Source organism: Gammaproteobacteria bacterium (genome assembly GCA_016195665.1).
Taxonomy (GTDB): domain Bacteria; phylum Pseudomonadota; class Gammaproteobacteria; order SURF-13; family SURF-13; genus JACPZD01.
In genome coordinates, this window is record JACPZD010000001.1 from 229,828 (window position 1) to 286,297 (window position 56,470).

The window sequence follows — 56,470 nt, forward strand, 5'->3', positions numbered from 1 at the left end:
CTCTCGATGCAGAATCCCAACGATCTCTTTCAGCTCCTGCCGGACCGCCCGCGCATTGTCCGGGCTGCGCTCAACGAGGATTTCGTTGATCGAGTGCATCCCGGTATGAGCGCCGAAGTGGTGCCAGACAGCCAGGGCGATAAAATCTATAGCGCGCGAGTATTGCGCATCAGCGAAGTATTCGGTCCGAGCCGGCCAGTCGGTAATCCGGATACGCGCGCCGGTATGCGCGATGTTGAGAGTGTGTTGGAACTCCCGCCGGGTACGGCGCTACGTATTGGCCAGCACGTACTGGTGCGCTTCAAGCCCTGAACGGTAATTATACAAGTGTTTCCGCGATCGGAAGTTATTATATAGTTAGGGTGCAGTGAGGTGCGAGCCGCATCGGTCGCGAGCGATGCGGCTCACTTTAAATATCTCTTTACCTCGGTCCAACCGTGGCACCACGCCGTCAGAGAAATTCGGAACTTTTGGATTGGTACTTAATGGCTGCCGATTACGTTGTTGCTCGCGAAAATTGTTGCTGTGCTGGAATGAGCGCGCATCCCTGCGGTGGAACTGCTGCAGCATGCGCTGGTGATCTTGCTGCCCGTCGACCATTACCAGCCTTACCGTAAGCGTGTCATCTTCATCCTGTTGATCCGCACCAACTTGTCCATCGTCCTTCACCCAGGCACCCGTCGCAGACTTATGGGAGATCAATCGCTGGATGGTCGCCACCGAGACAAAGCATAAATTCTCGGTTGGCCAAGCGCAGCGAATTGCATACCTTCGCCGTACTGCCCAAACGCCGGATCGTGGAACGTTCCTTTGCCAACCCGAAAAGTGCCGCAGGCTGTGGTGGAATGGCGAGCGGAAGTTAAACACCGGTCTGCAATTTACGGCTTTAGCGTTTCCGGTGCTGTTGTTGCGGAGATCTTGAACAGGTTCTAATCTCCAACCCCTAGCCCCGTAGTAAAGATAAGGAGTCGGCCGATAAGCCGGGTTCTGTCGAGGACAGTCATTCATCTGGGATACACGTCACCGTGCACCTCGAGCAACCTACCCGGAAACGGTGCGGGCCGCACCATCGTTTCCCTATTTGGTCTTGCTCCGGGCGGGGTTTTCCCTGCCACGGGTGTTACCACCCGCGCGGTGCGCTCTTACCGCACCATTTCACCCTTACCAGCAAGCTGGCGGTATATTTTCTGTGGCACTTTCCGTAGACTCGCGCCTCCCAGGCGTTACCTGGCGCCCTGCCCTGTGGAGCCCGGACTTTCCTCCCCGCGCCTAAGCGCGAAGCGACTGTCTGGCCGACTCCCGAATCAAATTATAACCGATTTGGTGCGGACAGCGGGGCCAAGTCTGTCTCATTGTCCGCCTGGGAGAGCGGACGGTTGATGGGCAGGTGCGCGTAGTTTGTCGCGATGCGATAGCGGTGCGTATCCGCATAGGCAAAGATACGGCCCTGCAGCATCTTATCCGGCGAGAATTCAACACCCGGCGCCACGTTGGATGGCGCAAACGCGGCCTGCTCGACACCTGCACATAGGCCGTCCATGCCGCCTCTTTTCCATCCTCGATATGGTTAAACAGATCGCGCGTGGCATAGTCCGGGTCCTCGCCAGCCATGCGGGTGGCCTCGGCGTCGGTCCAGTTTTCGATACCCGCTTCGGCTTTGAAATGATACTTACCCTAAAACCAGTGCGGCACAAGTTGTTTGAAAAATCAGGCTCGCCTGAAAAGTTGATCGTCCTCGTTCGCTGCTGCACCTTCCAGCCCCAAGCCCATACTGGCTAAGGCAAAAGCAAAAGCTTGCCATATCAGCAGTGAATGATGCGACAGATTCATATAGGTTAATGCGTTCATGTCGTTCTCCTTTAAAAAAACGGCTCTGCCCGCTTTATGACAGAGCCGTTTGATACAGACTGATTAAACTATTTCCTTCAGCAAAATGCCCAAGCCAGTCGCAATACCCAAACCCTATTCCGGATCGGCCCTGTAGAAGTGCGCGATCTGGCGTTCCTGGATGAACCGTGGCACGTCCTTCATCAAGGCCTCTCCTCCGAGATCACGCGAGGTCGAAGCGGTCGAGATTCATCACCTTGTTCCAGGCCGCGACGAAGTCGTTGACGAACTTCTGCTGCGCGTCCGCGCTTGCATAGACTTCCGCCAGGGCCCGCAGCTGCGAGTTCGAACCGAAGACGAGATCGACGACGGTGCCCGTCCACTTGAGTTTGCCGGTTTTGCGATCGTGTCCTTCAAACACGTCCTTGGCGTCCGAGACCGCCTTCCACTCCGTGCCCATGTCGAGCAGGTTCACGAAGAAGTCATTGGTCAGCGTCTCCGGGCGCTGGGTGAACACGCCGTGCCGGGCCTTGCCGACGTTCGCATTCAGGGCGCGCATGCCGCCGATCAGCACTGTCATCTCGGGGGCGGTGAGGTTGAGTAGTTGCGTCTTGTCCACCAGCAGTTCGGCCGCCGCCCCTTCGAGCCCCTTGCGGGCGTAGTTGCGGAACCCGTCCGTCTTTGGCTCCAGCACCGCGAACGAATCGACATCGGTCTGCGCCTGCGAGGCGTCCATGCGGCCTGGCGAGAAGGGTACCTTCACCTCGACGCCGGCCTTCTTCGCTGCGGCCTCGACCGCAGCGTAGCCGCCCAGCACGATCAGGTCGGCCAGCGAGACCTTCTTGCCGCCGGTTTGCGAACCGTTGAACTGCTTCTGGATGGCTTCCAGCTTGGACAGTACCTTCGCCAGTTCGGCAGGCTGGTTGGCCTCCCAATCCTTCTGCGGGGCCAGACGGATGCGGGCGCCGTTCGCACCGCCGCGCATGTCGGAACCACGGAAGGTGGACGCCGACGCCCAGGCGGTCAAAACCAGTTGCGAGACCGACAGACCCGAAGCCAGCACCTTGGTCTTGAGGGCGGCGATGTCCTTCTCGTCGATCAGGGGATGGTTGACTGCGGGGATGGGGTCCTGCCAGATCAGCTCCTCGGCCGGAACCTCCGGGCCGAGATAGCGTGCGCAAGGTCCCATGTCGCGGTGGGTCAGCTTGAACCACGCCCGGGCGAAGGCGTCGGCGAACTGGTCCGGATTCTCGTGGAAGCGCCTCGAAATCTTTTCGTAGACCGGGTCGAAGCGCAGGGAGAGATCCGTGGTCAGCATGGTCGGCGCGTGACGCTTGGCCGGGTCGTGCGCGTCCGGAATGGCGCCGGCGCCCGCGCCCCTCTTCGGCGTCCACTGATGTGCACCGGCCGGGCTCTTCGTCAGTTCCCATTCGTAGCCGAACAGGTTCGAGAAGAAGTTGTTGCTCCACTTCGTCGGCGTGGCGGTCCAGGTGACTTCCAGGCCGCTGCTGATCGTGTCGCCGCCCTTGCCCGTGCCAAAGCGGCTCTTCCAGCCGAGTCCTTGCTCCTCGATACTGGCCGCTTCTGGCTCAGGCCCGACATGGGACGCAGGGCCGGCGCCGTGGGTCTTTCCGAAGGTGTGGCCGCCGGCTATGAGCGCTACGGTCTCCTCGTCGTTCATCGCCATGCGGGCGAAGGTCTCGCGGATGTCTCGGGCTGCCGCTTTCGGGTCCGGGTTGCCGTTCGGGCCTTCGGGGTTGACGTAAATCAGGCCCATCTGCACGGCGGCCAAGGGATTCTCAAGGTCGCGGTCACCGGAGTAGCGCTTGTCCTCGAGCCACTTGCCCTCGGAGCCCCAGTAGACGGCCTCGTCCGGCTCCCACACGTCCGCCCGCCCGCCGCCGAAACCGAAGGTCTTGAATCCCATCGATTCCAGCGCGACGTTGCCGGTGAGGATCATGAGGTCGGCCCAGGAAATTTTCCGGCCGTACTTCTGTTTGACCGGCCAGATCAGCCGGCGCGCCTTGTCGAGGTTGACGTTGTCGGGCCAACTGTTGAGGGGCGCGAAGCGCTGCTGGCCGGCGCCGGCGCCGCCACGGCCGTCACCCATGCGGTACGTGCCGGCGCTGTGCCACGCCATGCGAATGAAGAATGGTCCATAGTGACCGAAGTCCGCCGGCCACCAGTCCTGCGAGTCGGTCATCAGCGCCAGGAGATCCTTCTTCACCGCCGCCAGATCGAGACTCTTGAACGCTTCGGCGTAGTTGAAGCCCTTGCCCATGGGATCGGACAGGGACGAGTGCTGGTGCAGGATTTTCAGGTTGAGTTGGTTCGGCCACCAGTCATGGTTCGACTTTCCAGTGCCGGCGGCGTGATGGAATGGGCATTTCGTTTCTGTTGACATGTGTTTCTTTTCTCCTCTTAACGATTGCAAATAGATTTTCAACTGCTGCGTGAAGGTTTATGCAACCCTCTTAAGTATGCAGAGTAGAGGGGCCGAAGAGAAAAATCTAATTGATTTTTAGAGCGTGAATGATAGTTTATAGCTATCATACGGCGGGCGGCGAGCCAGGGAAGATGGAACGCCGCGGCTCGCAGGCTGTTGAGAAACAGCCTGCGAGCAAAGCAAAACCCGCGTTTTTTGTTTTGTGAGTTGAAAAAGGCCATGGATGGCCTTTTTCAACATCCTGCTAGGAGCCCGCGATCGCCGCGTTAAGCGAGGCGTAGAATCATTGTAGCCGCAGGACAGTCGCGGCGAAAGGGAATAACCGTCGCACTTTTCGTGCGCCAAGGCTGACAGCAGGATGTCCCGGGCAGCGATTTCTCGAAAAATGCGACGCAATTCCGTTTTGGTAATTAGGGAACCTCTGATTAAATCAGAGGTTCCAGCGGTGCAGGGACGCACCGCCATTTTTCAAACACGGAAGTGTTTGAAAAATGGAGAAAAGCAAAAACCACGTTTTTGCTTTTCGTGCTCTGAGAAGTCCAGGATGGACTTATTCAGAGCTTCCTTAGGACAAAACGTAACCAGCACGAGTTTGGTGAAGCGTTTAAATGAGGTTCTCTTTTCGGTGGTTGTAACGGTACTCGTTTCCTTAAGGCGCCTGTGAAAATGATATTTTGAAACACTTCGGTAGTGGTACAGACTATGTTTCGCATCACTCTAAAACCCTTCAACGCCATTTCAATGTCCTACTGAGGTCAATAAAGCCTGAAGCTCCATGATGACGCCTCGAGGTTCGCGGGGCTGAAGGGCGCGGCGATTTCCAGGGTGACCGGTATCGAAACGTTACTAGGCATGCCCTGCGCGATATCGCTGCCGGACGACAGATACTCCGCGGGATGAAAGCGGCGCTGGGCGAATTGTCGTCCGCCGAGATCCGAGAGGGTAAGTTGCAGGTCCGGGTAGGGTTGAGTAAAGCCCGCCTTATTTACCAGACTCAGACGCACCACCAGCACTTCCCGAAGAGACGTGTGCGGAACGATTTCACTCCGTTGAATCTCGATCTTCGCAAGATCGCGTAACGGCGGAACCTCACAGGGAGCGACGGCCTTGACCACCTCGCAGTAGCTTTCCAACCAGGGATGCAGCACCGCGTTCTGGGACAGCTCCGCACGCATGTAGTAAATGTATTGCGCGGCCAGCACCGCGATCAGCACCAGAATCGCCACGCTCCAGCTTAAAGTGCCAAGCCCGCTGTGACGTTGCGCCTTTATAGTGCGCGCTCTCTCGGCGGCATGAGCGATTTCCTCCGCCACACCGGCCGGCGGCTCGACGATGGAAAACGGTGTGCCGCTGGATTCAAAAGACACGCCTGGCGAAGTCACCTCATACACATCAATCTGTTTAAATTCTGTGATCTCGGAAAGCAGCGGGGCCTCATCCTCCGGGATGACCGTCAAGGGTTCCGGTGCTGGCGGGGTCTCCGTGGCGGGCGACGCGGCGGGCCCTTCGGCGGAGCCCAGGGCGGGCTCCAACTCGCTGACCAGTTTATCCACCAGACCGAGCAGTTCCTCGGTGGAGTGCAGTTCATCCGCCGCAACATCCGCCGGCTCAACCTCGGGCGCGGGAAGTTCCACCGTCTCGAAGACCGTGGGAATCTCGGGTAATTTTTCGGAGAGATAACGCAGTGCGTTGAAAATCTGACCGCACCGCCCGCAACGCACCTTGCCCTGGGCCGTCTTGAGATCGGCGACCTGAATGCGGAACAGCGTGTCACAGTGCGGGCATTGGGTGTACATGGATTTAGGGGCTAGGGGCTAGTTCTGTAGCTTAGAACTTATCCATAAATAATTTACCGCAGAGGGCGCAGAGGAATCAAGAAGGATTTGTTTCTCCTCCGCGTCCTCCGCGGTGAAGCTTTTTCACCGCAAGGGACACAGGGGAACTATTTATGGATATGCTCTTAATCCGATTTTCTGATTCCTTCCAGGCACACCCAACCTTCACGTTCGCGCCAGATGCGCACTTCAAACCAGGGGCGATAGGCCTGAACCAGATGCTCAGCCTGTTCAAAGAGTATACCCGACAACACGATCCTTCCACTTGGTTTTAGCAAGCCTGCGAAACGCGCGGCCAGGTCGCCGAGCACGTTCGCCAGGATGTTGGCGAGGATCAGGTCGGTCTGCACAGCGGGCAATTGTTCCGGCGCCATCGTTAAGATAGTCGCGCCCAGTCCGTTTTTCGCCGCGTTGGCGCGGGTAGCGGTGAGCGCCTGCGGATCGTGATCCACCGCCCACACCGTTATTGCCCCCAGCTTCGCCGCGGCAAGCGCCAGAATGCCCGAACCGCAACCGTAGTCCAACACATCCAGGCCATGCACATCGTGCGCGTCCAGCCACTCCAGACACAGCGCCGTAGTCGGATGCGTACCAGTGCCGAAGGCGAGGCCCGGATCGAGAATAATATTTGCGGCGTCCGGCTCGGGCGGCTCATGCCAACTCGGACAAACCCACAAACGTTCGCCGAATTTGAGCGGCTTAAATTGATCCAGACACTCCCGCTGCCAGTCCCTATCCTCTACTTGGGTGACGGTGTATCTCAACGGCGCGTGAGCAGGAAATGTTGAGCGCAGCACATCAAGCACAGATTCTATATTCGCGTCGGCCTCGAACAAGGCCACGACATCGGTCCTCTCCCACAACGGCGTACTACCAAGCGGCGGCTCATAGAGCGGCTGGTCCGCGGCATCTTGCAGCGTTACGGCAAGCGCGCCCAGTTCTGATAACAGTTCGGAGAAGTGTGCGGCCCCGGTGGCATTGCGGCGGAAAGTGATTTGCAACATAGGCAGAGACAAGTTTTGAATTTCTTGGGGGTTAAAGTCCCAGTTTCTTTTCCAGATAATGAATATTCACGCCGCCGGCCTGAAAGGCGGCGTCGCTCAGGACGTCCTGGTGCAGCGCGATGTTGGTGTTGATGCCGTCTATCACGATCTCGGAGAGCGCGGTGCGCATGCGCGCCAGCGCACCCTCACGGGTCTCGCCGTGGGCGATCAATTTTCCTATCATGGAATCGTAGTGAGGCGGGACAAAATAACCGTTGTAGATGTGCGAATCCACGCGGATGCCGGGGCCGCCCGGCGCGTGAAATTGCGTGATGACGCCGGGTGAGGGGGTGAAGGTCTTGGCGTCCTCGGCGTTGATGCGGCACTCGATGGCGTGGCCGCGCGGCACGATGTCCTTCTGTTTATAGGAGAGCGGCTCGCCGGCGGCGATGCGCAGTTGTTCCTTGACGATGTCCACGCCGGTGACCAGTTCGGTGATGGGGTGCTCGACCTGCACGCGGGTGTTCATCTCGATGAAATAAAACTCGCCGTCCTGGTATAAAAACTCGAAGGTGCCGGCGCTGCGGTAACCCATCTTGCGGCACGCCTGCACGCAGCGTTCACCCATCGTGTTGCGCAGTTTCTCGGAGATGCCGGGGGCGGGCGATTCCTCGATGACCTTCTGATGGCGGCGTTGCACCGAGCAATCGCGCTCGCCGAGATGAATCACGTTGCCGTGCTGATCGGCCAACACCTGAAACTCGATGTGGCGGGGGTTCTCCAGAAATTTTTCCATATACACCGTGTCGTTGCCGAAGGCGACAAAGGCCTCGGCCTTGGTGAGCGAGATGGCGCTCAGCAGCGCCGCCTCGCTGTGCACCGCGCGCATGCCGCGTCCGCCGCCGCCGCCCGAGGCCTTGATGATGACGGGATAACCAATCGCGCGCGCCGTCAGGATATTTTCCTCGGCCTGGTCGCTGAGCGGGCCTTCGGAACCCGGCACGCAGGGCACGCCGTATTTTTTCATGGTCGCGATGGCGGCCAACTTGTCGCCCATCAGCCGGATGGTCTCGGGACGCGGACCGACAAAGATAAATCCGCTCTGCTCGATGCGCTCGGCGAAGTCGGCGTTCTCCGATAAAAATCCGTAACCGGGGTGGATCGCCACCGCGTCGGTGACCTCGGCGGCGCTGATGACGGCGGGAATGTTGAGATAGCTCAGGCTTGACGGCGGCGGGCCGATGCACACCGATTCGTCGGCCAGCCGCACGTGTTTCTGATCACGGTCGGCGGAAGAGTGCACCGCGACGGTCTTGATGCCGAGTTCGCTGCACGCACGCAGGATGCGCAGGGCGATCTCGCCGCGATTGGCAATCACCAGTTTATCGAGCATGATCGAAACTCAACGCGCCGCGATCATCATTCGATAATAAACAAGGGCTGACCATATTCCACCGGCCTGCCGTTCTCGACCAGAATCGCGGTGATCACGCCGGCCTTGTCCGCCTCGATCTGGTTGAGGATCTTCATGGCCTCGATGACGCACAATGTCGCGCCGACCTCCACCTGTTGGCCGGTCTCGACGAAGGGCTTGCTGCCCGGCGCGGGGGAGGAATAATAAGTTCCCACCATGGGCGCGGTGACCGTGTGGCCGCGCGGCGCGGCTTCGGCAGGCACGTTGGTTTTGCCTAATTCACCCGCCGCTGAAACGGGAGCGCCGCCGCCGGGTGCGATGTGAGTATGTGTAACGACCGGCGAGCCGCTCTGCCCATAGCGGCTAATGCGCACCGCCTCTTCACCCTCGCGGATCTCGATCTCGGCGATGCCGGACTCTTCGAGCAGCTGGATCAGCTTTTTGACTTTGCGGATATCCATGTCAGCCTGCCTTGCCTTTCGCGGAAAGCTGCTGCAGCGCGGCCTGTAAGGCCAATTCGTACCCCACCGCCCCCAGCCCGCTGATGACGCCGGCGGCAATGTCGGAAAAATAGGAATGCTGCCGGAATGCTTCGCGCGCGTAGATATTGGAAAGATGCACTTCGATAAAGGGGATACGCACCGCGCTCAAGGCGTCGCGTAACGCGACACTGGTATGGGTAAACGCAGCGGGATTAAATATGATAATGTTCACGGCTTCGTGGGCAGCCGCCTGAATGCGCTCCACCAGCTCATGCTCGGCATTGCTTTGAAAGCACACCAATTTATGCCCCGCGGCCCCGGCTATCTGCACCAGCCGGGCATTGATGGCGGCCAATTGGGTATCGCCATAAAGCTCCGGTTCGCGGCTACCCAGCAGGTTGAGATTGGGCCCGTGCAGTACTAATAGATTTGCCATGATATTATTGCTTAATGAATACTCTCTGGACATTGTGCATACTGCAATAACGTTTGTCCAGCTTTTGGTTAAATGCCGGAAATTCGACGTAGATCGCTACAGTTTCTGTTAATTTGTCTCAAAACATAGGAATCAGAGTGTGAACAAACTCAACAATTGGCTTGCTGCAGGGCTGACGTTATTCCTTCTATTATTCACCCCCTCTCCGCAGTTGCTGGCCGCAGAAATCAGCCTCCAGCCCAAACTTGCGAAAACCACCGAGCGGCTGATTGTTAAGCTGCGCGATCCGGCAGCCGCGGGACAAGTCCACGGATTGAGCAGCGACCGATTGCACGGCCTCAGCGTCAAGGCCGGTGTGACTTTGTCATATCAGCGTGCCATGGCTGGGAACCTGCAGTTGCTTAAACTGCCGCGCCGCATGAACCTGGCCGAGGCGCAAACCGTCACGCGGCGACTGCAGGCCGATCCAGGCGTGGTATATGCCGAGCCCGATCAAATCAAGTTTCCAAGACTCGTTCCCAATGACACGGGATACTCCAACCAGTGGCATTACAAGGCGCCTACTGACGAGACCGGCGGGACAAACCTCCCGGGAGCCTGGGACATCACGACCGGCTCACCCGGCCTCACGGTCGCGGTAATAGATTCAGGTATCCTGCCCCATGCCGACCTCGCCGGCCGCACGACGTCCGGCTATGACTTCGTTTCCGAAGATGCCCCCGGCGTGTTTCTCAGCGCCAATGATGGTAACGGCCGCGATCCAGACCCCACCGACCCCGGCGATTGGATCAGTTCGGAGGAATCTCTCGGAACCGCGGCGGGGGGGTTCTTCAGCGGATGTAGTGTCAGCGACAGCGATTGGCATGGCACCCACGTGGCGGGCACGATCGCCGCTGCAACCAACAACGGCGCCGGGGTCGCGGGCGTAAACTGGGGATCGAAGGTGCTGCCGGTGCGGGTACTTGGCAAGTGCGGAGGCTATGATTCGGACATCCTCGACGCCATGCGCTGGGCCGCGGGTCTTTCCGTACCCGGCGTTCCCAGCAATCCGAATCCCGCCAGGGTACTCAATATGAGCCTGGGCGGCGGATCAAGCGGATGTAGCGCGGCTTACCAAGACGCTATTAATCAGGTCAATGCGGCGGGGGCGGTGGTGGTGGCGGCGGCGGGTAATGGCAATACGGTATCCAATTCCAGCCCCGACAGTTGCAACGGCGTGATTAACGTCGCAGCGACCAATCGCTTCGGCGGCAAGGCCTCCTACAGTAACTTCGGCGATAAAGTGGCCCTCAGCGCGCCGGGCGGCGAGGCCTTTTCTAACTTTGATCCCAACGGTATTTTGTCCACCTACAACACCGGCACCACGACGCCTGCGGCGGACACGTACGCATACCTGCAGGGCACCAGCTTTGCGGCGCCGCACGTCGCGGGCATCGCCTCGCTGATGTTGTCGGCTAATCCTAATCTGAATCCAGCTCAGGTGCGTTCCATCCTGCAATCCACCGCACGTATCTTCCCTCCAGGTTCGACCTGTAACACCAACCTGTGCGGCGCCGGCATCGTCAACGCCGCGGCGGCGGTGGCGCAAGCGCGCGACCTGGCCTCCCCCGGCCCCCAGACCGGCTGGTGGTGGAACCCAGCCCAGAGCGGCCGCGGCTTCACCATCGAAGTGAGCGGCAACAACATGTTCATGGCGGGCTATCTGTACGCCGACGACGGCCGCGCCACCTGGCTGGTCTCCACCGGGCCGATGACTAGCTCCAACCTGTACAGCGGCAAATTGCTCTCCTTCGGCGGCGGGCAGACCTTGAGCGGGACTTTTAAGTCCAACACTCTCACAAACGGCGACGTAGGCAATATCACCTTGCAATTTATTGACGCCACCCACGGCACGCTCACCTGGCCGGGCGGCGCCATCCCCATCGAACGCTTTATATTCAGTTCAGGCACACCCACCTTTCAGCCCGAGACCGGCTGGTGGTGGAACGAAGCCGAAAGCGGCCGCGGTTTCGCCATCGAGATTCAAGGCAATACGTTGTTCATGGCCGGTTACATGTACGACGACAGCGGCAATCCGGTTTGGTATGTCACAGAGGGCGCGATGGCTACACCCACCCTTTATCAGAACGCTTGGCTGCAATTCGCCAACGGCCAGACTCTGACGGGGCCATTTAAGCAAAACCAGCTCATCAACGGCAACGCGGGCGGTATCACTCTACAGTTCAACAGCTCAACGACCGCCACGCTGACCTTGCCGGGCGGCCGGCGGATTCCGCTGACACGGTTCAGGTTTTAGCTTCCGTCATAACCGCTACACCGCGGAGGACGCGGAGGGAAAACTATTTTGATCTTATTTCTCTGCGTGTCTTTGGCGGTTTGTGTATTTTCCTTTGCGTTCCTCTGCGCCCTCTGCGGTGAAAAGGTTTCATCACCGAGGAGACGGAGGGAATTTTGAGTAGAATACAAAACTTGATCCTCCGTCTCAGCGCCCACGCATAGGAGATAACAATGTCAGCATGGCTTTACCTCGCCGCCGCCATTCTTTTTGAGGTGGCTGGCACCTTCTCGATGAGGATCTCCGAGGGGTTTACTAAACTCGCACCATCCACACTGGTGTTTGTCTTCTATACGGTCTCGTTCATCGCCATGGCCTTCGCCATCAAGCGGATAGACCTCAGCGTGTCGTATGCGATCTGGTCGGCGACCGGCACGGCGCTGATTGCGACAATCGGCATCGTCTACTTCGAAGAACCGCTGACGGCGCTAAAAATCTTCTCCTTGCTCCTGATTATTTTAGGCGTGATTGGGTTAAACTTGGGCCCCACAGAACACTAAGCAGCTATTTAAGGAAGGAGTGACAGATGACTCACCGCAGCGCCGTAATCGAAACCAACAAAGGCACGATACGTTTTGAATTGCTGGAAACGGACGCCCCAAAAACCACCGAGAATTTCATCACACTCGCCGGGCGCGGTTATTACGACGGCGTGGGTTTCCACCGTGTCATAAAAGGCTTCATGATCCAGGGCGGCGACCCGACGGGCACGGGCCGCGGCGGCGAATCGGCGTGGGGCGGGCGCTTCAACGACGAGATCGTCCCCCAATCGGAGTTGTACAAACAGGGCTACAAGGCTGGCACGGTGGCGATGGCCAACGCCGGGCCGAACACCAACGGTTCACAATTTTTCATCATGCACGTGGATTATCCCCTCCCGCACCAGTACGTCATCTTCGGTCGTGTCACTGAAGGTCAAGAGGTGGTCAACGCCATCGCCAATGTCGCGCGGGACCGCAACGACAAGCCCGTTGAACCGGTGGTGATGGAAAAGGTAACGATAGAATAGAAGTCAAAACCCTATCACCGCAGAGGACGCGGAGGAATCCGACCAAACGGGTTTGTCTCTCTCTGCGTCCTCCGCGGTGAAGATTTTACCGGTCTGAGCACGCCAGCATAGCTTCCACCACCGCCGGCCAGGCGGCGCGGAAATCCCGGTCATCGGCGCCGGGCCGCATCGGGATGTTGAGTTTGGCGCCCGCTGCCGCGCCGCGTCCGTGTTCGTGGGCCGCCCCGGTGCCCGGATAGAGATACCTCCCGTCCTCGTGCAGATCGGCAAAGAACATCTCGGGATCGTCTTCAAAGGCGTAGTACACGCCGTCGCCGTGATGGGCGTCTATGTCCACATAGGCGACACGCCTTATACCGTGCACCACCCGCAGGGTCTCGATCACCACGCCGCAATCGTTGAACACGCAGAAACCCGCCGCGCCGTCGCGGCGCGCGTGGTGCAGCCCGGCAATGGGCACGAAGGCGCGCCGGCACTCGCCGCTTAGCACCCGCTCCATCGCGGCCAGCGACGTGCCCACCACATAGGCCGCCGCCTCGTAGACGCCGGGAAAGGCCGGGGTGTCGCCATAGTCGAGAAAGCCCTCGCCGCTCTCCGATTGCGCCTTCACCCGCTCCACGTACTCGTGGCCGTGAAAGCGCTCGATCTGCTCCTGCGTCGCCAGCGCCGGCGCACAGGTCTGCACCCGTTTATCGAGTCCGAGCCGCACCGCCTCATCCCAAAACGCCTGCATGCGATCGGACCCAAACGGGTGGCCGTGACCGAAACCGTAGCGGGCCAGTTCATCGCCTACAAAGACGCAGACCGGACTATTCATGCCTGTTAATGAAAATTAATGAAATAGTTGTTGACAGCGCTGCCTCATTTTGTACTATTAGCGCACTCAATGTACACGAGTGCCGCCCGCGGCAAAACCGCGGGGATCATTAACCCAACATCAAGGAGTCACTGGACGATGCTGAATCAACTTGACGAACCTCCCGGTAGTCGCCCGCGCGATACCCGTTTGCGATGGAGTGAACCGAATTCCACGCCTGACAATGTGCTCACCCTCCATGTCAACACGGCCTTCCCCAACCGTTACCTCGCCATCGAAGGCCACAAGCTGTATCCCTTCACCACCGATATCAAACCGTTGTTCGAGACCTATCAGCGGCGCAGCCAAGTCCCGCTCTCCGATTACACCTTCGCCAACAACATCATCTGGCTGTCGCAGAAGAGCGGCTTTTATCAGATCATCGAAGACTGTTTTTGCCTGTTTTGCCTGACCGGCGACGGGCTCACCATGCCGCTGCCGCCTCTCGGCGCGCCCGAGCGTCAATACGCCGCGCTCGCCGCCTGCTTCGAGATCATGGACGGCTACAACGCCACACCCTATCTCGGTAAGGTCGAATTCGTATACCGTGATTTTCTTCAGGTCATGCCGCTCCACCTCGAGGAAGACACCGTATTCCCGACCGTGAGCGGCGGCGCCTGGCTGGTGGAACGCAGCCTGCCCGATTACATCTATTCGACCTCCGACCTGATTGGGCTCAAGGGCAACGCCTACAAGACCAAGCGCAGCGAGATCAATCAGTTCCGGCGTATCCACCCCGATCACCACATGGAGACCCTGGGCCCGCAGCACTGGGACGGCATCCGCGATCTGGTCAACACCTGGCTGCAGAATCGCCTGAAGTACCTGCCCCCGACGGACATCGCCAATTTTCTCTGCACCGCCGAACTGGAACGCACCGCCATCAACCGCGCGCTGGAGCATTACGACCCACTGCAACTGGAGGGCCTGTGCCTGTTCATCGGCGACCGGCTGGAGGGCTTCACCTTCGCCGAGCGCATCACGCCGGATGTGGCGAGTGTGCTGGTGGAAAAAACCAACTTCATGATCCCCGGCGCCGCGCAGTATCTGTTCCGCGAACTGGCCAAGACCTACACCGACTGCACCTACATCAACGTGGGCGACGATCTCGGTCTGGAAAACCTGCGCAAGGTCAAGATGAGCTACCGGCCCGCCTTGTTCGGCGAGAAGTTCACCTTAACCCGCCACTGTGCTCCACGCTGACAGCCTCGCATTTCAGACGGCGGTTGAGATTAATCATTCGGATGGCGGGATACGTCCCGCCCGGCTGGATGATCTGCCCTCGCTGCTGGAACTGGAACGGCGCTTCCCCACCGACCGGCTGTCGCGGCGCAGCCTGCGGCGGCTGATCCTACAGACTCAGACCGGTCTGTTTGTCTATGAAGAGAACGGCGTGGTGATAGGTGACATCGTGGTGCTGTACCGGCGCAATTCCACGCGCGCGCGCTTGTACTCGCTCATTGTGCATCCAGCCTGCCAAGGCCGCGGCATTGCCACGGCCTTGTTGAGCGTTGCCGAGCGTGCGGCCACTCAACGCGGCTGCGATGTCCTGTCGCTTGAGGTGCGGGCAGACAATGGCGCAGCGTTGCACCTCTACCAAAAGATGGGCTACACCGTGATCGCACGGGTGGAAAATTATTACGACGATCAGTCTCCCGCATTGCGCCTGGAGAAAGAAGTAGGTCGCTCCTGCGCTTTCTTCGCTTCGCTTCCCGCTGCGCTCGAAAGGCCAGGGTGTACGTCCTGTACACCCGTTCGGTAGCCTTGCTGCCTCACCCATGCGCCCGCGACATTCGCAGAACCCTTCGCTGCGCTCTTCCCTGTGCAGCAGTCGCTCCTGCGCATCCGTGCGCCCGCGACATTCGCACGTCCCTGTGCAGCACAAGTAGTAAGAAATAAGGGGCGAATATCCAGTATTATATTCGCCTTGTCACTTGCCAGCTGTAACTGTCTCTATGGCCCAATACATCTACACCATGAATCGCGTCGGCAAGGTCGTGCCGCCGAAGCGCGAAATCCTCAAGGACATCTCTCTGTCGTTTTTCCCCGGCGCCAAGATCGGCGTGTTGGGTGTAAACGGCTCCGGCAAATCCACGCTGCTACGCATCATGGCGGGGGTGGACAAAGATTATCTCGGCGAGGCGCGCCCGCAGCCGGGGATTCATATCGGTTTTCTTTCACAGGAACCGCAGCTCGATCCGGCCAAAGACGTGCGTGGCAACGTAGAAGAGGGCATCAGCGAGACCAAGGCGCTGCTGGATCGCTTCAATGAAGTGAGCATGCGTTTCGCAGAGCCACTCAGTGATGATGAAATGAACGCCTTGCTCGAAGAGCAAGCCAAGTTACAAGACGCGATTGACGCCGCCGGCGCCTGGGAACTGGAACGCACCCTGGAGATCGCAGCCGACGCCTTGCGTCTGCCGCCGTGGGAAGCGGATGTGACCAAGATTTCCGGAGGTGAACGCCGCCGCGTGGCGTTGTGCCGATTGCTGCTCTCCAAGCCCGACATGCTGTTGCTCGACGAGCCCACCAATCACCTCGACGCCGAATCCATCGCCTGGCTGGAGCGTTTTCTGCACGACTACCCGGGCACGGTGGTCGCGGTGACGCATGACCGCTATTTTCTCGACAACGTCGCGGGTTGGATACTGGAATTGGATCGTGGTCACGGTATCCCGTGGGAGGGCAACTACTCTTCATGGCTGGAGCAAAAGCAAAAACGCCTGGAGGTTGAAGAGAAGCAGGAGACTGCACGGCAACGTGCCATGAAGGCCGAGTTGGAGTGGGTGCGCACCAATCCCAAAGGTCGGCACGCCAAGAGCAAGGCGCGCCTGGCGGCGTTTGATGATCTCGCCTCGCAAGAGGTGCAAAGACGCAACGAGACCCAGGAATTGTATATCCCGCCCGGGCCGCGCCTCGGCGACCTGGTGGTGGAGGCAAAAAACCTGCGCAAGGGTTACGGCGACCGCCTGCTGATTGATGATTTGAGTTTCAGTCTGCCGCGCGGCGGCATCGTCGGCATCATCGGCCCCAACGGCGCCGGCAAGACGACCCTGTTCCGTATGATCACCGGCCAGGAAAAACCCGATGGCGGCACCTTGCGCATCGGTGACACGGTGCAACTCGCCTATGTGGATCAGTCGCGCGACTCGCTGGACGGCAAGAAAAATGTCTGGGAAGAACTCTCCGACGGTCAGGACATCATCACGGTCGGTAAATTCGAAATGCCCTCGCGCGCCTATGCGGGGCGTTTTAACTTCAAGGGCAGCGATCAGCAAAAGCTGGTAAAGGATTTATCCGGCGGGGAGCGCAACCGGCTGCATCTGGCCAAGCTGCTCAAGAGCGGCGGCAATGTACTGTTGCTCGACGAACCCACCAACGACCTCGACGTCGAAACGTTGCGCGCCCTGGAAGAGGCGCTGCTCGGCTTCCCCGGCTGCGTCGTGGTCATCTCCCACGACCGCTGGTTTCTTGATCGCATCGCCACCCACATGCTCGCCTTCGAGGGCGAGGGTGCAGTCGTCTGGTTCGAAGGCAATTACGCCGACTACGAGGCCGACCGCCACCGCCGCCTCGGCACCGACGCCGACCAGCCGCACCGGTTGAAGTATAAAAAACTCAGCCAGTGAAGCGCTCGAGGTAGTTTCGGCCTGCAACATCAAGATACAAGATGTGACTCCCTATTTCGTGTCGGCTAGAGCGCGAGTGACGCCAGGTTGGGCTGATGTGTACGATTACAGAAGCTTACGAAACTGCTCGACTGTAAGTCCAGCGTCACGAACGATACCGCCAAGCGTGAAGGCGTTAACTGGGTTATGCCGAGGGATAGTGAGGATACGCGTACCGTTCGACATGACGATATGCTTGCTTTGACGCACAACGCCGAAACCGGCCTTTTCGAGGGCGCGCACAACATCAAGATGATTGATGCCAGGGATTTTTGGCAAGGGTTAGACTGTCACCTCAACTTCACGAACTCTCTCACCGCGAAGCTGTTCCTCGACGACAGCAAGATACTCGCTGATGGCATCCTTGATGTTTTCGATGGCCTCGGCCTCGGTAGCCCCCTGCGACCAGCAACCCGGCAAGCCGGGCACAGAGACGGAAAATCCCTCATCGGATTCGTGTAGAGCGATGCGATAGCGCATAGTTCCTCCTGCGAAAGTCTCAGTATAGCACTGCGCCTCTCATAGCCCAACAGCGCGAGCGCGTACGCAAGATAGCTTCAAGATAGCAAGATAGGGTCAGGCCTTTACTTTACAAGATAGCACAAGATAGCACAAGATAGGGTCAGGCCTTTACTTTATATTATCCCTTGTATAATATTTCCTCATGACCCGCCCGCTCCGCCTCGAATTTCACGGCGCCGTTTATCACCTCACCGCCCGGGGTGACCAGCGCGAGGACATCTTCTTCGACGACGCCGACCGGCTGATCTTCCTTGACCTCCTGGCGAAGGAAGTACACCAGCAGCACTGGCGGCTCTACGCCTATTGCCTCATGAGTAACCACTACCATCTACTCATTGAGACTCCCGAGGGCAACCTGGTGAACGGCATGCGCCGACTCAATGGCGTCTACACCCAAGCCTTTAATCGGCGCCACGGCCGAGTTGGCCATGTCCTGCAGGGCCGCTACAAGAGCATCCTCGTGGACAAGGACGCTTATCTTCTGGAACTGGCCCGCTACATTGTACTCAACCCGGTGCGGGCCGGCATGGCTCAACGCGTCGAGGACTGGCCCTGGAGCAGTTACGCCATCACTGCGAGTAAGCGTGAATCGCCGGGCTGGCTTGATGCCGAGTGGATCGTAAAACAATTCGGCACCGACCCCAGCGCCGCGCGACAAGCCTATCGCCGCTTTGTGCGTGATGGCGTGGACGGCGCCTCGCCATGGGGAGCCCTACGCGGCCAAGTCTATCTAGGGGAAGACAAGTTTCTCGCGCGTATGGAAAGGCTCGCGGTGGAACAAGACAAGCAAGGTATCCCGGCAAGCCACCGCCAGCCGACGCGCCCCGACGCGGAGGCGGTGTTGACAGCGGTGGCAAAGGGGTTTGGCGTCACACCGGAGCAGGCGCAAAATCGCAGCCATCAGCCGGCATTTCAAGCTTGGGTTTATTTTCTACGCCGTGCGGCGAATCTAAGTCTGCGCGAGGCAGCGGATAAAGCGGGCATTTCGCCCGGCCGCATTTCGCAGATTCAGCGGACGATTGAGGCAGCGGAACCTGAACCGGTGCTGGCTGGATTGAAGCGCAGATATAAGGTAAAGACCCTTTACTTCCCTTCCTTGGGGTAGTATCCCCTTATCTGGGTGTCCGGAAAACCGGGGGTATCTCACTCCCATTATTCTCTCCTTGTGACTCTTAACGTGAAACTAACCGGCGTGCGGCGCCGTCGTCGCGCGTCCGGTTGAGTGACTTGCTTAGCGCCTCTAATTCCGCTTTCAGGTTTTGTGCAACTGTTTCTGCTTCTCTCGAAAAAGACTCAATGTCCTCTATGCTGAATCGGCGTTGCCGATTTGTATATTTGTAAATTTCAGTAACGAAATCACTTTTTTCGAAATCAACGTAAATTTGCCAAGGATTATGTACGATCGCATTGCGTTGGTCCGATAATTTCTCAGCTCTTGAGATAAGCACCTTTGCTTTTTCTATTGGGCTTGCTTCAGTGCCAAACTTCTCTACGAGCTTGGCAAGAATTTTGAGTCGAGGTTTGAAGTTTTGGTCACCTACAAGGTATAGGATGTCTTCACTCGACAGGCGTTTGATGTATTCGTAGGTTAACCATTCAATCTTTGCGAAAGCCCATATAGCCTCACCGAGCTTTCGCGCAAGATCCTCACCGAGCTGTTCGAGAAAGTGCTTTTCTTCCATTGTGTCGTCGACGTGATATTGGTAGCGCTAACTTAATATATGGACTCCCCCATTTTGCAAGGATGTCTGGTTTTTGGTTCGAGATTCTGACTGCAGTAATATATCCAGCCTGTTGTTGAGCTTGTCTGCTCTGGCCCTGATGACATTCGCGCACGGGTGCCTCATTAGTAGAGCGGCCTGTGTTGCGGCCATTCTAGTTGTCAGGTTTGGCCCGCGCGAGGTTCAGCCTCGTTCCATCACTCCATCCATCCACGCAATCGGCGGTGGGGTATCCTCCGTAAACTGTTTGTGAAAAAGTCCGGCTTATGCGGCCAGCCGGTAGTCTGTTTCTCTGGCCAGCGTCGCCCAGATGATGCGGGCATTCTTTTACGCCTATACGGCTAGATCATTAATTTAATTAAGTGTAAATCAATAGACTATATTGCCTTATCAATATGCTCTTCGGGAATGTACGCTCCCCCTCATCTCTGATCAAGGCTGGCGCCGGGCAAAAAAACGGGCGCTTGCGCGCCCGTAAATTCACCCTAATGGAGTTGGGAGTAACCGGTTATAAGTTATAACCGCGTTCGTTGTGTTGCGAGAGATCCAGGCCTTCGGTCTCCTGTTCTTCGTTGACCCGCAGGCCCATCACGGCGTCCAAGACCTTGAGGATGATGAAACTCACCACCCCGCACCAGACGATGGTCATTAATACGCCTTTGAATTGGATGAAGACCTGCGCGCCGATGGCGAGGTCGGCCTTGGAACCGCCCAAGCTCGCTGCGGCGAACACCCCTGTCAGCATGGCGCCGACAATGCCGCCCACAGCGTGCACGCCAAAGGCGTCGAGTGAGTCGTCATAACCCATGGCGCGCTTCAAGCTGGACGAGGCCCAGAAGCAGATCACACCGGCCGCCGCGCCAATCACGATGGCGCCCATCGGCCCCACAAAACCCGAGGCCGGTGTAATGGCGACGAGGCCCGCGACGGCGCCGGTCACGATGCCTAATACGCTGGGCTTGCCGTGTTTCAGCCATTCGGCAAACATCCAACCGAGCGCCGCGGCGGCGGTGGCGATCTGCGTCACGGCCATCGCCATACCTGCGGTGCCGTTCGCCGCCACCGCGCTGCCCGCGTTGAAGCCGAACCAGCCTACCCAGAGCATACAGGCCCCGACGACCGTCAAGGCAAGATTGTGTGGGGGCATCGCTGTGGTGGGATAACCCTTGCGCTTGCCCAACACCAGGGCCGCTACCAAGCCTGCAATACCGGCATTGATATGCACAACGGTGCCGCCGGCGAAGTCGAGCACGCCCCAGTCCCACATCAAGCCGCCGTCGCCGCTCCACACCATGTGCGCAATGGGGGCATACACCAGCGTCAGCCACAGCCCTATGAACCACAACATGGCTGAAAATTTCATGCGCTCGGCAAAGGCGCCGATAATCAGCGCGGGGGTGATGATGGCGAAGGTCAACTGGAAGGTGAAGAACACGGTCTCCGGGATCGTCATTGTGAGTGAGTCCACCCCGACGCCGCTCATGAAGGCCTTGTTGAGGCTGCCGAAAAAGGAGTTGAAATTCGTCACCCCCTTTTCCATGCCGCCGGTATCGAAGGCGAGGCTATAGGCATACAGCGCCCACAGCACCGTGACCAGCGAGGCGATGGCGAAACATTGCATCAACACCGAGAGCACATTCTTGCTCCGCACCATGCCGCCATAAAACAGCGCCAGGCCGGGTATGGTCATGAGGAGCACCAACGCGGTGGAGGTCAGCATCCAGGCGGTGTCGCCCGAGTTCAGCGAGGGCGCCGCGGCGGGAGGCGGCGCGGACTCAGAGACGGGCGCAGCCTCGGGAGGAAGCGCTTCTTCAGCGAGCGTCCATGACGAGAGGCCTACGCCCATTACCAGCAATAGAACGCTCCAAATCGTTTTGTTTTTGAAAATCTTCATGTGGTTAACCCTCATCATTAGAGTGCATCCTTACCGGTCTCGCCGGTGCGTATGCGCACGACCTCTTCCAAATTGAAGACGAAGATCTTGCCGTCGCCGATCTTGCCGGTGTTGGCGGCCTTGCAGATGGCCTCGATGACGCGCTCGACCAGCTCTGCGGACACCGCGGCCTCCAGTTTGATCTTGGGGAGAAAGTCCACCACGTATTCGGCGCCCCGGTAAAGCTCGGTGTGGCCCTTCTGGCGCCCGAAGCCGCGCACCTCGGTGACCGTGACGCCCTGCACCCCGATCTCGGACAAGGCCTCGCGGACATCGTCGAGCTTGAAGGGCTTGATGATTGCGGTTATCAGTTTCATGTCAGTTCCTTATTTTGGTGGGACTGTTAAAACAGACTAAACTTATAAATTGCCTCTAAACCAATGGAGTATTGGCTGTCACCCGCGCTGCCGTCATCGTCTCGGAACGCGTTGACATTGGACCAATCACGGCGCACCTCGCCCCGCAACTCAACAGCCTCGCTTGGCATGTAAGCCAAGGTAAGCGTGGCTTCCTTCCACTTTTGCACGATGCCAGTGCGGTAACCGTCTTCATCATCGAAGTATTCGCCGCGCAAAGAGAGACGCCATTGATCGTTGACCTTGTAATTGAGGTAGCCTGCTACGCCCGACCAATCCGCATCTTGGCCCAAAGCAATAGCATCTTTTTGGTTGGCGAAATCCACGTTGAGCACCACGTCCAATTGCGGCGAGGCATGGAATGTGGCGACAATATCCAATAAATTGCGCGTACCGTTGACGCCGGTGCTGCCCAATTCCTTGCCGCTGTAGACGACTGCAGACAAGGCCCAAGCACCGGAGGGAACAAAAGAGGCCGCGAACTCCAAGGTCTTTTCGCTGTTATTGTCGTCCACCACGTCCCAGCCGTTATTGATTCCGCCATAGAGCGTAACTTGATCATTCAGAGCGTAACCGAAGCGTATGCCGGTATGGGTAAAGGGAATGGCGTAACCAAACAGTATCGAGCGCGAGAAATTCACGTTATTCGGGCTCTTGATGACCTCTGCCCCCGCCAGGGTGACATATTTGCCGGCTACGGTCGTCAAAGCGCCGTCGGCGAAATAGACGTGTGCGGCTTGTACGTCGTAACGGTCGGTGAGATCCGTATCCGCGGCGCCGAATACATTGGCGTCGTCACCGAAGTTCACGTTCAACATGCCGCCAAACCCTTGCTTAGGCAGGAATGCAGCCGTTAAATCGATATTGTTCAGCCGACCGCCGTTGCGCGCGCGGTCAAATACACGGCTGAAGGTATCATTGGTAAACTGGTTGCTACGCGAGAGATAGTTGTAAGAGGCGTCCACATAGCCTGTTATAGTGAACTTGTCGGGCTCTTCTTGCGGGGCCTTTCGTACGTCCTCATGCGCACGCTCTTCGTGCGTCGTATCATCGGCCCAGACGAATAGCGGACACATTACCAGTGCGCCTACAATCAGCGCTTTTTTTGCGGCTTGCATGATAAGCTCCTCATAAATGGATGGACACAAAGACCTGGGTCTTAAGGCCCACGTTAAGTTAAAATGCCTTAACTTTGCTCAAGCGGATTAAGCAATTTCCAAGCCAGATTATTAATTTAATATTATCAAAAGGATAGAATGATGCTGGATATCCGATGCTTTATTTGAGCACCAAAATGGCGATAGCCGCCTAGGCTTTGCACCACGATGGTGCAGGCCATAGCAATCATTTTCAAGGAGGTCTTATGTCGGTTTCAACGCTACTGGACGATCTAGCCAAACAAATCAGCGAGGCCATTCCACCGGGCGCCCGCAACTTGCAGCAAGACCTCGAAAAGAACTTGCGCGCCGGGCTTAACAGTGTTTTCGCCAAGCTCAACCTGGTCACTCGCGAGGAATTCGACGTGCAGGCCGAGGTGCTGGCGCGCACCCGCGCCAAATTGCAAAAACTGGAGGAGCACGTAGCCCATCTGGAGGCGGAATTGCTGAAGGCACGCGAACAATAAGGGCAGGCTTCTAGATGTCCTTAGCCGTCGTCTATAGCCGCGCCCAGGCCGGCATCGAGGCCCCGCTGGTCACGGTGGAGGTGCACCTGTCCGGCGGCCTGCCGAGCCTGTCGATCGTGGGGTTGCCCGAGGCGGCGGTGAAAGAAAGCAAGGACCGGGTGCGCAGCGCGCTGCTCAATGCGCAGTTTGATTTTCCCGCGCGCCGCATCACCGTCAATCTCGCCCCCGCCGATCTTCCCAAGGAGGGTGGCCGCTTCGACCTCGCCATCGCTTTGGGGATATTGGCCGCTTCGGGCCAGCTTCCCTCCAAGACATTATCCCACTATGAATTCATTGGCGAGCTGGCTCTCACCGGCGAGCTGCGCAGCGTGCGCGGCGCGTTACCGGTCGCCTTGCAGACGCGCGAGGCCGGCCGCTCTCTGATTGTGCCGTTGATGAACGCCGACGAAGCCGCATTGGTAAATGGCGTTAACGTCCTGGGTGCGCGCAACGTACTGGAGGTGTGCGCGCATCTCGCCGGCCGCACACTGCTCGCCCCGCATATCTTAAAAGAGAGTTTGAACAATGAGGCCGTTATGGATGATCTTTCCGAGGTGCGCGGCCAGCAGCATGCCAAACGCGCGTTGGAGATCGCCGCCGCGGGCGGCCACAGCCTGCTCATGATCGGCCCGCCGGGCACCGGCAAGACCATGCTGGCGAGCCGCCTGTCGGGCATCTTGCCGGTGATGAGCGAGGAAGAAGCGATCGAGGCCGCCGCCATCGCCTCGATAAGCGATCAGGGCTTCACGGTCGCCGACTGGGGCAAACGTCCTTTTCGCGCGCCGCACCACACCGCTTCGAGCGTGGCCTTGGTCGGCGGCGGCAGCACGCCTCGTCCCGGCGAGGTGTCGCTCGCCCATCACGGCGTGCTGTTTCTCGACGAGCTGCCAGAGTATGACCGGCGCGTGCTGGAAGTCTTGCGCGAACCGCTGGAATCCGGCCGCATCGCCATCTCGCGCGCCGCGCGGCAGTCCGAATTTCCGGCACGCTTTCAATTGATCGCGGCCATGAATCCCTGTCCGTGCGGGTATCTCGGCGACAGCAGCGGACGCTGTCATTGCAGCGCCGAGCAGGTGCAGCGTTACAGGGGACGCATCTCCGGCCCGTTACTGGATCGCATAGACATGCACGTGGAGGTGCCCAAGGTGCCGCGCGACAAACTGCGCGCCAAATCGGATGGAACAGTGGAAGGCACCGCTCAAGTGCGGGAGCGCGTCGAACGCGCGCGAGCGGTACAGGTGCAGCGCAACGGCAAACCCAATGCCGCGCTTAAAAACCGCCAGATCGAAAAACTCTGCCGTCTCGGTGACGCCGATCAGCAGTTGTTAGAGCAGGCGATAGAACGCCTGGGCCTCTCGGCGCGCGTGTATCACCGTATCCTGAAGGTCGCGCGCACCATCGCCGATCTCGCGGGCAGTGAGGATATCCACACGGCGCACCTCACCGAGGCGATTTCTTACCGGCGGTTAGATCGGCCGGTTACCTTCTAACTCACACCTTGCCGGCCAGCTTGTCTGCCAAACCTATATAGTGCGCCGGCGTCAGCGCCAGCAGCCGCGCCTTGGCGTCCTCGGGCAGATCGAGGGTGATAATAAACTCGTGCAGCGAGTCCTTATCAATCCGCTTGCCGCGCGTCAGTCCCTTGAGTTTCTCGTAAGGCTCGGCGACGCCGTAACGGCGCATCACGGTCTGCACCGCTTCGGCCAGCACTTCCCAGTTGGAATCGAGGTCGGCCTTGATGGCCTTGGCGTTGACCTCCAGCTTGGCGATCCCTTGCAGACAGGTTTGATAGGCGAGCACGCTGTGCGCGACGCCGACACCGAGATTGCGCAGCACGGTTGAGTCGCTGAGATCTCTCTGCCAGCGGGATACCGGAAGTTTGTCGCGCATGAAGCCGAGCAGCGCATTGGCGAGGCCAAGGTTGCCTTCCGAGTTTTCGAAATCAATCGGGTTCACCTTGTGCGGCATGGTGGAGGAGCCGACCTCGCCCGCGACAGTCTTTTGCTTGAAATAGCCGAGCGAGATATAGCCCCACACGTCGCGGTTAAAATCCAGCAGCACGTTGTTGAAGCGGCTCAGGGCGTCGAACAACTCGGCCACATAATCATGCGGCTCGATTTGCGTGGTGTAGGGATTCCAGTTGAGATCTAAACTGCGCACAAAATTTTCGGCCAGCATCGGCCAGTTTGCTTCCGGGTAGGCGACCAGGTGGGCGTTGTAATTCCCCACCGCGCCGTTGAACTTCGCCAGCAGGGCGATCTCCGCGAACTGCTTGCGCTGCCGGCGCAACCGCGCCGTGATGTTGGCCAATTCCTTGCCGAGCGTAGTCGGTGTGGCCGGCTGACCGTGGGTGCGGGACAGTATGGGCTGTGCGGCGTATTTTTTGGCGAGACCTTTCAGGGCGGCGATCAGCTCATCCATCAGCGGCACGATTACCTGCTCGCGCGCCTCGCGCAGCAGCAGCGCGTAGGCAATGTTGTTGATATCCTCGGAGGTGCAGCCGAAGTGCAGGAATTCGCTCACCGCGAGGAGTTCTTTATTGTCCTTGATCTGCTCCTTGAGAAAATACTCAACCGCCTTCACATCATGATGGGTGGTGCGCTCGATCTCCTTGACGCGACGCGCGTCCTCCAGGCTGAAGCGGCTCAGAATCTTGTTGAGCTTGGCGGTGGCCTTCTCGCTGAGCGGCGCGACCTCGGCGATGCCGGGCTCCTGGGCCAGCCATTGCAGCCAGCGCACCTCGACCAGCACACGGCGCTGGATCAAGCCGAACTCGCTGAAGTAGGGACGCAGTTCGGCGGTCTTGTTGCCGTAACGTCCGTCTAGTGGGGATATGGCGGTAAGATCAGAAAGTTCCATCTAATCACTCATACTGTCAATAAGTAAGACTACACTTCCCGCTACGTCCCCGCCCCCTATGCAGGGGGCGGGACAGGGTGGGGGTAGATAAAAAACGGTGTATTTACTCAGGAGTCACAAAGTGAGACGTGTCGTCTTACTTTGTGACTCCTGAGTAGGGTAACGTTAAACATTGCGGAATCCTAGTCTAGCCTGAAAAAAAGTCCGAAAAGAGATAAAATGATGGTTTACGAATCGGATCATAAACAATGCTAGACGCTTACCGCAAACACGCCGCCGAGCGCGCGGCTCAAGGCTTGCCGCCGCTGCCGCTCGACGCCAAGCAGACCGCTGAGCTGGTGGAGTTATTGAAAAACCCGCCCGCCGGTGAGGGCGGGTTTTTGCTCGAACTGATTACCCGGCGCGTGCCGCCGGGCGTGGATCAGGCGGCCTATGTAAAGGCCGGTTTTCTTACCGCCCTGGCCAAGGGTGAGGCCTCCAGCCCGCTCATTACGCGCCAGCACGCCACCGAACTGCTCGGCGCCATGCTGGGCGGTTACAACATCCATCCGTTGATTGATCTGTTGGATGACGCCGAGATCGCTCCGCTTGCCGCGCAGGCGCTCAGTCATACGCTACTCATCTTCGATGCCTATCACGACGTCGTTAATAAGGCCGAGACGAACCCCTACGCAAAACAGGTATTGCAGTCCTGGGCCGAAGCGGAGTGGTTCACGCGCCGCGCCGCGCTACCCGATACACTCACCGTCACGGTGTTCAAGGCGCCGGGCGAGACCAACACGGACGATCTCTCGCCCGCCTCCGAGGCGTGGAGCCGACCGGATATTCCGCTGCACGCCAAGAGCATGTTGATCCACAAGATGCCCGACGCCCTTGGCGCCATAGAATCGCTTAAGCGCAAAGGTCATCCTATCGCCTATGTGGGCGATGTGGTTGGGACCGGCTCGTCGCGCAAATCGGCCATCAATTCGGTGTTGTGGCACACGGGCCGTGACATCCCTTATATGCCGAACAAACGCCAGGGCGGCGTGATCCTGGGCGGCAGGATCGCGCCGATTTTTTTCAATACGGCGGAAGATTCCGGCGCGTTCCCCATCGAGTGCGCGGTGGACAGACTCAACACCGGCGATGTGATTACCCTTCATACGCGCGCCGGACGCATCACCGATGAAAAGGGCGAGGAGCTGGCGCGCTTTGAATTGAAGCCCGCCACCCTGCCCGACGAAATCCGCGCCGGCGGACGCATTCCCTTGATTATCGGCCGTGCGCTCACCGACAGGACGCGCGAGCAGTTGGGCCTGGATTGCTCGCCGGTATTTATCCGCCCCAACCCCCTCACCCCAACCCTCTCCCAAGGGGAGAGGGGATCCCCTTCTCCCTCCGGGAGAAGGGTTAGGGATGAGGGAGGTTATACGCTTGCCCAGAAGATCGTCGGGCGCGCCTGCGGCGTCAAGGGCGTGCGCCCGGGCGCCTACTGCGAACCGCGTATGACCACGGTGGGTTCGCAGGACACCACCGGCGCCATGACGCGCGATGAATTGAAGGAACTCGCCTGCCTCGGTTTCTCGGCGGACCTGGTCATGCAGAGCTTCTGCCACACGGCGGCCTACCCGAAGCCGGTGGACATTCAGTTGCAACATGAGCTGCCGGATTTCATCCGCACGCGCGGCGGCGTGGTGCTGCGCCCCGGCGACGGCATCATCCATTCCTGGTTGAACCGCATGCTGCTCCCAGACACGGTCGGCACCGGCGGCGATTCGCACACGCGCTTCCCCATCGGCATCAGCTTCCCGGCGGGCTCCGGCCTGGTCGCCTTCGCCGCCGCCCTGGGCGTGATGCCGCTCAACATGCCGGAATCCGTGCTGGTGCGCTTCAAAGGCACGATGCAGCCCGGCATCACCTTGCGCGATCTGGTGAACGCCATTCCGTACGTTGCCTTGCAAAAAGGCCTGCTCACGCTCGACAAGCAAGGCAAGAAAAATATCTTCTCGGGACGCGTGATGGAGATCGAGGGGCTGCCCGACCTCAAGATCGAACAGGCGTTCGAATTCGCCGACGCCTCGGCGGAGCGTTCCGCCAACGGTTGCACCGTGCGCCTCAACAAAGAGCCGGTGATTGAATATTTAAATTCCAACGTCACGCTGTTGAAGTGGATGATCGCCGACGGCTATGAAGACAAACGCACCTTGGAGCGGCGCATCCAGACGATGCAGGCGTGGCTCGCCAAGCCCGAATTGCTCGAAGCCGACAAAGACGCGGAATACGCCGAGGTTCTCGAAATTGATTTGAATTTAATCAAGCAACCGCTGCTCGCCTGCCCGAATGACCCGGACAACATCAAGCCGCTCTCGGAAGTCGCGGGCGATCACGTAGACGAAGTGTTCATCGGCTCATGCATGACCAACATCGGCCACTACCGCGCGGCGGGTAAAATTCTGGAAGACGGCGGTGAGGTGCCCGTACGCCTGTGGATCGTGCCGCCCACGCGCATGGACGCCCACCAGCTCACCGAAGAAGGTTATTACGCGATCTTCGGACGCGCCGGCGCACGCACCGAAGTGCCGGGCTGCTCGCTGTGTATGGGTAACCAGGCGCGTGTGAAAGACGGCGCGACCGTCATGTCCACCTCTACACGCAACTTCCCTAACCGCATGGGTAAAAGCGCCAACGTCTACTTAGGCTCGGCGGAACTCTCCGCCGTTACCGCCAAGCTCGGACGTCTGCCGACACTCGCCGAATATAGCCAGCACGTGAAAAACATCGCGCCGCTGTCGGAGAATATTTACCGCTATCTCAATTTCAACGAGATCGCGGAATACGCGGAAACAGTCTCCGGTGGCTTCGCAGCACCCGTTTAACGGGTATCCGGCAATGTGTTGCGATGCTGTTGTCTGTGTTATAATTTAACACAGACATATTACGTTTTATTACAGGATACTTAGATGAGAACAACCATTACCGTCAGCTTGCCCGAGGAAGTTAAGGCCGAGCTTGACAAGGCGGTACGTCAGGAAGGCGGCTCGCGCAGCGACATCATCCGTGAGTCGTTGCGCGACTATCTGTTCATTCGGCAATTTCGCGCATTGCGCGCACGCATGTCCGCTAAAGCGAAGTCACAGGGGATTTACACTGATCAGGACGTATTTGATCGCGTTTCATGAGGCTGGTGCTCGACACCAACGTACTGATCGCCGCCTTTATTTCACACGGCGTTTGTAATGAGCTTGTGGAATATTGCGTACTTCATCACGACGTAATAACGTCCACTTTTATCCGCGACGAATTCCAAAGGACGCTTATCCAAAAATTCAAATTTCCCCGTGCTGATGCCGTTAATGCGGATCGTCTTCTCAGCCGGCGCTTGATTCGAGTGCGCCCCCTGAAACTCGACAAGCCGGTGTGCCGCGACCGTGATGACGATACTATCCTTGGCACGGCCCTCGCGGGAAATTGCCGATGCGTCGTTACGGGCGACAAGGATTTGCTTTCGTTACGACGTTACCACGCCATAGACATCCTTGCTCCTGGCGACTTCTGGCGCTACGAAAACGCATAACCGCGCGCTATTCGTCACGCAGACTATTTCAGCAGGCTGATGCATTCGTTAAATACTGCCCCCCTGCCCCGCATGCGCGGATCTCTGAATTAATCAGGAGTCACAAAGCAAGGCTACAATGCTTATGATGTGACTCCTGAGTAAATACCCTGTTTTACCCACCCCCACCCTGTCCCGCCCCCTACATAGGGGGCGGGGACGTGACGTGAAGTGTAGCCTTACTTATTGACTTATGAGTAATCAGTCCTTCCCGCTTTCCAGGCGCAATTCTCTTTCCACCTGGTCCAGGCTGATATGGCGGATGTCCTTGCCCTTGACCAGGTAAATCACATACTCGCAGATATTACGCGCGTGATCGCCGATGCGCTCGAGCGCGCGCGCGGCCCAGATGACGTTTAGCACCCGCGTGATGGTGCGCGGATCCTCCATCATATAGGTGATCATCTGGCGCATCACGCCTTCGTATTCCATATCCACCTGACGGTCTTCGCGCGCCACCCGTAAAGCGGCGTCGGTGTCGAGACGGGCGAAGGCGTCGAGGGCATCGTGCACCATCCCCTTCACGTGATTGCCCAAATACTGAATCTCGATATAGTTATTCTTGAGCCGTTCCTCTGCGGCAAGCCGGACCGCCATGCGCGCGATCTTGTCGGCTTCATCGCCGATACGTTCGAGGTCGGTTATGGTCTTGATCACCGCCATGACTAAACGCAGGTCGCTGGCCGTCGGCTGGCGGCGCGCAATGATCTGGCTGCACTCCTCATCTATCCCGACTTCCATCTTGTTGACCAGGTAGTCGTTGGTGGAAATCGTTTCGCCCAACTCTGCATCGCCCTGCAACAGAGCGACCAGGGCCTGTTCGGTGTGTTTTTCCACCAGCCCGCCCATCTGCAGGACGCGGGTACGGATATCCTCCAGCTCTTCATTGTATTGGCGTGAGATATGGGTATGGATATCGAGTTTCATGTCATTATCCTCAAAATATATCGCCTTTCCGGCCTGAATCGTACAGCTTCCGCGACGCCTTCCCCGGCGTTACCTTTGTGGTCATCGCACACACCAGCCAGGCCATCCATGGCCTGCCGTTCGGTGACTTCGTCACCTCACCCATATCGGCCGGTAATATAGTCTTCAGTCTGCTTCTTGCTCGGATTGGTGAAGATCAGCGTGGTGTCGCCAAACTCCACCAGCTCGCCCAGGTGCATGAAGGCAGTATAGTCGGAAACACGCGCCGCCTGCTGCATGTTGTGCGTGACGATGAAGATGGTAACCTTCTGCTTGAGGTCGGTGATCAACTCCTCGATGCTGGCCGTGGCGATCGGGTCGAGCGCCGAGGTCGGCTCGTCGAACAGCAGAATCTCGGGGTCGGTGGCCAGGGCGCGGGCGATGCACAGGCGCTGCTGCTGGCCACCGGACAGGTTGAAGGCCAGGTCCTGGAGACGGTCCTTGACCTCGTCCCACAACGCAGCGCCGCGCAACGCCTCCTCAACCTTGTCGTCCAGCATCCCGCGGCGCTTGATGTCGCGCACGCGTAGTCCGTAGGCAACGTTCTCGTAGATCGACTTGGGGAACGGGTTGGGCTTCTGGAATACCATCGAGATGCGCATGCGCACCTCGATCGGGTCGACGTCCTTGCCCAAAATGTTGATGTTGTCCGGGTGAACGAGTATCTCGCCCTGGTAGCGGTTGCCCGGGTACAGGTCGTGCATGCGGTTGAAGCAGCGCAGGAACGTGGACTTGCCGCAGCCCGAGGCGCCGATCAGGGCGGTGACGTGCTTCTCGGCCAAGTCGAGATTGATGTTCTTGAGCGCCTGAACCGTGCCGCCGTAGTAGAAGTTGAGGTTGCGCGCCTGCGCCTTGCTCGGCGGCCGGACGGCTTTTGCCTCCGTCGTCCCGGCGCCCGGCGCGGGCGGCCTGGCCACCTGGCTGAAGTCGTACGCGGGGACGGTGGGTGGAGTGACATTCTGGATCTCGGATTTATTCATGGTTCCCCTGTTACCATTTGATGCGCTTGCGGAAGCGGTAGCGGATGACGATGGCCGCGGCGTTCATGGCCAGCGTCATGACGATGATTACCACGCCGGCCGCCGCCGCGTTGTCCAGGAACGCGACCTGCGGCCGCGACACCCAGCTGAACATCTGGATCGGCAGCACCGTGAACGGCGCCATCAGCCAGTCGAACGACAGGAACGGGAACTCGCTCGTCACCGGCGACGGCGGCAGGAAGGCGATGAAGGTGAGCGCGCCGATGGTGATGATCGGCGCGGTCTCGCCGATGGCGCGCGCCATGCCGATGATCACGCCGGTCATGATGCCGGCCGTGGAGTAGGGCAGCACGTGGTGGCGTACGGCCTGCCACTTGGTGGCGCCCAAGGCGTAGGCCGCCTCGCGGATGCTGCCGGGAATGGCGCGGATCGCCTCGCGCGTGCCCACGATCACCACAGGCAGGATCAACAGGCCGAGGGTCAGGCCCGCGGCCAGGATGCTCTCGCCGAGGTCGAACTGGTACACGAACAGGCCGAGCGCCAGCAGGCCGTAGATGATGGACGGGACGCCGGCGAGGTTGGTGACGTTGATCTCGATCAGTTCGGTGATCCAGTTACGCGGCGCGTACTCCTCGAGGTAGATGCCGGCGGCGATCCCGAGCGGCACGCCGGCCAGGGCCGTGACCAGCATCACCAGGATGGTGCCGACCCAGGACGACAGGATGCCGGCCTCGGCCGCATTCCGCGAGGGAAAGGAGGTGAAGAACTGCCAAGTGAGCCGCCCCGAGCCGTCGAAGAGCAGATCGAGGAACAGCGCAATCAGCGTGACCACGCCGACCATCATCGCCAGCAGGCCGATGATGGCGAAGATCTGGTCCAACGCTTGTGCCGGCCGATGAGGGCGCGGATTTCATCGATCTTGGGATCGGACAGGCCGGACATCAGTACACCTCCCTGAAGCGCCGGCGCAGCAGGTGGCCGATCACGTTGAACAGCAGCGTCATCAGCAGCAGCACCAGGCCGACCGCGAAGATGCTCTGGTACTCGAGGCTGCCGTGCGGCAGGTCGCCGAGGCTCACCTGCACGATGTAGGCGGTGATGGTGGCGGCGCCTTCCATCGGGTTCAGGGTCAGGTTCGGCTGGGTGCCGGCGGCCACCGCCACCACCATGGTCTCGCCGACGGCGCGCGAGATGCCGAGAATATAGGCCGCGACGATGCCCGAGGTGGCGGCCGGCGTCACTACCCGGGTGGCGGTCTGGAAGCGCGTCGCGCCCATGGCATAGGAACCCTCGCGGATGTGCATCGGCACGGCGCGCATCGCGTCCTCGCTCACCGAGCTCACGTACGGGATGATCATGATGCCCATCACGATGCCGGCGCCGAGCATGTTGAACCCGGGCAGGCCGGGGATGAAGGTCTGCAACAGCGGCGTGACGAACAGCAGCGCGAAATAGCCATATACCACGGTCGGTACGCCCTCCAGCAGCTCAAGGAACGGCTTGACCGTCTCGCGTACCCGATGCGGGGCAAATTCGCTCAGATAGATCGCGGTGATGGTGCCGAGCGGTATGGCAACGGACAGCGCCACCGCCGCCACCACCAGGGTGCCGGTCACCAGCGGCAGCACGCCGAAGTGCTTGATGGAGAACAGCGGCGTCCACTCGGTGTCGGTCAGGAACTCGAAGATCGAGACATGCGCGAAGAAGCCCAGGGATTCGTACACCAGGATGACCGCAATGGCGATGGTTACGGCGACGGCGAAGAACGCCGCCATGAACAGGACGCCATGGATGATGCGCTCCGGCAGATGCCGCCGGATCTGATAAGCGAATCGGGAGGGTCCTTGCTGGTTCATTGACTCGGGGCCGGTTTACGAGCGAAATAATGATGGGAAACGGATGATAGGATACGATTATTACAATTAGATGACAAACCGGGATGTCGGCCCTTGTACGGTCGATACCTAATCGAGGCCGGAAAAAATGAAGGGCGCCCTCTGGCGCCCTTCCGCCGCGGAAAACCCAGATAACTCTGGATTACAGCTTGCCCTCGCGCTGGAGCAGTTCCTCGACGCGGACGCCGACTTCGCTCTCACCGCCGAAGCCCGTACCCAGTTTCTTGCCGTTGAAGTTCTTCATCGCCTGGTCATAGTGCGCCTGTGAGAGCGGCACATAGCCCACTTCCTTGACCAGCTTCGGGGCGTTCTTCAGGTAGAAGTTCACGAACTCCTTCACTTCCGGCTTTTCCATGGATTTGGCGTTCACATAGATGAAGATCGGACGCGCCAGCGGCTGGTAGGTGCCCGCCATGACCGTCTCGAGCGAGGGTTCAACCGCCTTGGTGGCGCCCTTGGCGATGATCGGCACCGCGTTCAGCTTGTCCTTGTTCTCCACGTAATAGGCCAGGCCGAAATAGCCTAAGGCGTACTTGTCGCGCGACACGCCCTGCACCAGCACGTTGTCGTCCTCGCTCGCGGTGTAGTCGCCGCGCGAGGCCTTCTCCTTGCCGTTGATGGCGCTGGTGAAGTAGTCGAAGGTGCCCGAGTCGGTGCCGGCCCCGAACAGCGCCAGCTTTTCATTCGGCCACTTGGGATTGACGTCGCTCCATTTCATGATCTTGTCCTGGGCTTCCGGCTCCCACATCTTCTTGAGCTCTTCCACGGTCGCGCTCTTGAGCCAGTCGTTCTTCGGGTTCACGACCACGGTCAGGGCGTCGAACGCCACCGGCAGCTCGATGTACTCCACACCGTTGGGGCCGATGCGCGGGCCGCTGACCACTGTAGTACCGTCAAAACCGGCCTTTTTACAGGCTTCCATCTCTTTCGCCAGGATCGGACGCGAGGCATCCGAGATGTCGGTGTCGCCGCGGCAGAACTTCTTGAAACCGCCGCCGGTGCCGGAGATACCCACCGTCACCTGTAGGCCTTTGTTGGCCTTCTGAAACTCCTCCGCCACCGCCTCGGTGATGGGGAACACGGTGCTGGAACCATCTATTTTAATGATCTCAGCCGCCAACGCGGGCAGGCCCGGCAACATCCCCGCCGTGAAGACGAGTGCACTGAGGCTGTTTATTAGTATCTTTCTGCTGTTCATCGAAAACCCTCCATAAAGTTCAAAATTAATCAACTAGGACGCTAAACTGGGACATATGATCTCAGGCAAATATGACAATTTAATGAAAGCCCTCGCATCTTATTCCCTGTACAGGCAACTCCTGCCAAACAGTTGAATTTGTTTGGGGTTTAACCGGACGGTAGTGCCTTATTTAAGTCACGGCGGCCTGCTTGCGAGAGTATTTCCATGCTCTGCATCAAGATCTTCCGCGCATCCGCCGGCGCTGGCATTGTCATCTTACTGTCACACCCCTGCCAAGCCAAGTGAGGTAACATCAGCCGGTACGCACAAGAAGGACAGGAGGCAAGGGGGGTCATGTCGCAGGTCATTGTACTTGAGGCGCATCGCCAGGCGCGCCGGGCCGATACCGGCAGGACAGAGAAGCACGGCGTTGGCGGCCAGCCGGCGCATGTGCCGCTGTCCATACTCCCCGGGCGCGTGCGCTACCGGGTCCCGGCGCTGTATCGCTCGGCAGGGCTCAAGCAGCGCATCGAGGATCAGCTCAGCGGCCACAATCATATCGTTTTCGTCTCGGCCAATGTCCTCACCGGCAGCGTTCTGATCCTGTTCGAGCATGGCCGCGATCCGGCCGCGGTCGCTGCGTTGCTCGAATTCGCGGTGTTCGGGGAGGTGTCGGCAGCCTCCGGCCCGGTTCGTACAGCAGCGCGCGCTACCGCCCCGGCGAAAGTATTGCGAGCGCGCCTGCGCCGACTCATTCCGCACAAGAAATCTCAGGAAATCCGACCGTGGCACCGGCTGAAGGCAGACGAGGTGCTGGCGGCGCTCGGCGGGACGCGCACCGGGTTCACACTGACGCAGGTGCAGGAGCGCCTGAAACAATACGGCCCGAATCTTCTGCCGGAGGCCGCGCCGCGCTCCGAGCTCGGCATGTTTCTCGGCCAGTTCCACTCACTGCCGGTGGCGCTGCTCGGCGCCTCGGCCGTGGTGTCGGTGCTCACCGGCGGACTGGCCGACGCACTCGTGATCCTGGGTGTGGTCATGATCAATGCGACACTCGGTTATGTCACCGAGTCGCAGGCAGAGAAGACCATCAGGTTACTCACCGGCCCGATGCAGCCGTTCGCTCTCACCATCCGTGCCGGCGTACTGCAGACCGTGCCGGCGGCGGAGTTGGTGGCCGGCGACCTGCTGGTGCTCTCGCCCGGCAATACCATCGCGGCCGACGCGCGCCTCATCGAGGCGCGTCGCCTCACGGTGGACGAATCGAGCCTTACCGGCGAGAGCATGCCGGCGGCCAAGCACGCTGCGCGCCTCGCGGGCATGGATGTGCCGCTCGCCGATCGCGCCAACATGGTGTATCGCGGCACGCTGGTCACCGGCGGGCAGGGACTGGCGGTGGTGGTGGCCACCGGCGCCGCCAGCGAGATTGGCCGCATCCAGCAGCTTGCCGGCGAGGCGCAGTCGCCGGAAACCCCGATGGAGCGGCAACTGCGCGTGCTCGGCAACCAGGTGGTGTGGATCGCCATCGGTGTGTGTGGCGGGGTATTCGTGGTCGGATTGGTGCGCGGCTATGGCGCCCTGCAGATGCTCAAGACCGCCGTGTCACTCGCGGTGGCGGCCGTGCCCGAGGGCCTGCCGACGGTCGCGACCACGACGCTCGCGCTCGGTCTGCGCAACATGCACCGGCAGAAAGTTCTGATCCGTCACCTTGAGGCGGTCGAGACCCTGGGCGCGGTACAGACCATCTGCCTCGACAAGACCGGTACGCTCACCCTCAACCGCATGTCGGTCACGGTGCTGTATAGCGACATGCATCGTCTGTCGGTGGCAGGCGGGCGCATCCTGCACGACGGCCGGGAACTGGATGTCGACGCACATCCCGGACTGCAACGCCTGATCTCGGTCGCGGTGCTGTGCAACGAGACCGAGATCAACGGCCATGCCGGCGCGCAGGTGCTGAATGGCTCGCCCACCGAGAACGCGCTGGTGCACATGGCGCTCGGCGCCGGCCTGGACTTGATCGGGTTGCGCGCGCGGCATGCGCGCGTACGCATCGACTACCGCGCCGAGAACCATCTGTACATGAGCACGCTGCACGAGCTTGCGCCCGGCAGGCGGCTGCTCGCCGTCAAGGGCAGTCCGGGCGAGGTACTGGCGCTGTGCGGTTTCGCGCTGCGTAACGGTGTACCGGAAGCGCTTGGCGATGAGCAGCGTCAGGCGATCCTGGACGAGAACGAGCGCATGGCCGGCGAGGCCTTGCGCGTGCTGGGCATCGCCTATGCCGAAGTGGATGGAGAGACGTCCGCGCCCGAGGGCAGTCTCGTATGGCTCGGGCTGGTCGGCATGGCCGATCCGGTGCGTGCCGGCGTGCCGGACCTGATCCACCAGTTCCACGCGGCCGGCATCGAGACGGTGATGATCACCGGCGACCAGAGCCCGACCGCGCATGCCATCGGCCGGCAGCTGAACCTGAGCGGCAGCGAACGGCTCGACATTCTCGATTCCTCCCACCTCGAGAGCGTCGAACCGGCGATGCTCGCGGCGCTCGCGCAGCGCGTGCACGTGTTCGCGCGCGTCAGCCCGTCGCACAAGCTGCGCATCGTCGAGGCGCTGCAGCGCGCCGGCAAGGTGGTGGCCATGACCGGCGACGGCATCAACGACGCCCCGGCGCTCAAGGCCGCGGACATCGGCATCGCCATGGGCCGCTCCGGCACCGACGTGGCGCGTGAAGTGGCGGACGTGGTGCTCGAAGACGACAACCTCGAGACCCTGATCGTGGCCGTGTCCCAGGGGCGCACCATCTACGCCAACATCCGTAAGTCGGTGCACTTCCTGCTGTCGACCAACATCAGCGAGATCGCGGTCATGTTCGGCGCCATCGCGCTCGGGCTCGGCCAGCCGCTCAATCCGATGCAGCTCCTGTGGATCAACCTGATCACCGACATCTTCCCCGGGCTGGCGCTGGCGCTCGAGCCGCCCGAGCCGGACGTGCTCGAGAATCCGCCGCGCGATCCGGCCGAGCCGATCGTGCGCCCAGCCGACTTCCGGCGCATCCTGTTCGAGGCCGGCGCCCTGAGCGCCGGCACGCTCGCCGCCTACGGTTATGGCGTGGCGCGTTACGGCATCGGGCCGCAGGCCGGGACGCTCGCCTTCATGGGGCTCACGAGCGCCCAGCTGGCGCACGCCGTGAGCTGCCGCTCCGAACGCCACAGCGTGTTCGGCGCCGAGAGGCTGCCACCCAATCGGTATCTTACGACTGCGGTAAGCGCTTCGCTCGCGCTGCAGGCAGTGACCGCGTTCGTGCCGGGGCTGCGCCGGTTCCTCGGGCTCACACCGGTCACGCTTACCGACGGCGCGGTCATCGGTGCCGCGGCACTGCTGCCGTTTGTGGTGAATGAGGCGAGCAAGCCGCGGGTGCGGCGCATGGGAGGTGAAAAGTGAGGCAGGATTTCGTGTTCATCTCCGAGTCAGTGACCGAGGGTCACCCGGACAAGCTCTGCGACCAGATCTCGGATGCGGTGCTCGACCAGTTTTTACGCGAAGATCCACAGGCGCATGCGATCGTCGAGTGTGCGGTGTCCACCGGCGTGGTGTTTGTCGCGGCGCGCTACCGCTCACGCACCCTGGTGGATATCCCGCACATCGCGCGCCAGGTGATTCGCGAGGTCGGTTACGACGACAAGGACTTCAATGCGCGCACCAGCAGCATTCTCACCAGCCTGAACGAGTTGCCGCCCGAGGCGCCGGGTGCGGACGAGTCCGCGCTCAGCGACGCGCAGATCGAGGCGGTCACCGCGCGCAACACCGCCACGCTGTTTGGTTACGCCTGCACCCAGACGCCGGCGTTTCTGCCGCTACCGATCTGGCTGGCGCACAAACTGGCGCGCCGCCTGAGCGCCGTGCGCCTCACGCGCCAATTGCCGTACCTGCGGCCGGACGCCAAGGCGCAGGTGGCGGTCGTGTTCCGCAATCGCCGGCCGGTGCGCATTCATTCCATCACGCTGCTCGTGAGCCACATCTCAAACGGCGTGCCTCCGGCCGCACAACTGGAGCAGGCGTTGCGCGAGCACGTGATCGAGCCGGTGTTCCGCGATGAGCCGGTGCGGCCGGACGCCGACACACGCGTCTACGTGAATCCCGAGGGGCCGTTCGAGATCGGCGGACCGTCGGTGCACGCCGGACTCACCGGGCGTAAGAACGCGATCGACACCTACGGTGAGTACGCGCGTCACAGCGGTGCGGCGCTGTCCGGCAAGGACCCGTCGCGCATCGACCGCACCGGCGCCTACGCCGCGCGCTACGCCGCCAAGAACATAGTGGCGGCCGGGCTCGCGGATGAGTGCGAGGTGTTGCTGTCGTACACCATCGGCCAGGCGCGTCCGGTGAGCGTGCAGGTCGAAACCTTCGGCACCGGGCGGATGAGCGACATGGAGATCGGCGCGCGCATTGAGGCGCAGTTCGATTTCCGCCCGGCGGCGATCATGCGCGCCTTCAACCTGCGGCGGCTGCCGGCGCTGACCAAAGGCGGTTTTTACCGGCGGCTCGCCGCCTACGGACATGTCGGGCGCATGGATATCGGGCTGCCGTGGGAGCGCACCGACAAGACAGCGGTATTGGTTCTCTCTAGAGATTCAGCGAAAAGGGGATAAATATATGGAAACGGCGGTTTACGAGGACGATAAGGAGCGCAGGCAGCATCTCGGTGCGATTCACGAGATCGCGCGTATGAGCGGGAGGCCGGAAAGCGAGGTGGGGAAGGTCTATGAGGTCGAGCTATCGAAGCTCAAGCGGACGGCGCGGGTGAAGATTTTCCTGCCGGTGCTGGCGTGCCGCATGGTCATGCAGAACCTGCGGCACTTGCCCCAGGTGTAACGCGGACCTACAGGATCGCGCCGATCAGCGCCAGCGCCGAGCGTTCCACCGCCTTCTCCAGCGCCATACCAAACAGCGCCTTGCCGAGCACATCGCCGGCGCGCGAGGCCATGGCGGGCAGCTGGTGGTCGGCGTGCTGCACCAACTCCGGCTGGTAGTAACCGCGCAAGGCAAGCGCATCGAGAATCGTTTCCGCGCTCACGGCGTCGCGTTGATAACCCACCGTGATGCTGCCGGTCACACTGTTGGCGCGCGCCGCGGTAACACCCTCGATCGTCAGCACGAAGGCCTCAGCCGCTTCCGCGTGTAGCTCGTCGCGCTTGATCTGCGGGGTACGAATACGCAGCCGCCCGGGAACATGATGAATATAGTGCGCCATAGTTCGCTCCTTAGATACAAGTCATTCAACTCCTATCGCGGACTATGGTACCCATGGATGCATGACAGTTTGATGAAGGCTCCCGCCCTCCGTGGTTCTAAATGACCAGCCAAGTGACAAGCGTGAAGTACACGAGCAGGCTCAGGACATCCTGTATGATGGTCGCCACCGGCCGCTGCCAGGCGCAGGCCGCCGAACGCCACATGCCACCAGCCCGAGCGTCAGGCCGATCAGCATGCCGGTGGCGAGATCGCCCAGAATCAGGCGAAGCAGCGGAGCATGGTTGAAGGACAGTCCGCACACCGCGATGGCCTCGCTCTGGGTGCCGATGGCGTTCGTCAGGTACACGATGCTCGGCACGAAGAATGCGATCGTCAACGCGCGGCCAGTGTCTGCTCAAAGCGCGACACGGGGCACGGGAACTAATGGTGCCAGCAGCACCATGGATGTGGATGGTGCGGCCGTTCCCTCAGGTTGGTCGCTCGTGGAAGATGTGGTGAACCTCCAACTCAATCACGATATTGCCCTTCTGGAATCGGGTGCTGTTTTCGGCACGAGCCCGCAGAAATCCCTTCCGCACTCGTGACAGTCAACGACGCGATGCTGCGAACGAACCGTATGGCAAGACGCAATAGATACCCCCACTGGTTTGCTATAACACCAACCGCACAACGCCCAACAGAACAAGAACCGACCCGGAAACGAACCGGAGACGAAAACGGACATGGTGGCGTATGAGTTGTTCGGAACCATGGAAGCCAATCGACACAAATGCCATTTGCACGGCGGCCATGGCAAATGGGGTATATACCGGTAGGGCATGACCAAGGTTCGCTGCCGAGGTGGCCACGATGTTATCAATGACGAGCGCGAGTCCCAGGAAGATCGCTTCAATTGGGCTGATGTGCATGGACCGGTCAATGTCGGCCGCTTCCGGCTTGGCCATGATTTTACTCACCAAGCCTCCAACAGAAAATATCAACCCGCGGGCTACGGCAGGTTGATTCGAATCTTGTGGCCGGACTTCGTCATGCGAAGTGAGATAATCCAGCAGGAATCTGTAAACACCTAACGATACGAGAAGTAAGGCGCCAGTAGCGGTCGCCACGCGGGCGTCGACGAATTGTGCCGACAGCAGGTGCGTGGCAAACATGGCGATAGCTGTGCAGACGACCGTGACAACTCCGATCATTCCGATCGAAGCGATGGGCATGTTAATGCCCCGTGTCCCGTATGCCGCACCCGCAGCAAGCGCATCCAGACTTACTGCGGCAGATAAAAATAAAACGTAGAAAACACTCATAGGCCTTCGGTAATGGAAACCACACGCAGCTCATGGGACATAGGACGGATAAGTAGAACCATAGCGCTGCCCGCGCCGGACGGCGCGGGTACGGGTCCATTCGGATCTGACCGGCGTACCGCTTGCCGGCCGGGATAGCGTTTACTTAGGCTGTGACTCGCTTGAGGCGTGCGGCAGCGCGGCGCCGGCCACTTCCTTCACGCCCCCGACGACGCCGAGCAACACATCCTTGATGGTCGTGACAGCGGATTTGCTGATGGCGCCGGCTGCGTCGATGGCGCCGGCCACTGCGCTCTTGCTGATCTCGAGCACGTTGCCGCCGGTTTCGACACCGGCCTCGATCACGCCGTCCACGGCGCGTTTGGCGACCACGCCGAGGTCGGTACCGACCTCGGATGCACCATGCACGGCGGACTTCACCGTTTCGCGTGCCGCGGCGATGACATCACCGCCCACGTCGCTTACGCCCATGATCACTCCCTTGGCGACGCTCTTGGTGCTGAGCACGAGTCCCGTGCCCACTTCTTCCGTTGCCTGAATTGCACCCTTCATCACGTCCTTGCTGATGGCGATACCCTCATTCGCCACCTCCCCGCCGGCGCGCAGCGCATTGGACACGGTGCTCCGCACCAGGCTCACGATTTCGGCCTCGATCTCGTTGACGCCCTTGAGGCTGCTCACGATCCCGTCCTTCACGGTTGTACCGGCATGACCGATCTTTTCATCGGCGATGTTGATTTTTGGAGCGCTGGTTTCTGTGGTTTCCATTTGCATGTCTGCTGCCCTCTCGTGTTTGTGGGATGTTGCTCTACTCTTACTGGTCTTAAGTCTTGGTCGTCTTGCTGATATCTGGATCGGTCATGTGTTCCGCCTCCTGGACAGCCTTGGGCACGCGCGTGCCATGCTCATAAATCGGACGAGTTGCCGCGACCGGTGCGCAACAGGCCGGCTGCGTACCAGAGCAGCGCTGATGACGGACCGAGCACGTGGCCGCGCTGCAACTGTACGGCCGCGAGCGTCACCAGACCGATGAAACCGAGCGAGGCGAGATCGATACCGCCGCCGCTGAGCTTCCGCAGTTCGCCATCCAGATCGGTGAAGCGTTCGGCGAGCTGGCGTGTGAGCGGCGCCATGAGCGCCGGCGCCTCCGCGATCTGAAAAAGTTGGTGTGTCTGCACGAACGCCGCGAGCGCGCCGAGGCCGATCGCCGGCTCGAGCAATACGCTGCCGGTCACCGGATTGGTCACGACCCGTTCGACGCCCGGACATTGCGCGAGTTTTTCTTCAATACCAGCGAAGTAATCCGCCTGGCCGCGCCGTGCACGAATGCGCAGGCGCAGGCGCCCCGCGTTTGCGTGGCTGATTTCGGCTTGCGGCAGCATGTGTGCCCTCCGCTTCGCTTAGGACGTCGTCTCGGCGCCGGGCTCGGTGGCGGTCGCTGCTGCCGCCGGCGGCGCCATCGCCTGCGCCGCGTGCTCCTGCTCGATTTCTGCCTTGGCCTCGGCGACCACGTCCTCCATCACCTCACACAGTTCGGCGACTGCCTCGCGGCCTTTCTCGAAGACAATGATGCCGCTCTTGACCATCGCCTTGACTAACGGCTTTGCGGCGCGCGCCACCACGGGCAGGGCGATCGGGATGAGCAACGCGGCCGCGATGCCGATCCCGAGCACGGCGACGTTACCCTTGAATATGTCTTGCACGGCCATAACGAACCTCACTAGAAAACCTGCGCCGCTGTCGGCGCGGCGTAATATTAAGATCTTGTGATTAGATTACAGAAAACACCGACGCGGGAGTGTTAAATTTTTATTACAAACAGGTTACAACTGCGCGCTGTGCACAGGAAATTGCGGCAGATCAAATTTTTGGAGCGAGGCGGGGGTTGTTCGTACCCTCGCCCAGGCGGGTGCGGTCACCCCGGGGAGGGAGCCTCGCCGGCCGGGCAGCATAGTTCGTAGGTAGGGATGCCCGGCCGGCGCTCATACCAGGCGCGCGAGCGGTTGACCATGCGTGCAGCGGCGAGCATGACCGGTACCTCGATCAACACGCCGACTACCGTGGCAAGGGCGGCGCCCGACCCGAAGCCGAACAGCGCGATGGCCGTGGCCACCGCGAGCTCGAAGAAGTTGCTCGCCCCGATCAGGGCCGAGGGGCCGGCCACGCAGTGCGGCGAGCCGAGCATGCGGTTGGCGAAGTAGGCGAGCCCGGAGTTGAAGAACACCTGCACTAGGATCGGCGCCGCGAGCAGCAGAATCACGAGCGGCTGGCGCACGATCTGCTCGCCCTGGAAACCGAACAGCAGCACCAGCGTGGCGAGTAGCGCCGCGAGCGACACCGGGTGCAGCGCCCTGATCACGCGCGCCAGCCGCGCCCAGCCGTGCCCGTGCCGGAGGATCGCGCGGCGCACGAAGCAGGCGGCCACGAGCGGCGCCACGATGTAGAGCGCGACCGACAGCAGCAGCGTGTCCCACGGCACCGTGATGGCCGAGAGCCCGAGCAAGAGCCCCACGATCGGGGCGAAGGCGAAGATCATGATCACGTCGTTCAGCGCCACCTGGATGAGCGTGAACTGCGGCTCGCCGCGCGTAAGGTGGCTCCAGACGAACACCATGGCGGTGCAGGGGGCGGCCGCGAGCAGGATGAGGCCGGCGATGTACGAGTCAATCTGCTCCGCCGGCAGCCAGGGGCGGAACAGATAACCGGCGAACAACCAGCCGAGCGCCGCCATCGAGAACGGCTTCACCGCCCAGTTGACGGCGAGCGTCACGCCGATGCCCTTCCAGTGAGCCGTCACCCGGTGCAGCACCGCGAAGTCCACCTTGAGCAGCATCGGGAAGATCATCAGCCAGACAAGCACCGCCACCGGCAGATTGATGCGCGTGAGTTCGATGGCGCCCACTGCTTGAAACACGGCGGGGAAGAGCCGTCCGAGCGCGATGCCGGCGACGATGCACAGGAACACCCACACGGTGAGATAGCGCTCGAAGAAGCCCATCCCGGCTCCGGCAGAGCGCTTCCCCGTTGTCTCGCATTGCGCACTCATGACGATCTTCTTGCCGTATGTTACCGCCCGGCGTCCCCGGAGCGCAGGTTTTCGATAAGTTCCGCGACGCGGCGATGCACCTCGTCGCGCGCGGTGCGGAACTTGGCCATGATCTCTTCCTCCGCGCCCGTGGCCCTGGCCGGATCTTCGAGGGGCCAGTGCGCTTTCCGAACGCCCGGCGGCGGCACCGGGCAGTGCTCGTCGGCATGCCCGCAGACGGTCACCACCAGATCGGCCCATTCAAGCATATCCGGAGTGAGTTTCGTGGACTCCTGATGCGAGATGTCCACGCCGGCCTCACGCATGACCGCGATGGCGCGCGGGTTCTTGCCCTGGGCCTCGATGCCGGCCGAGCGCGCCTCCAGCGACGCGCCGCCCAGGTGATTCGCCCATCCCTCAGCCATCTGCGAGCGGCAGGAGTTGCCGGTGCAGAGGAACAGGACGCGGATTTTCTGTTTCATGAGCATGCTATCCCTATGTGTCGGCTGTCGGGTTTGGCCTCGGCTATACCGGGGAGGTCGGCGCGCGCTACAGCCTGGTCCAGGCCACTTTTAACGCCGCGTTGCACCCTTCAGCGAGTATTGAACAGGCCCTTAGACCAGTTGGCTGCAACCGCTCGTTAAGCTTGCTGGCTGAGTGGGGCGGAACTGTACATCGCTGCCTCGCCCACCTCGTCCAGCGCATCATCCACCGGTGATGCGGCCGGGCGGACCGGTATGCGATGATCATGGATAATAGCGCGAATTTGCGATTGGGTGTGCTCCGCCAAGGCCCTGCGGGGCGCCCCCGTGGCTGTAATAGGCGGACAAAAATTCAAACTCACCTCTAACGTCGGCTCGCCAAGCAGTCTCCAAAGATGGGCCAACAGCACATCTTCACCGACAAAGGGGGCCAGAGGATTTACACCCTCTGGATGCGGATAGCGGATGGCCACGGCCTGCGCCTTGGTATCGGCCTGCACGGCGGCCTGGTAAAGCCGGGCATGAAAATGCTCCACCGTCTCACCACCGCTGGAGGTGCCCTCCGGAAAGAACAGCACGTTGCGCTGCGCCTTGAGCCGGATCGTCATCTGCTCGGCGATGTAAGGGCTTTGTTCCCCGCGCCGCAGAAACAAGGTACCGGTACGCGCGGCGAGACCTCCAAACACCGGCCAGCCTCGTATCTCCTCTTTAGCAACAAACACGGCGTCCAGCCGGGCGCGAAGGGCGATGATGTCCAGCCAAGAGATGTGGTTGGCGACAAACAGAGTGGGGGCAGGGCCTATGTCGCCGTCCATCCGGATGCGCAAATTGAGGATTCGACAGAGCTTGCGCGACCACCAGCCCGCCGCGGCCTGCTGATAATCGGCAAAGGGACGGCGGCTGTATCTTCGCTGAAAGTCCAGCAGCGGATAGGCGACAAAAAGGCTCACCAGCATGAACCATGCAAGCCGGCCAAGGCGCAGCAGGCGGCGCAACTGACGTATCAAGCTAAGCTTCCGAACGCTGCATGAAATGTCTTGCGTAACGGGGATGTATGCGCTTTGCGGAAAGCAGAACGAATAGATCCGCCACATTGAACTGAGGATCCCAAGCCGGCTCACCGCAGATCATCGCCCCCATGCGCAGATAAGCGCTGAGCAGGGGAGGAAAAGCGATTTGGCCAGCCCCCGCAACGGGATGCGGCATGCTGTTGAACAAAGGTAAATGCGGGTAGACGCGCTGCGCCGGCGGGCTTGAGTGCTTCTCATTGAGCGCGGTATAAAGAGCGGTAATATACTCCATACCCTTCTCTAGGGAGATGCTCGCGCACCCCATCAGGTAATCAAACTTGTGCGCCATCATAAAGCGGGCAAGCCCCTGCCATAACAAACTCACCGTGGCGCCATTACGGTAATCAGGGTGCACACAGGTACGGCCGACTTCCATGAACCTTCCCGGCAGGCTTAAAATCCGGCCGAGATCAAATTCAGTCTGTGAATAGTAGTTTCCTGCGCGCGCCGCCTCGTTGTCGGTAAGGATACGGTAGCAACCAACCACCTGATGATGATGCGCGGCGTCGCGCACCAGCAGATGCAGACAATAAGGATCAAACTCGTCCTCCTCCGTGCGTGAAAAGGGATCACCGGCGCCTGCTCCCATTTCCTCAACGAAAACTTGATAACGCAGGCGTTGCGCAGCGCGGATATCTTCCGGTTTGCGCGTAAGGGTCACATAAAGTTGATGCCCTTGTTCAGCAGGCGCCTGTGATTGAAAAACGGGTTCACGACGGGCCGTTTGCAGCATAACTCTCCCTCCAATTGACGAATTAGGAAGAGAATGCGGTAGTTTTGTTACAGCCTGATGATGTTAATTTGAACTTATTTTGACGAGTCATTGTGTTACAACCTTAATAAGCCCAGCGGGCGGCGTGTTCAGGGGGCACACTCAAGCCGATATTTGAGCTTCACCGTGGAGGAGAAACAAGCTCTTTTATTGTTGTTCTCCGCGGCCTGCGCGATGGAAACTCTGCCGCCGGAAATAAAAACACGTACACCTCAAGGTGTACGTTGAATGGCAATAGCGCTGTGGCGTTAAGAAGAGATCAAAAGTCGTGATTGATACCGAAGGTGTACGGATCGGCACCCCGGCGCAGTCAGAACCTGCGCAAAGTCGCGACCCCAGTAGAAAACTCTCTTGCCAACATGAGGGGTCTACGCATGATATGACTCTACGCCGCTGTGCGGCTATCGCGGGCTCCTCGCCTCGGTGTTCCACCTTCCGTGGCTCGTCGGAAGAACAGTAGCTTTAGCGTAGTTGAGTGTAATCTTCATCAAAGCTAAGAGGAGTAGATCGCTAGCGCACTTTCGAAACGTACTTAAGCCAAAGCGCAGTTGTGATTCCCCAGATCACATTGAAGATGAAGACCAATGCAGGCGTGAGTGTTCCAAGCTCCAGTCCCAACATACCCTTTTTGACCTTGAACGGGAAGACGATGAAGAGCTGAACCAGCGTTGGCCCGAGGCTTAGCAGGACTCCCCTGAGCACCACGCGACCTGGCAGAATCGGCAGTAGAAAGAGTGCACCCCAAATCCCCGCCCAGATCAGCCGCTGATACAGCCAGCCTGGCGTCAGGGCTGGCGCAAGGTTGACGCCGAGGGCTGCGCTGATGCCATACGCTCCGAAACACCACACGGCGAGACTGTCAGTAAGCCCGCCTAATGCCCCGGCTGCAAACACCATACTGAGTCGTCTTGCTAGCTCTCTCACCGGCTTATACTCCCATTCCTCTGATAAAAAGCCAAGGCATTCTAACATCGCAAAAGAATTTGCCTTACATTATCTAGTACCCATACCTGCTCTGGCCAATGCCATTAGCTCTTGTATTACTGCTGCTATCACCGCTGTTGCTGTTACTCATATGATCCTTGTTCTGCTCCACCGCCTTGTCCGTTTGTTTGCTCTTGTTTGTCTTACAGTCTTTGCGGGTGTTCTGGTCGTTAGAAGCCATGTCATCAGTGGACGTACTACTCGACTGCGTGCCGTTAGAGTACATATCATCAGCTGCAAATGTCATCCCAGACAACAGCGTTAAAGCCAATACGCTTAGTAATTTCTTTTTCATACAAGTGCTCCTTTAGCCGGGTTAGCAAGAGATCATTAAATTTCCGTAGTTGAAAGCTTGGATACAAATGCCCAGCGCAGTTGTTTACGCCGGACGCTTATGACTTTAAGCAGCATCACGCCGCGCTCTTTGCACTGGGTACTTGAAACCGCTCCCTCATTACAGCGTGGATGGCTGTTGAATTGCACCTAAAACTGACCCACCCAGTCTGATCGAGCCTCAAAGCGCCGTATTCCTCGCTCTACTAAGACTTCTATCTGCCACAGCTTCGCTACCATCTTCCCCAAGGTAAAAGCCTCCCTTGCCATGGCGGGCTCCTTCCCAAGTTGGAAAATACGCCAATCAACTTGGCGCCGAAATCGCCAGTCAGGTCATTCTTGCCTGGTTGGTAGCCGGAACTAAACATGACGACATAAATAATGCCGCATAATGGAGTTATAATAACAGCGACTTTCCAAAAGGGGGACGCTGTCATGCGGAAACTGGAAATTGGCGATGCCGACATCATGCGCATTGCGATCCAACAGGAAATTGCCCGCTCCGAAGAGTCGCGCTACGACCACCGGCTTCATGGTTTGTTGCTGATCACCGGCGGCCAAAGTTGTGGGCAGGTGGCCGATCTGTTCGGTGAAGATCGGCGTACCGTGCAACGCTGGGTCAAGACGTTTGAGGCACACGGGCTGGACGGTTTGCGTGAGGGCGAGCGTTCTGGCCGGCCGAGATCGCTGGATGCCCGTCGGTGGGCCGCGCTGGGCAAAGACCTCAGACGCAGTCCGCGTGAATTCGGTCATGAGGCCGGTCTGTGGGACGGCAAATTGCTCTCGCAACATTTGCGATTGCGCTACGGGGTGGAACTGGGTGTGCGGCAATGCCAGCGGCTCTTCCGTGACATGGGATTCCGCTTCCGCAAGCCCAGGCCACAAGTCGCCCAGTCTGATCCGGCCAAGGTCACAGCCCTTAAAAAAACTGCGGCGCCTGGCCAAAAAAGAGGAGGTTGAACTTTGGAGCTTGGACGAACGCCACTTCCAGCAACACGGAACGCGCTGCCGGATGTGGGCGCCCCCGGAAGACAAAGACCCGGTGGTTATCCATGCGCCGACACGCAAGTCTATCGCCTGTTTTGGCGCGGTCAGCCTGCACACTGGGAAATTCGTTCGTTCAATATCCGCCAAGTTCGACGCCCAAACGTTTGGGGACTTCTTGAAGAAGTTGCTGCGGCGCCGTTCGAGAGGGAAGAAAAGGGTCATCGTGCTGGATAACGCTCGGCATCACCATGCCAAACTTCTTGCATCTTGGTTGCACCAGCGTCGACAAGACCTCGCCTTGGTGTTCTTGCCGCCGTACAGTCCCCAGCTCGCGCCCATTGAGCGAGTCTGGAAGTTGGCGCGGCGACTGGCAACTCACAATCGCTATTTTGCCAGCCTGGACGATGTGTTGATGGCGGTAGACTCATGTTTCGATCAGTGGCGAAAGCCAAACTCCGTTCTGCGCCGGCTATGCGGCATTATTTAAGACGCTATGTTTAGCTGGGCAGATCATACCGAGAGAATAGATTCATCTGCTCTGGGAGGCCAGCTTCGGCGGCGGGAGGTCGACGTGGATCGGCGGTATACTCTTGAGGTAGACCGCCATGGCGTGACGGTCGGCATCGGTGAGCTTTGAAGTTCCCCGTACCACGGCCTTCATGGCCGAACCTACGAGATCCGATTCGGGTGTCATGCCGGTCTTCAGCAGCACCTGTATATCCTCGATCGACCAACTGCCGATGCCCGTCTTGACGTCCGAAGTAATGTTTGTCGCATTCTGCCTCTCGGGACCGCCAATATTTCCAGAGAAGGATCTATTGGGCTTGAGCGCGCCCAGAAAATTGCGCGGCGTATGGCACTCCTCGCAGTGCGTAACGGCATTAACGAGATAATTGCCGCGATTCCAGTCTTCTCCCCGGGCCGGTTCGGTCCTGATCGGTCCGACGGTAAAGAACAATTCACGCCAGAAGAAGAGGAGCGCGCGCCAGCCGAAGGGCGGCTTCACTTTGTGCGGTTTGTCGGGCGCCGGTACTGCTGGCAGGCTCATGAGGTAGGCGTAAATATCTTCCATGTCGCGATCGGTAAGCTTGGTAAACGAGGTGTAGGGAAAGACCGGGAAGAGATACTCTCCCTTGCGCCCGACGCCGTTGCGCAGTGCGGCCTTGAACTCCGCCTGACTCCAGGCTCCGATGCCGTACTGCTTATCGGGCGTGATGTTGGGGGTACGGAAAGTGCCAAAAGGTGTATCGAGTCCGAGGCCGCCCGAAAGGGCTCCGCCATTCTTGGGGTCCCCGTGGCAGCCGTAGCAATCAGCTGCTTTGACAAGATATTTACCGCGTCCGATCGACTCCGCATCGGCAGCGCGCACCTCCGTTTGTGCCTGGGTGATGGTGAGATCTTTGAGCAACTTGCCTTTCTTGTCCTGCACGCCGTCGGTGTCCATCAGGAACACCAGCGCCGCAACGAGGAGCCCAATGACGAGGAGCGATCCAGTGAAAAATCGCGAAAATTTCATGGTAGCAGTCTTCCTGGGTGAAGGGAGCGTCAGCGCCGAGCGCGGGACGCCCCTCCTGACTAACCAATCGGATTGGTGACCGACTTGAACCCGTTGCCTTGGGTCTGCGCGGAGACGAAGCCCAGACCATTGAACGGATGGGTGGGGTCCCAGGCGACGGGCTTTCTTTTCGGCTGTGAACCCGCAGGCGGGAACGGAAAAATCAACGATTCCGCCGCGTGATGAGCGATTTTTCCGGTCATATGATGATGCTCCTGATGGATATGTCCATAGAACACCGTCACATACTCGTAGGGCGTCAGGATGTCGATCGCCTTGGCACCATCATTGGTCGCCCAGTCCCATGCAGGATAGAGGTCGAACAAGGGGCGATGAGCGAAGACGACGACCGGCTGCGCCTTGTCGTGCCGAGCCAAATCGGCGTGCAGCCATTGCAGCTGATCTTCTCCAATCAATCCGTTAGGGTCCGAGACATTGTCGAGCGCAATGAAATGCACACCCTTGTGATCGAAGCTGTAGTGACCGACGCCAAACATGGTTTTGTACATCTCGCCATTGTCGAGCCCGGCATCGTTCTCGCCTGGGATGAATCGCACATCCTTGACCTTAAGATCGGCAACGATGGTCTTGAATTCCGCCATGCGTCGGTGGCGCTCCTTGTCGTCGGGGGCGGCATGGGTGAGGTCGCCGGTGAACATGATGAAATCGGGTTGATACTCAAAGCTATTCACAGCCGCGACGGCGCGCTTCAGGGTGTTCTTCGCTTCGGGGCTGGGCGGCCCCTCGAAGCCCCAATGGCTGTCCGACATCTGCACGAAGGAGAAGTCCTGTCCTGCCGCAGCCAGGGCACGACCCCAAGGTCCAAGGCTCGAGGCGACGACAACCCCCCCAAGGCCAGCCAGCTTAAGAAAATCTCTGCGGTTAGTATTTAAACTCATGTGATTGCCTCCGATTGAGAGGCGCCAGGAATTGGCGCCATCACAATGTAATACCTGCGAGGCTCGTACTTTATTCCCGGAAAGGCCATTAATTTTGGCCTCGGGATAAAATACTTGGCAGCACAGCCTTCATTAAGTGAACAGGAAGACGGTGGATGATTGCGTCTTTTACATGCGGTTATTCGATGAGCGCTGAACCAGTCTTACAAATTCCTGTAACTCGTCTTTATTAAGCTCCGACACCGCCCAAAAGCGCATGCCTGATTGGGTCCAGTGAATAATATGATAGCCCTGACGTGACAACACTTTGGCGGCTGTAACCGCCTCGTCATCGGCTGGCCAGATAAATAGGTTGATGTAGTGCTTACGATACCGGTAGACCAGCGCGGCCACCGTTTTATTTTCGAGATAATCCAACCGCGCGCCGGTTAAAGGGAATCCCTGCTGGGCAAAATCTTCTACCGGCGGTGAAAAATCGAGCTTGCCGTTAAACCAGGGTTTCACCGTATGTTGATCGGACGATGCTACATCGGTAAGGTGATTCGCCAGCAGTGAGCGCACGTGATTAGCGACAATCTCCTTCTCTACCATATCGTCTACCGAACGGGTGGACAAAAGCGGCACGACAGTCCACGCCAAAACTGCAACCAAGGCCAGGGCGGCGCCCGTATTGAGCCATGACCAGGGAATTGCGTTGCGGAGCTTTCGTTCCGATTTATCCGCCTTGCGCAAGGCGGAATGGATGCGGCTTTGCAAATCTCTGTGCGGTTTAAGATAGAGTGACTCGCCCTTGAGCGCGGAGCACAGAGCGTGGTGGTTGCTGAATATCTGCGCACAGACCGAACACGACTTCAGATGCTGATCCAGCTCTAAACTCTTAAGCAACTCCAATTCCCCGTCCGCGTAGGCGTGAATCAAGTTTTTCGCATCTTCACAGTTCATAGGGATACCCCTTCCTTCGCGCCTACGGTCAAGCATTCCTGGAGCCGCTTACGTGCGCGGGCCAAGCGGGACATCACCGTCCCCACCGGCACGTCGGTGATGGCCGCAATTTGTTTATAAGACATGTCTTCTAGCTCGCGCAGTATCATCACCTCACGAAACTCAACGGGCAGCGCTTCCAAAGCCTGTCTCAGTGTTTGTTCATCCACTTGCTGCAATAAGAGCGTCTCCGGATTCGTAGTAGAAATACTGGATGTTGCTTCAAGCGCGGCGGAATGTTCATGGACTTCCTCATCGAATGACGTTATCAAATCCTGCACACGATTTTGCTTCAGCCACGTGTAGCATGTGTTACGCACGATGGAGAGCAGCCAGGCGCGTGCGTCCCCGCCGCCGCGAAAACTATCAAAGAATTTGAAGGCGCGTAAATAAGCCTCCTGTACCATATCCTCCGCGTCATGATCGTTGCGCACCAGCCAGCGCGCCAGATTGTAGGCGGACTGCATGTGCGGCATGACCGTGTCTTCAAATCGCGCAAGTTTACTTTTCCACTCCACCACGTTTCCTTATCTGTATTCTAAGACTGGCTGATCGGCGATTTTATTCCCGCGGCGAATTAATCGCCTTCGCGGGAATATTTTTTGTTGAAAAAGGTTATACGGGTACACAACATAACCTATTTTCTAGCTTTAACCTAGCCCACATAGAGGAAACTATGAAGATCTCAGATCACGTTTTATTGAGCGCCGCATTTGGCTTCACCCTATCTACTGCCGCCCTTTCGTATCAACCTTGAGATGGCGGATCACATAGCGAGCGCCGATGAGGAATCGACGTTATGAAGCCCACAGATACTGAAAGCGCCAAGACTCTCTTACTGCTGATGGCGCCCAGATTGATGCCAATGAAGAATATCCACTGAACTGCGAAGTCGGGATGGGTCCGGGTGGAGATCATTTTCACATGAACCTATCTCAAAATCACGTTATGACCAGAATATCGTATAATTGCCTTCGTGCTACGACTGAGCGACCAACACTGGAATCGTATCTGGGAACACTTTCCAGAGGAACACATTCCTGCTGGTCGAGCGGGTCGCAAACCCATTCCCGCCCGCCAGGTACTTGAAGCCGTTCTCTGGATTCTCAATACGGGTGCTCAGTGGCACATGCTGCCGCAGTGCTACCCGAATTACAAAACGGTGCATCGCCGTTTTCAACAAGGGTGCCGGAGCGAAGTGCTGCGTGATGTGATGACCGATCTGGCGAATACGCTGCGGAATGAAGGTGTGCCCGGCGAATCGGAATGCTTTATTGATGCCGCCTTTGCATCGGCCAAGGGCGGTGGTGACGAGACCGGCCTGACCAAGCGCGGTAAGGGCGTGAAAATCATGGCAATTGTTGACCGTCATGGGCTTCCGTTGGCGGTCAGTACCCACGCCGCGAATCATCACGAAGTCACGCTGGTGCAGTTGAGCTTTGATTTCTACATGATTGAAGCGAAGCCGGAGAATCTGACCGGTGACCGCGCCTACGATAGCGGCAACTTGGACGACGAACTGCGGCAAGAGGGCATCGAGATGATCGCACCGCATCGAAAGAATCGGAAAAAAGCCAGGACGCAGGACGGTCGTCGTCTGCGCCGTTACGAGCGGCGATGGATGGTCGAGCGATTCTTTGCGTGGATTCAATGGCAACGTCGTCTCCTGGTTCGCTGGGAATATTACGCCGAGAACTTTCTCGGATTCGTTCAATTGGCAACCATCGGTGTCTTGCTCAGGCAATTTTGAGATAGGTTCTAATCATTTTCGCATATAGGTGGGTAATAAAAGAGGGCCCGGATAGCACACCGCTCAGAGCACCTATACCTTGCCTGCGATGAGTCCCGGTGAACATGTCATCAGCATCAAGGTGGTGGATAAAGGGCATGTGCCGGCTGACCCGGAAAAGACGATCAAGATTACGGCCAAATAAGTTTTGGCATGACCAATCTCGTTTATACCTTAGTACAGTTCATCCACAACTTCGGGGCCGCCGCGGTCGTTGACGGCTCCGCCGCAGCGTGACGGTTGGCGCGTGATAGTGTGTCGGCGCAGCTCAAGTCGGCCGCACTTGTGGCAGTGGGCTGGGGGCACAGATCACGACAGCGGAATTGGTTTTGGCCTGATCAGCTATTACCTAAAAGGCCATCTTCCAGAAATTGAAGGCGTAGCGTTACCGGCGTTAATTATCAAGGTGTCGTGCGCATTGTTCAGCCTTGTATTGATAACCAGGTATCTGCTCAACCCTCCGCAAAGGCATTGTCAGAAAACATGGGGCGTGGGGCCCTGGGGCGTGAATCCGACACTCAGCGTCATCGCATTGGGTGCTGCAGCGTTTCCGCGTCGGTATCTGTGACTGCACAATGCAGCGAATAAAAAAAACGGACACTCTTGAGTGTCCGTTTAAGACGCCACTATAGCTTAATACGCAGACTATAGTTTAAGGAGAAAATTAGAAGTCGTGATTGATGCCGATGGAGAAGGTCGAGGGATCTTGCCCGGCCACAGCGACCGCCACCGCGCCGCTGGAGGCACCGGGGGCGAGGCCGTATTGAGCCCCGCTGTCGTTGCGGGTCTTGGCGTAGAGGGCATAAACCTCGGTGCGCTTGGAGAGTCTATGCGAGAGTCCGGCGAGGTAGAAGTTGGCGCCGGTATTACTGGCCAAGGCATTGTTACCCGCACGACCATAGGCCAGGCTGACCGTGTTGTCACCGATATTGTGGGCGAGGCTCGCGTACCAGGCATTGCGGTCAAAGGCAGTCGCTGCGCCGCTCTCCGATAATTTTTCATACACCAGGCCGAGCTTGGTCTTCTCTTGGAAGGTGTAACCAAGGCCGGCCTTGAGGCCTTGGGTGTCGTTCTTGCCGCCGCTTCCTTCACGGTTGTGTTTCTCATACGCCAGGCCGACCGCGAAGGGGCCGCTGTCATAGGTGCCGCTCAAACTGTAGCGATCCTGGTTCACGCCGCTGACCTCGCCGGCCCGGTATTGGGCCCTGAACTGCAGACCGTCGAACTTGGGACTCCAGTAGTTGACTGTGTTGGGCTCGCGCTGGAAAAATTTTGTCCCGCCGCCCGTGCTGATGCTGCCGATGATGTTGCGGTAGTCGCCCATGGTGTCGCTGAACACGGCCATCTTGCCGGTGGACATGCGGTAAGGGCTGTCGTGGATACCGAGGGCAACCGTACCGAAGCCACCGGCTAGGCCGACAAAGCTGTTGCGTCCACCACCGAACAGCGTGCCGGTTTTCCCAGCGCCGTCATCCATGTTGACGCCGGTCTCCATTTGAAAGATAGCTTTGAGGCCGTTGCCAAGATCTTCTGTCCCCTTCACGCCCAGACGTGAAATGGCGTCGCTGACTTTGGTGACGTTGCTGGCGCCGGTATCGGTGAAATCCACCGACAACCGCGCCTTGCCATAGAGGGTGATATTGTCTGCGGCCTGCGCTCCCACAGGCAATGCGGCCGCGAGGGCGAGGGCGGTTAGTTTTGTGTTGCACAATCTCATTGATGTTCTCCTTATCGAGTAGTTTATAAGCTGGCTAAAAGTGCCCATAGCTTGCGGGAGAAAAGTTACAGGCATATGAAATAATTGTTACAAAACGGAGACAGTGACTCATTCCGCGGCATTGGTTGTTGTCGAAAATTTCATTTAGCCGTCATTTATTTGTCATGAGGAGAGGGCATAGTAACGCTGACGTAGCAACCCCTGACCCTCACTTTAAGATCAAAAAGGAAGATTAAACGCTTCTAATCATAACGAAGTCTCCGCCCGTTGCACCTTCCAGCCGCGCCTTGAGCGCGGCTTTTTTTTGATTGTTTGGATGTCGCGGACCGCCCTGTCAGAGTGTCACATTGCCTTATAAAAA

Annotated in this window: 56 protein-coding genes, 1 other RNA gene and 3 pseudogenes (1 of these 60 cut by a window edge); 21 read left to right on the top strand and 39 right to left on the bottom strand. The window is 59.1% G+C overall.

Annotation, left to right across the window (positions count from 1 at the left end):
- Positions 1-312, top strand: partial view of an HlyD family efflux transporter periplasmic adaptor subunit gene (locus HY028_01155; GenBank protein MBI3343482.1) — the end only. Its footprint begins 588 nt before the window's first position; 312 of the gene's 900 nt are visible here — the last part of the coding sequence; its start codon lies off the left edge, out of view; the stop codon is at positions 310-312.
- A gap of 45 nt (positions 313-357) precedes the next feature.
- Here HY028_01155 and HY028_01160 read toward each other — a convergent pair whose 3' ends face one another.
- A complete protein-coding gene (locus tag HY028_01160) occupies positions 358-720 on the bottom strand; it encodes a hypothetical protein (protein MBI3343483.1) in 363 nt (120 codons plus the stop codon).
- 20 nt (positions 721-740) lie between these two features.
- On the opposite strand from HY028_01160, the pseudogene HY028_01165 reads away from it, so the two are divergent.
- Positions 741-922 (top strand): annotated as a pseudogene (locus HY028_01165) (IS5/IS1182 family transposase).
- Between the two features lie 38 nt (positions 923-960).
- Here the strand turns inward: HY028_01165 and rnpB are convergent.
- The 9 genes and pseudogenes from rnpB to aroQ all read right to left on the bottom strand — a co-directional run bounded on the left by rnpB (position 961) and on the right by aroQ (position 9,423).
- Positions 961-1,300, bottom strand: an RNA gene (gene rnpB / locus HY028_01170) — RNase P RNA component class A.
- Between the two features lie 69 nt (positions 1,301-1,369).
- A pseudogene (locus tag HY028_01175) lies at positions 1,370-1,671 on the bottom strand (catalase).
- A 36-nt stretch (positions 1,672-1,707) separates the two neighbouring features.
- Positions 1,708-1,848 (bottom strand): hypothetical protein, encoded by a 141-nt coding sequence (locus tag HY028_01180; GenBank protein ID MBI3343484.1) that lies wholly within the window; start codon positions 1,846-1,848, stop codon positions 1,708-1,710.
- 202 nt (positions 1,849-2,050) lie between these two features.
- Complete coding sequence (gene katG, locus HY028_01185; protein MBI3343485.1) at positions 2,051-4,231, bottom strand: catalase/peroxidase HPI; 2,181 nt, start codon at positions 4,229-4,231, stop codon at positions 2,051-2,053.
- Positions 4,232-5,028: 797 nt separating this feature from the next.
- Positions 5,029-6,069, bottom strand: coding sequence for a DUF3426 domain-containing protein (locus HY028_01190; protein MBI3343486.1), 1,041 nt, complete (start codon positions 6,067-6,069; stop codon positions 5,029-5,031).
- 164 nt (positions 6,070-6,233) lie between these two features.
- Entirely contained in the window at positions 6,234-7,112 is an 879-nt protein-coding gene (gene prmA / locus HY028_01195) for a 50S ribosomal protein L11 methyltransferase (GenBank protein MBI3343487.1), read from the bottom strand.
- Positions 7,113-7,143: 31 nt separating this feature from the next.
- Positions 7,144-8,484 (bottom strand): acetyl-CoA carboxylase biotin carboxylase subunit, encoded by a 1,341-nt coding sequence (gene accC / locus HY028_01200; protein MBI3343488.1) that lies wholly within the window; start codon positions 8,482-8,484, stop codon positions 7,144-7,146.
- Positions 8,485-8,510: 26 nt separating this feature from the next.
- The gene (locus HY028_01205; protein ID MBI3343489.1) at positions 8,511-8,966 is read right to left on the bottom strand and encodes an acetyl-CoA carboxylase biotin carboxyl carrier protein; all 456 of its coding nucleotides are present in this window, start codon (positions 8,964-8,966) and stop codon (positions 8,511-8,513) included.
- A gap of 1 nt (position 8,967) precedes the next feature.
- Entirely contained in the window at positions 8,968-9,423 is a 456-nt protein-coding gene (aroQ, locus tag HY028_01210) for a type II 3-dehydroquinate dehydratase (protein MBI3343490.1), read from the bottom strand.
- A gap of 139 nt (positions 9,424-9,562) precedes the next feature.
- Here aroQ and HY028_01215 point away from each other — a divergent pair, with 139 nt between their 5' ends.
- From HY028_01215 to HY028_01225, 3 genes are all read left to right on the top strand, one after another.
- Entirely contained in the window at positions 9,563-11,719 is a 2,157-nt protein-coding gene (locus HY028_01215; protein ID MBI3343491.1) for a S8 family peptidase, read from the top strand.
- 212 nt (positions 11,720-11,931) lie between these two features.
- Complete coding sequence (locus HY028_01220) at positions 11,932-12,258, top strand: multidrug efflux SMR transporter (GenBank protein MBI3343492.1); 327 nt, start codon at positions 11,932-11,934, stop codon at positions 12,256-12,258.
- 26 nt (positions 12,259-12,284) lie between these two features.
- Positions 12,285-12,767: a peptidylprolyl isomerase gene (locus tag HY028_01225; protein ID MBI3343493.1), complete on the top strand. Its 483-nt coding sequence runs from the start codon at positions 12,285-12,287 to the stop codon at positions 12,765-12,767.
- An 85-nt stretch (positions 12,768-12,852) separates the two neighbouring features.
- On the opposite strand, the gene HY028_01230 is transcribed toward HY028_01225, so the two are convergent.
- Positions 12,853-13,584: an acetoin utilization protein AcuC gene (locus HY028_01230; protein MBI3343494.1), complete on the bottom strand. Its 732-nt coding sequence runs from the start codon at positions 13,582-13,584 to the stop codon at positions 12,853-12,855.
- A gap of 138 nt (positions 13,585-13,722) precedes the next feature.
- Between HY028_01230 and HY028_01235 the strand changes: the two genes are divergently transcribed.
- The 3 genes from HY028_01235 to ettA all read left to right on the top strand — a co-directional run bounded on the left by HY028_01235 (position 13,723) and on the right by ettA (position 17,252).
- Complete coding sequence (locus HY028_01235; protein ID MBI3343495.1) at positions 13,723-14,826, top strand: DUF2156 domain-containing protein; 1,104 nt, start codon at positions 13,723-13,725, stop codon at positions 14,824-14,826.
- On the top strand, positions 14,813-15,385 hold the full coding sequence (locus HY028_01240) for a GNAT family N-acetyltransferase (GenBank protein ID MBI3343496.1): 573 nt from the start codon (positions 14,813-14,815) through the stop codon (positions 15,383-15,385). Before HY028_01235 ends, HY028_01240 begins: the two co-directional genes overlap by 14 nt.
- Positions 15,386-15,578: 193 nt before the next feature.
- Positions 15,579-17,252 (top strand): energy-dependent translational throttle protein EttA, encoded by a 1,674-nt coding sequence (ettA, locus tag HY028_01245; GenBank protein MBI3343497.1) that lies wholly within the window; start codon positions 15,579-15,581, stop codon positions 17,250-17,252.
- A gap of 105 nt (positions 17,253-17,357) precedes the next feature.
- Here the strand turns inward: ettA and HY028_01250 are convergent, their stop codons facing one another.
- Together HY028_01250 and HY028_01255 are read right to left on the bottom strand one after the other, a co-directional pair.
- Positions 17,358-17,570: a type II toxin-antitoxin system HicA family toxin gene (locus HY028_01250; protein ID MBI3343498.1), complete on the bottom strand. Its 213-nt coding sequence runs from the start codon at positions 17,568-17,570 to the stop codon at positions 17,358-17,360.
- Between the two features lie 3 nt (positions 17,571-17,573).
- A complete protein-coding gene (locus HY028_01255; protein MBI3343499.1) occupies positions 17,574-17,771 on the bottom strand; it encodes a type II toxin-antitoxin system HicB family antitoxin in 198 nt (65 codons plus the stop codon).
- Between the two features lie 184 nt (positions 17,772-17,955).
- On the opposite strand from HY028_01255, the gene HY028_01260 reads away from it, so the two are divergent.
- A complete protein-coding gene (locus tag HY028_01260; GenBank protein ID MBI3343500.1) occupies positions 17,956-18,918 on the top strand; it encodes a transposase in 963 nt (320 codons plus the stop codon).
- Between the two features lie 67 nt (positions 18,919-18,985).
- Here HY028_01260 and HY028_01265 read toward each other — a convergent pair whose 3' ends face one another.
- From HY028_01265 to HY028_01280, 4 genes are all read right to left on the bottom strand, one after another.
- Positions 18,986-19,495, bottom strand: coding sequence for a hypothetical protein (locus HY028_01265; GenBank protein MBI3343501.1), 510 nt, complete (start codon positions 19,493-19,495; stop codon positions 18,986-18,988).
- Positions 19,496-20,042: 547 nt separating this feature from the next.
- The gene (locus tag HY028_01270; protein ID MBI3343502.1) at positions 20,043-21,380 is read right to left on the bottom strand and encodes an ammonium transporter; all 1,338 of its coding nucleotides are present in this window, start codon (positions 21,378-21,380) and stop codon (positions 20,043-20,045) included.
- Between the two features lie 65 nt (positions 21,381-21,445).
- Positions 21,446-21,784, bottom strand: a complete 339-nt coding sequence (locus HY028_01275; GenBank protein MBI3343503.1) for a P-II family nitrogen regulator — start codon at positions 21,782-21,784, stop codon at positions 21,446-21,448.
- A 26-nt stretch (positions 21,785-21,810) separates the two neighbouring features.
- The gene (locus tag HY028_01280; protein MBI3343504.1) at positions 21,811-22,941 is read right to left on the bottom strand and encodes a porin; all 1,131 of its coding nucleotides are present in this window, start codon (positions 22,939-22,941) and stop codon (positions 21,811-21,813) included.
- A gap of 245 nt (positions 22,942-23,186) precedes the next feature.
- On the opposite strand from HY028_01280, the gene HY028_01285 reads away from it, so the two are divergent.
- Positions 23,187-23,447 carry an accessory factor UbiK family protein gene (locus HY028_01285; protein MBI3343505.1) on the top strand — a complete coding sequence of 87 codons (261 nt, stop codon included), beginning with the start codon at positions 23,187-23,189 and terminating at the stop codon, positions 23,445-23,447.
- A gap of 14 nt (positions 23,448-23,461) precedes the next feature.
- Positions 23,462-24,976, top strand: coding sequence for a YifB family Mg chelatase-like AAA ATPase (locus tag HY028_01290; protein ID MBI3343506.1), 1,515 nt, complete (start codon positions 23,462-23,464; stop codon positions 24,974-24,976).
- Between the two features lies 1 nt (position 24,977).
- On the opposite strand, the gene purB is transcribed toward HY028_01290, so the two are convergent.
- Positions 24,978-26,345, bottom strand: coding sequence for an adenylosuccinate lyase (purB, locus tag HY028_01295; GenBank protein MBI3343507.1), 1,368 nt, complete (start codon positions 26,343-26,345; stop codon positions 24,978-24,980).
- A 248-nt stretch (positions 26,346-26,593) separates the two neighbouring features.
- Between purB and acnB the strand changes: the two genes are divergently transcribed.
- The 3 genes from acnB (at position 26,594) to HY028_01310 (ending at position 29,901) form a co-directional block, all read left to right on the top strand.
- Positions 26,594-29,203: a bifunctional aconitate hydratase 2/2-methylisocitrate dehydratase gene (gene acnB, locus HY028_01300; protein MBI3343508.1), complete on the top strand. Its 2,610-nt coding sequence runs from the start codon at positions 26,594-26,596 to the stop codon at positions 29,201-29,203.
- A gap of 84 nt (positions 29,204-29,287) precedes the next feature.
- A complete protein-coding gene (locus tag HY028_01305; GenBank protein MBI3343509.1) occupies positions 29,288-29,506 on the top strand; it encodes a ribbon-helix-helix protein, CopG family in 219 nt (72 codons plus the stop codon).
- The gene (locus HY028_01310) at positions 29,503-29,901 is read left to right on the top strand and encodes a putative toxin-antitoxin system toxin component, PIN family (GenBank protein ID MBI3343510.1); all 399 of its coding nucleotides are present in this window, start codon (positions 29,503-29,505) and stop codon (positions 29,899-29,901) included. The genes HY028_01305 and HY028_01310 overlap by 4 nt, the downstream gene beginning before the upstream one ends.
- A gap of 240 nt (positions 29,902-30,141) precedes the next feature.
- On the opposite strand, the gene phoU is transcribed toward HY028_01310, so the two are convergent.
- From phoU to HY028_01335, 5 genes and pseudogenes are all read right to left on the bottom strand, one after another.
- Positions 30,142-30,867, bottom strand: coding sequence for a phosphate signaling complex protein PhoU (gene phoU, locus HY028_01315; GenBank protein ID MBI3343511.1), 726 nt, complete (start codon positions 30,865-30,867; stop codon positions 30,142-30,144).
- 137 nt (positions 30,868-31,004) lie between these two features.
- Complete coding sequence (pstB, locus tag HY028_01320; GenBank protein ID MBI3343512.1) at positions 31,005-31,886, bottom strand: phosphate ABC transporter ATP-binding protein; 882 nt, start codon at positions 31,884-31,886, stop codon at positions 31,005-31,007.
- A 10-nt stretch (positions 31,887-31,896) separates the two neighbouring features.
- Positions 31,897-32,828 (bottom strand): annotated as a pseudogene (gene pstA / locus HY028_01325) (phosphate ABC transporter permease PstA).
- A complete protein-coding gene (gene pstC, locus HY028_01330) occupies positions 32,828-33,742 on the bottom strand; it encodes a phosphate ABC transporter permease subunit PstC (protein ID MBI3343513.1) in 915 nt (304 codons plus the stop codon). Before pstC ends, pstA begins: the two are co-directional and overlap by 1 nt.
- Positions 33,743-33,923: 181 nt before the next feature.
- Complete coding sequence (locus tag HY028_01335) at positions 33,924-34,979, bottom strand: PstS family phosphate ABC transporter substrate-binding protein (protein ID MBI3343514.1); 1,056 nt, start codon at positions 34,977-34,979, stop codon at positions 33,924-33,926.
- A gap of 336 nt (positions 34,980-35,315) precedes the next feature.
- Between HY028_01335 and HY028_01340 the strand changes: the two genes are divergently transcribed.
- Genes HY028_01340 through HY028_01350 form a run of 3 tightly spaced genes read left to right on the top strand, consistent with a single transcriptional unit; the run spans position 35,316 to position 39,833 of the window.
- The gene (locus tag HY028_01340) at positions 35,316-38,402 is read left to right on the top strand and encodes a cation-transporting P-type ATPase (protein ID MBI3343515.1); all 3,087 of its coding nucleotides are present in this window, start codon (positions 35,316-35,318) and stop codon (positions 38,400-38,402) included.
- Entirely contained in the window at positions 38,399-39,610 is a 1,212-nt protein-coding gene (locus HY028_01345; protein MBI3343516.1) for a methionine adenosyltransferase, read from the top strand. Before HY028_01340 ends, HY028_01345 begins: the two co-directional genes overlap by 4 nt.
- A 4-nt stretch (positions 39,611-39,614) precedes the next feature.
- Complete coding sequence (locus tag HY028_01350) at positions 39,615-39,833, top strand: DUF3562 domain-containing protein (GenBank protein ID MBI3343517.1); 219 nt, start codon at positions 39,615-39,617, stop codon at positions 39,831-39,833.
- Between the two features lie 7 nt (positions 39,834-39,840).
- Here the strand turns inward: HY028_01350 and HY028_01355 are convergent, their stop codons facing one another.
- Positions 39,841-40,212, bottom strand: coding sequence for a heavy-metal-associated domain-containing protein (locus tag HY028_01355; GenBank protein MBI3343518.1), 372 nt, complete (start codon positions 40,210-40,212; stop codon positions 39,841-39,843).
- A gap of 307 nt (positions 40,213-40,519) precedes the next feature.
- On the opposite strand from HY028_01355, the gene HY028_01360 reads away from it, so the two are divergent.
- Positions 40,520-40,798: a hypothetical protein gene (locus HY028_01360; protein MBI3343519.1), complete on the top strand. Its 279-nt coding sequence runs from the start codon at positions 40,520-40,522 to the stop codon at positions 40,796-40,798.
- A 66-nt stretch (positions 40,799-40,864) separates the two neighbouring features.
- Here the strand turns inward: HY028_01360 and HY028_01365 are convergent, their stop codons facing one another.
- The 10 genes from HY028_01365 to HY028_01410 form a co-directional block, all read right to left on the bottom strand.
- Positions 40,865-41,515: a manganese efflux pump gene (locus tag HY028_01365; GenBank protein MBI3343520.1), complete on the bottom strand. Its 651-nt coding sequence runs from the start codon at positions 41,513-41,515 to the stop codon at positions 40,865-40,867.
- 141 nt (positions 41,516-41,656) lie between these two features.
- Entirely contained in the window at positions 41,657-42,283 is a 627-nt protein-coding gene (locus HY028_01370) for a hypothetical protein (GenBank protein ID MBI3343521.1), read from the bottom strand.
- A gap of 137 nt (positions 42,284-42,420) precedes the next feature.
- A complete protein-coding gene (locus HY028_01375) occupies positions 42,421-42,897 on the bottom strand; it encodes a hypothetical protein (protein MBI3343522.1) in 477 nt (158 codons plus the stop codon).
- A gap of 18 nt (positions 42,898-42,915) precedes the next feature.
- Entirely contained in the window at positions 42,916-43,224 is a 309-nt protein-coding gene (locus tag HY028_01380; GenBank protein ID MBI3343523.1) for a DUF5132 domain-containing protein, read from the bottom strand.
- 206 nt (positions 43,225-43,430) lie between these two features.
- On the bottom strand, positions 43,431-44,513 hold the full coding sequence (arsB, locus tag HY028_01385) for an ACR3 family arsenite efflux transporter (protein ID MBI3343524.1): 1,083 nt from the start codon (positions 44,511-44,513) through the stop codon (positions 43,431-43,433).
- 68 nt (positions 44,514-44,581) lie between these two features.
- Positions 44,582-45,022, bottom strand: coding sequence for an arsenate reductase ArsC (locus HY028_01390; protein MBI3343525.1), 441 nt, complete (start codon positions 45,020-45,022; stop codon positions 44,582-44,584).
- 158 nt (positions 45,023-45,180) lie between these two features.
- Positions 45,181-46,029, bottom strand: a complete 849-nt coding sequence (locus tag HY028_01395; GenBank protein MBI3343526.1) for a 1-acyl-sn-glycerol-3-phosphate acyltransferase — start codon at positions 46,027-46,029, stop codon at positions 45,181-45,183.
- A gap of 1 nt (position 46,030) precedes the next feature.
- On the bottom strand, positions 46,031-46,825 hold the full coding sequence (locus HY028_01400) for a GNAT family N-acetyltransferase (protein MBI3343527.1): 795 nt from the start codon (positions 46,823-46,825) through the stop codon (positions 46,031-46,033).
- 549 nt (positions 46,826-47,374) lie between these two features.
- Positions 47,375-47,761 carry a hypothetical protein gene (locus HY028_01405; protein MBI3343528.1) on the bottom strand — a complete coding sequence of 129 codons (387 nt, stop codon included), beginning with the start codon at positions 47,759-47,761 and terminating at the stop codon, positions 47,375-47,377.
- Positions 47,762-47,861: 100 nt separating this feature from the next.
- On the bottom strand, positions 47,862-48,143 hold the full coding sequence (locus HY028_01410) for a hypothetical protein (protein MBI3343529.1): 282 nt from the start codon (positions 48,141-48,143) through the stop codon (positions 47,862-47,864).
- A gap of 473 nt (positions 48,144-48,616) precedes the next feature.
- On the opposite strand from HY028_01410, the gene HY028_01415 reads away from it, so the two are divergent.
- Together HY028_01415 and HY028_01420 are read left to right on the top strand one after the other, a co-directional pair.
- Complete coding sequence (locus HY028_01415; protein ID MBI3343530.1) at positions 48,617-49,141, top strand: transposase; 525 nt, start codon at positions 48,617-48,619, stop codon at positions 49,139-49,141.
- 10 nt (positions 49,142-49,151) lie between these two features.
- Positions 49,152-49,655, top strand: coding sequence for an IS630 family transposase (locus tag HY028_01420; protein MBI3343531.1), 504 nt, complete (start codon positions 49,152-49,154; stop codon positions 49,653-49,655).
- Between the two features lie 42 nt (positions 49,656-49,697).
- On the opposite strand, the gene HY028_01425 is transcribed toward HY028_01420, so the two are convergent.
- The 4 genes from HY028_01425 to HY028_01440 all read right to left on the bottom strand — a co-directional run bounded on the left by HY028_01425 (position 49,698) and on the right by HY028_01440 (position 53,079).
- Positions 49,698-50,684: a c-type cytochrome gene (locus HY028_01425; protein ID MBI3343532.1), complete on the bottom strand. Its 987-nt coding sequence runs from the start codon at positions 50,682-50,684 to the stop codon at positions 49,698-49,700.
- A gap of 59 nt (positions 50,685-50,743) precedes the next feature.
- Complete coding sequence (locus HY028_01430; GenBank protein MBI3343533.1) at positions 50,744-51,622, bottom strand: metallophosphoesterase; 879 nt, start codon at positions 51,620-51,622, stop codon at positions 50,744-50,746.
- Positions 51,623-51,790: 168 nt separating this feature from the next.
- Positions 51,791-52,564 carry an anti-sigma factor gene (locus tag HY028_01435; protein ID MBI3343534.1) on the bottom strand — a complete coding sequence of 258 codons (774 nt, stop codon included), beginning with the start codon at positions 52,562-52,564 and terminating at the stop codon, positions 51,791-51,793.
- Complete coding sequence (locus tag HY028_01440) at positions 52,561-53,079, bottom strand: sigma-70 family RNA polymerase sigma factor (protein MBI3343535.1); 519 nt, start codon at positions 53,077-53,079, stop codon at positions 52,561-52,563. Before HY028_01440 ends, HY028_01435 begins: the two co-directional genes overlap by 4 nt.
- A 500-nt stretch (positions 53,080-53,579) precedes the next feature.
- Here HY028_01440 and HY028_01445 point away from each other — a divergent pair, with 500 nt between their 5' ends.
- Positions 53,580-54,353, top strand: a complete 774-nt coding sequence (locus HY028_01445; protein MBI3343536.1) for an IS5 family transposase — start codon at positions 53,580-53,582, stop codon at positions 54,351-54,353.
- 703 nt (positions 54,354-55,056) lie between these two features.
- Here the strand turns inward: HY028_01445 and HY028_01450 are convergent.
- Complete coding sequence (locus HY028_01450) at positions 55,057-56,109, bottom strand: porin (GenBank protein ID MBI3343537.1); 1,053 nt, start codon at positions 56,107-56,109, stop codon at positions 55,057-55,059.
- Between the last annotated feature and the right edge of the window lie 361 nt (positions 56,110-56,470).

Excerpts from the sequence above, each read along its gene's own strand:
- HY028_01180 (MBI3343484.1), bottom strand. The coding sequence starts at position 1,848 with ATGAACGCATTAACCTATATGAATCTGTCGCATCATTCACTGCTGATA.
- katG (MBI3343485.1), bottom strand. The coding sequence starts at position 4,231 with ATGTCAACAGAAACGAAATGCCCATTCCATCACGCCGCCGGCACTGGA.
- HY028_01190 (MBI3343486.1), bottom strand. The coding sequence starts at position 6,069 with ATGTACACCCAATGCCCGCACTGTGACACGCTGTTCCGCATTCAGGTC.
- prmA (MBI3343487.1), bottom strand. The coding sequence starts at position 7,112 with ATGTTGCAAATCACTTTCCGCCGCAATGCCACCGGGGCCGCACACTTC.
- accC (MBI3343488.1), bottom strand. The coding sequence starts at position 8,484 with ATGCTCGATAAACTGGTGATTGCCAATCGCGGCGAGATCGCCCTGCGC.
- HY028_01205 (MBI3343489.1), bottom strand. The coding sequence starts at position 8,966 with ATGGATATCCGCAAAGTCAAAAAGCTGATCCAGCTGCTCGAAGAGTCC.
- aroQ (MBI3343490.1), bottom strand. The coding sequence starts at position 9,423 with ATGGCAAATCTATTAGTACTGCACGGGCCCAATCTCAACCTGCTGGGT.
- HY028_01220 (MBI3343492.1), top strand. The coding sequence starts at position 11,932 with ATGTCAGCATGGCTTTACCTCGCCGCCGCCATTCTTTTTGAGGTGGCT.
- HY028_01225 (MBI3343493.1), top strand. The coding sequence starts at position 12,285 with ATGACTCACCGCAGCGCCGTAATCGAAACCAACAAAGGCACGATACGT.
- HY028_01230 (MBI3343494.1), bottom strand. The coding sequence starts at position 13,584 with ATGAATAGTCCGGTCTGCGTCTTTGTAGGCGATGAACTGGCCCGCTAC.
- HY028_01235 (MBI3343495.1), top strand. The coding sequence starts at position 13,723 with ATGCTGAATCAACTTGACGAACCTCCCGGTAGTCGCCCGCGCGATACC.
- ettA (MBI3343497.1), top strand. The coding sequence starts at position 15,579 with ATGGCCCAATACATCTACACCATGAATCGCGTCGGCAAGGTCGTGCCG.
- HY028_01255 (MBI3343499.1), bottom strand. The coding sequence starts at position 17,771 with ATGCGCTATCGCATCGCTCTACACGAATCCGATGAGGGATTTTCCGTC.
- HY028_01260 (MBI3343500.1), top strand. The coding sequence starts at position 17,956 with ATGACCCGCCCGCTCCGCCTCGAATTTCACGGCGCCGTTTATCACCTC.
- HY028_01265 (MBI3343501.1), bottom strand. The coding sequence starts at position 19,495 with ATGGAAGAAAAGCACTTTCTCGAACAGCTCGGTGAGGATCTTGCGCGA.
- HY028_01270 (MBI3343502.1), bottom strand. The coding sequence starts at position 21,380 with ATGGGCGTAGGCCTCTCGTCATGGACGCTCGCTGAAGAAGCGCTTCCT.
- HY028_01275 (MBI3343503.1), bottom strand. The coding sequence starts at position 21,784 with ATGAAACTGATAACCGCAATCATCAAGCCCTTCAAGCTCGACGATGTC.
- HY028_01280 (MBI3343504.1), bottom strand. The coding sequence starts at position 22,941 with ATGCAAGCCGCAAAAAAAGCGCTGATTGTAGGCGCACTGGTAATGTGT.
- HY028_01285 (MBI3343505.1), top strand. The coding sequence starts at position 23,187 with ATGTCGGTTTCAACGCTACTGGACGATCTAGCCAAACAAATCAGCGAG.
- HY028_01290 (MBI3343506.1), top strand. The coding sequence starts at position 23,462 with ATGTCCTTAGCCGTCGTCTATAGCCGCGCCCAGGCCGGCATCGAGGCC.
- purB (MBI3343507.1), bottom strand. The coding sequence starts at position 26,345 with ATGGAACTTTCTGATCTTACCGCCATATCCCCACTAGACGGACGTTAC.
- acnB (MBI3343508.1), top strand. The coding sequence starts at position 26,594 with ATGCTAGACGCTTACCGCAAACACGCCGCCGAGCGCGCGGCTCAAGGC.
- HY028_01305 (MBI3343509.1), top strand. The coding sequence starts at position 29,288 with ATGAGAACAACCATTACCGTCAGCTTGCCCGAGGAAGTTAAGGCCGAG.
- HY028_01310 (MBI3343510.1), top strand. The coding sequence starts at position 29,503 with ATGAGGCTGGTGCTCGACACCAACGTACTGATCGCCGCCTTTATTTCA.
- phoU (MBI3343511.1), bottom strand. The coding sequence starts at position 30,867 with ATGAAACTCGATATCCATACCCATATCTCACGCCAATACAATGAAGAG.
- pstB (MBI3343512.1), bottom strand. The coding sequence starts at position 31,886 with ATGAATAAATCCGAGATCCAGAATGTCACTCCACCCACCGTCCCCGCG.
- pstC (MBI3343513.1), bottom strand. The coding sequence starts at position 33,742 with ATGAACCAGCAAGGACCCTCCCGATTCGCTTATCAGATCCGGCGGCAT.
- HY028_01335 (MBI3343514.1), bottom strand. The coding sequence starts at position 34,979 with ATGAACAGCAGAAAGATACTAATAAACAGCCTCAGTGCACTCGTCTTC.
- HY028_01340 (MBI3343515.1), top strand. The coding sequence starts at position 35,316 with ATGTCGCAGGTCATTGTACTTGAGGCGCATCGCCAGGCGCGCCGGGCC.
- HY028_01350 (MBI3343517.1), top strand. The coding sequence starts at position 39,615 with ATGGAAACGGCGGTTTACGAGGACGATAAGGAGCGCAGGCAGCATCTC.
- HY028_01355 (MBI3343518.1), bottom strand. The coding sequence starts at position 40,212 with ATGGCGCACTATATTCATCATGTTCCCGGGCGGCTGCGTATTCGTACC.
- HY028_01360 (MBI3343519.1), top strand. The coding sequence starts at position 40,520 with ATGGCCTCGCTCTGGGTGCCGATGGCGTTCGTCAGGTACACGATGCTC.
- HY028_01365 (MBI3343520.1), bottom strand. The coding sequence starts at position 41,515 with ATGAGTGTTTTCTACGTTTTATTTTTATCTGCCGCAGTAAGTCTGGAT.
- HY028_01370 (MBI3343521.1), bottom strand. The coding sequence starts at position 42,283 with ATGGAAACCACAGAAACCAGCGCTCCAAAAATCAACATCGCCGATGAA.
- HY028_01375 (MBI3343522.1), bottom strand. The coding sequence starts at position 42,897 with ATGCTGCCGCAAGCCGAAATCAGCCACGCAAACGCGGGGCGCCTGCGC.
- HY028_01380 (MBI3343523.1), bottom strand. The coding sequence starts at position 43,224 with ATGGCCGTGCAAGACATATTCAAGGGTAACGTCGCCGTGCTCGGGATC.
- arsB (MBI3343524.1), bottom strand. The coding sequence starts at position 44,513 with ATGGGCTTCTTCGAGCGCTATCTCACCGTGTGGGTGTTCCTGTGCATC.
- HY028_01390 (MBI3343525.1), bottom strand. The coding sequence starts at position 45,022 with ATGAAACAGAAAATCCGCGTCCTGTTCCTCTGCACCGGCAACTCCTGC.
- HY028_01400 (MBI3343527.1), bottom strand. The coding sequence starts at position 46,825 with ATGCTGCAAACGGCCCGTCGTGAACCCGTTTTTCAATCACAGGCGCCT.
- HY028_01405 (MBI3343528.1), bottom strand. The coding sequence starts at position 47,761 with ATGGTGTTTGCAGCCGGGGCATTAGGCGGGCTTACTGACAGTCTCGCC.
- HY028_01410 (MBI3343529.1), bottom strand. The coding sequence starts at position 48,143 with ATGAAAAAGAAATTACTAAGCGTATTGGCTTTAACGCTGTTGTCTGGG.
- HY028_01415 (MBI3343530.1), top strand. The coding sequence starts at position 48,617 with ATGCGGAAACTGGAAATTGGCGATGCCGACATCATGCGCATTGCGATC.
- HY028_01425 (MBI3343532.1), bottom strand. The coding sequence starts at position 50,684 with ATGAAATTTTCGCGATTTTTCACTGGATCGCTCCTCGTCATTGGGCTC.
- HY028_01430 (MBI3343533.1), bottom strand. The coding sequence starts at position 51,622 with ATGAGTTTAAATACTAACCGCAGAGATTTTCTTAAGCTGGCTGGCCTT.
- HY028_01435 (MBI3343534.1), bottom strand. The coding sequence starts at position 52,564 with ATGAACTGTGAAGATGCGAAAAACTTGATTCACGCCTACGCGGACGGG.
- HY028_01440 (MBI3343535.1), bottom strand. The coding sequence starts at position 53,079 with ATGCCGCACATGCAGTCCGCCTACAATCTGGCGCGCTGGCTGGTGCGC.
- HY028_01450 (MBI3343537.1), bottom strand. The coding sequence starts at position 56,109 with ATGAGATTGTGCAACACAAAACTAACCGCCCTCGCCCTCGCGGCCGCA.